58 protein-coding genes and 2 tRNA genes (2 of these 60 cut by a window edge) are annotated in these 54,443 nt (G+C 64.6%); 29 read left to right on the top strand and 31 right to left on the bottom strand.

The annotated features are described in order from the left end of the window. The 5 genes from FNV92_RS00775 to FNV92_RS00755 all read left to right on the top strand — a co-directional run. Positions 1-186, top strand: partial view of an NADPH-dependent FMN reductase gene (locus tag FNV92_RS00775; protein WP_143842611.1) — the 3' end only. 393 nt of this gene lie to the left of the window's left edge; 186 of the gene's 579 nt are visible here — the last part of the coding sequence; its start codon lies off the left edge, out of view; the stop codon is at positions 184-186. 6 nt (positions 187-192) lie between these two features. Next, complete coding sequence (gene pyrF, locus FNV92_RS00770; RefSeq protein ID WP_143842612.1) at positions 193-903, top strand: orotidine-5'-phosphate decarboxylase; 711 nt, start codon at positions 193-195, stop codon at positions 901-903. Positions 904-926: 23 nt separating this feature from the next. Then, entirely contained in the window at positions 927-1,238 is a 312-nt protein-coding gene (locus tag FNV92_RS00765) for a DUF1330 domain-containing protein (RefSeq protein WP_143842613.1), read from the top strand. A 250-nt stretch (positions 1,239-1,488) separates the two neighbouring features. Beyond that, complete coding sequence (gene dapB / locus FNV92_RS00760; protein ID WP_014438791.1) at positions 1,489-2,304, top strand: 4-hydroxy-tetrahydrodipicolinate reductase; 816 nt, start codon at positions 1,489-1,491, stop codon at positions 2,302-2,304. 79 nt (positions 2,305-2,383) lie between these two features. Then, positions 2,384-3,007, top strand: coding sequence for a 2,3-bisphosphoglycerate-dependent phosphoglycerate mutase (locus FNV92_RS00755; RefSeq protein ID WP_014438790.1), 624 nt, complete (start codon positions 2,384-2,386; stop codon positions 3,005-3,007). A gap of 79 nt (positions 3,008-3,086) precedes the next feature. Here FNV92_RS00755 and FNV92_RS00750 read toward each other — a convergent pair whose 3' ends face one another. Both FNV92_RS00750 and FNV92_RS00745 read right to left on the bottom strand, forming a co-directional pair. Continuing rightward, on the bottom strand, positions 3,087-3,983 hold the full coding sequence (locus FNV92_RS00750; protein WP_143842614.1) for a methylated-DNA--[protein]-cysteine S-methyltransferase: 897 nt from the start codon (positions 3,981-3,983) through the stop codon (positions 3,087-3,089). A 54-nt stretch (positions 3,984-4,037) separates the two neighbouring features. Further along, complete coding sequence (locus FNV92_RS00745) at positions 4,038-4,556, bottom strand: DUF2244 domain-containing protein (RefSeq protein WP_143842615.1); 519 nt, start codon at positions 4,554-4,556, stop codon at positions 4,038-4,040. 22 nt (positions 4,557-4,578) lie between these two features. On the opposite strand from FNV92_RS00745, the gene nth reads away from it, so the two are divergent. Genes nth through FNV92_RS00730 form a run of 3 tightly spaced genes read left to right on the top strand, consistent with a single transcriptional unit; the run spans position 4,579 to position 8,132 of the window. Continuing rightward, entirely contained in the window at positions 4,579-5,331 is a 753-nt protein-coding gene (gene nth, locus FNV92_RS00740; protein WP_168213402.1) for an endonuclease III, read from the top strand. A gap of 58 nt (positions 5,332-5,389) precedes the next feature. Continuing rightward, positions 5,390-6,517, top strand: coding sequence for an HlyD family secretion protein (locus FNV92_RS00735; RefSeq protein ID WP_143842617.1), 1,128 nt, complete (start codon positions 5,390-5,392; stop codon positions 6,515-6,517). After that, a complete protein-coding gene (locus FNV92_RS00730) occupies positions 6,504-8,132 on the top strand; it encodes an MFS transporter (RefSeq protein ID WP_143842618.1) in 1,629 nt (542 codons plus the stop codon). Before FNV92_RS00735 ends, FNV92_RS00730 begins: the two co-directional genes overlap by 14 nt. A gap of 6 nt (positions 8,133-8,138) precedes the next feature. On the opposite strand, the gene FNV92_RS00725 is transcribed toward FNV92_RS00730, so the two are convergent. The 3 genes from FNV92_RS00725 to FNV92_RS00715 all read right to left on the bottom strand — a co-directional run bounded on the left by FNV92_RS00725 (position 8,139) and on the right by FNV92_RS00715 (position 11,938). Then, a complete protein-coding gene (locus tag FNV92_RS00725) occupies positions 8,139-8,879 on the bottom strand; it encodes a sulfate transporter family protein (RefSeq protein ID WP_143842619.1) in 741 nt (246 codons plus the stop codon). 92 nt (positions 8,880-8,971) lie between these two features. Next, positions 8,972-9,418: a nickel-responsive transcriptional regulator NikR gene (gene nikR / locus FNV92_RS00720; RefSeq protein WP_014438783.1), complete on the bottom strand. Its 447-nt coding sequence runs from the start codon at positions 9,416-9,418 to the stop codon at positions 8,972-8,974. 78 nt (positions 9,419-9,496) lie between these two features. Continuing rightward, positions 9,497-11,938 (bottom strand): heavy metal translocating P-type ATPase, encoded by a 2,442-nt coding sequence (locus tag FNV92_RS00715; RefSeq protein ID WP_168213403.1) that lies wholly within the window; start codon positions 11,936-11,938, stop codon positions 9,497-9,499. Between the two features lie 61 nt (positions 11,939-11,999). Between FNV92_RS00715 and FNV92_RS00710 the strand changes: the two genes are divergently transcribed. Further along, a complete protein-coding gene (locus tag FNV92_RS00710) occupies positions 12,000-12,275 on the top strand; it encodes a metal-sensitive transcriptional regulator (protein WP_014438781.1) in 276 nt (91 codons plus the stop codon). A gap of 177 nt (positions 12,276-12,452) precedes the next feature. On the opposite strand, the gene FNV92_RS00705 is transcribed toward FNV92_RS00710, so the two are convergent. Next, on the bottom strand, positions 12,453-13,433 hold the full coding sequence (locus FNV92_RS00705; RefSeq protein ID WP_143842621.1) for a YiiX/YebB-like N1pC/P60 family cysteine hydrolase: 981 nt from the start codon (positions 13,431-13,433) through the stop codon (positions 12,453-12,455). A gap of 190 nt (positions 13,434-13,623) precedes the next feature. On the opposite strand from FNV92_RS00705, the gene FNV92_RS00700 reads away from it, so the two are divergent. Beyond that, the gene (locus FNV92_RS00700; protein WP_143842622.1) at positions 13,624-15,021 is read left to right on the top strand and encodes a flavin monoamine oxidase family protein; all 1,398 of its coding nucleotides are present in this window, start codon (positions 13,624-13,626) and stop codon (positions 15,019-15,021) included. Here FNV92_RS00700 and FNV92_RS00695 read toward each other — a convergent pair. Genes FNV92_RS00695 through pheS form a run of 4 tightly spaced genes read right to left on the bottom strand, consistent with a single transcriptional unit; the run spans position 15,018 to position 19,835 of the window. Beyond that, positions 15,018-15,788, bottom strand: a complete 771-nt coding sequence (locus FNV92_RS00695; RefSeq protein WP_143842623.1) for a sulfite exporter TauE/SafE family protein — start codon at positions 15,786-15,788, stop codon at positions 15,018-15,020. The two genes, FNV92_RS00700 and FNV92_RS00695, sit on opposite strands and share 4 nt — an antisense overlap. Next, the gene (gene pheT / locus FNV92_RS00690; protein WP_143842624.1) at positions 15,785-18,193 is read right to left on the bottom strand and encodes a phenylalanine--tRNA ligase subunit beta; all 2,409 of its coding nucleotides are present in this window, start codon (positions 18,191-18,193) and stop codon (positions 15,785-15,787) included. The genes FNV92_RS00695 and pheT overlap by 4 nt, the downstream gene beginning before the upstream one ends. Positions 18,194-18,198: 5 nt before the next feature. Next, positions 18,199-18,753 carry a hypothetical protein gene (locus FNV92_RS00685; RefSeq protein WP_143842625.1) on the bottom strand — a complete coding sequence of 185 codons (555 nt, stop codon included), beginning with the start codon at positions 18,751-18,753 and terminating at the stop codon, positions 18,199-18,201. Further along, entirely contained in the window at positions 18,753-19,835 is a 1,083-nt protein-coding gene (gene pheS, locus FNV92_RS00680; protein WP_143842626.1) for a phenylalanine--tRNA ligase subunit alpha, read from the bottom strand. Before pheS ends, FNV92_RS00685 begins: the two co-directional genes overlap by 1 nt. 133 nt (positions 19,836-19,968) lie before the next feature. Here pheS and FNV92_RS00675 point away from each other — a divergent pair, with 133 nt between their 5' ends. Beyond that, the gene (locus FNV92_RS00675) at positions 19,969-20,376 is read left to right on the top strand and encodes a hypothetical protein (protein ID WP_143846125.1); all 408 of its coding nucleotides are present in this window, start codon (positions 19,969-19,971) and stop codon (positions 20,374-20,376) included. A 14-nt stretch (positions 20,377-20,390) separates the two neighbouring features. Here FNV92_RS00675 and rplT read toward each other — a convergent pair whose 3' ends face one another. Next, complete coding sequence (gene rplT, locus FNV92_RS00670; RefSeq protein WP_011083533.1) at positions 20,391-20,750, bottom strand: 50S ribosomal protein L20; 360 nt, start codon at positions 20,748-20,750, stop codon at positions 20,391-20,393. 90 nt (positions 20,751-20,840) lie between these two features. Beyond that, positions 20,841-21,041: a 50S ribosomal protein L35 gene (gene rpmI / locus FNV92_RS00665; RefSeq protein WP_008143958.1), complete on the bottom strand. Its 201-nt coding sequence runs from the start codon at positions 21,039-21,041 to the stop codon at positions 20,841-20,843. 275 nt (positions 21,042-21,316) lie between these two features. On the opposite strand from rpmI, the gene FNV92_RS00660 reads away from it, so the two are divergent. Next, complete coding sequence (locus FNV92_RS00660; protein ID WP_143842627.1) at positions 21,317-21,721, top strand: hypothetical protein; 405 nt, start codon at positions 21,317-21,319, stop codon at positions 21,719-21,721. Between the two features lie 63 nt (positions 21,722-21,784). Here FNV92_RS00660 and infC read toward each other — a convergent pair whose 3' ends face one another. Next, entirely contained in the window at positions 21,785-22,324 is a 540-nt protein-coding gene (infC, locus tag FNV92_RS00655; RefSeq protein WP_143846126.1) for a translation initiation factor IF-3, read from the bottom strand. Positions 22,325-22,569: 245 nt separating this feature from the next. On the opposite strand from infC, the gene FNV92_RS00650 reads away from it, so the two are divergent. Both FNV92_RS00650 and FNV92_RS00645 read left to right on the top strand, forming a co-directional pair. Beyond that, positions 22,570-23,358, top strand: coding sequence for an alpha/beta hydrolase (locus FNV92_RS00650; RefSeq protein ID WP_143842628.1), 789 nt, complete (start codon positions 22,570-22,572; stop codon positions 23,356-23,358). Between the two features lie 148 nt (positions 23,359-23,506). Next, a complete protein-coding gene (locus tag FNV92_RS00645; RefSeq protein WP_143842629.1) occupies positions 23,507-23,974 on the top strand; it encodes a nuclear transport factor 2 family protein in 468 nt (155 codons plus the stop codon). 138 nt (positions 23,975-24,112) lie between these two features. Here the strand turns inward: FNV92_RS00645 and FNV92_RS00640 are convergent, their stop codons facing one another. The 3 genes from FNV92_RS00640 to FNV92_RS00630 form a co-directional block, all read right to left on the bottom strand. Beyond that, on the bottom strand, positions 24,113-24,913 hold the full coding sequence (locus tag FNV92_RS00640) for a thioesterase family protein (RefSeq protein ID WP_143842630.1): 801 nt from the start codon (positions 24,911-24,913) through the stop codon (positions 24,113-24,115). A 192-nt stretch (positions 24,914-25,105) separates the two neighbouring features. Beyond that, positions 25,106-26,281 (bottom strand): tRNA epoxyqueuosine(34) reductase QueG, encoded by a 1,176-nt coding sequence (gene queG, locus FNV92_RS00635; RefSeq protein ID WP_143842631.1) that lies wholly within the window; start codon positions 26,279-26,281, stop codon positions 25,106-25,108. Then, a complete protein-coding gene (locus FNV92_RS00630; protein ID WP_014438767.1) occupies positions 26,230-26,922 on the bottom strand; it encodes a glutathione S-transferase family protein in 693 nt (230 codons plus the stop codon). Before FNV92_RS00630 ends, queG begins: the two co-directional genes overlap by 52 nt. Positions 26,923-27,090: 168 nt before the next feature. On the opposite strand from FNV92_RS00630, the gene FNV92_RS00625 reads away from it, so the two are divergent. The 3 genes from FNV92_RS00625 (at position 27,091) to FNV92_RS00615 (ending at position 30,075) form a co-directional block, all read left to right on the top strand. Beyond that, positions 27,091-27,897: an undecaprenyl-diphosphate phosphatase gene (locus FNV92_RS00625; protein WP_143842632.1), complete on the top strand. Its 807-nt coding sequence runs from the start codon at positions 27,091-27,093 to the stop codon at positions 27,895-27,897. Between the two features lie 108 nt (positions 27,898-28,005). Then, entirely contained in the window at positions 28,006-29,331 is a 1,326-nt protein-coding gene (locus tag FNV92_RS00620) for an FAD-binding oxidoreductase (RefSeq protein ID WP_143842633.1), read from the top strand. A gap of 3 nt (positions 29,332-29,334) precedes the next feature. After that, positions 29,335-30,075 (top strand): SDR family oxidoreductase, encoded by a 741-nt coding sequence (locus tag FNV92_RS00615; RefSeq protein WP_143842634.1) that lies wholly within the window; start codon positions 29,335-29,337, stop codon positions 30,073-30,075. A gap of 126 nt (positions 30,076-30,201) precedes the next feature. Here the strand turns inward: FNV92_RS00615 and FNV92_RS00610 are convergent, their stop codons facing one another. Continuing rightward, positions 30,202-31,167: a complex I NDUFA9 subunit family protein gene (locus tag FNV92_RS00610; RefSeq protein ID WP_143842635.1), complete on the bottom strand. Its 966-nt coding sequence runs from the start codon at positions 31,165-31,167 to the stop codon at positions 30,202-30,204. Between the two features lie 150 nt (positions 31,168-31,317). Here FNV92_RS00610 and FNV92_RS00605 point away from each other — a divergent pair. Next, positions 31,318-31,404, top strand: a tRNA-Leu gene (locus FNV92_RS00605). Positions 31,405-31,710: 306 nt separating this feature from the next. Here FNV92_RS00605 and FNV92_RS00600 read toward each other — a convergent pair. The 3 genes from FNV92_RS00600 to FNV92_RS00590 all read right to left on the bottom strand — a co-directional run bounded on the left by FNV92_RS00600 (position 31,711) and on the right by FNV92_RS00590 (position 34,690). Continuing rightward, positions 31,711-32,196: a lysozyme inhibitor LprI family protein gene (locus FNV92_RS00600; protein ID WP_143842636.1), complete on the bottom strand. Its 486-nt coding sequence runs from the start codon at positions 32,194-32,196 to the stop codon at positions 31,711-31,713. Between the two features lie 288 nt (positions 32,197-32,484). Continuing rightward, positions 32,485-33,756, bottom strand: a complete 1,272-nt coding sequence (locus FNV92_RS00595) for an MFS transporter (protein ID WP_014438760.1) — start codon at positions 33,754-33,756, stop codon at positions 32,485-32,487. A gap of 541 nt (positions 33,757-34,297) precedes the next feature. Continuing rightward, positions 34,298-34,690: a hypothetical protein gene (locus FNV92_RS00590; RefSeq protein WP_244623784.1), complete on the bottom strand. Its 393-nt coding sequence runs from the start codon at positions 34,688-34,690 to the stop codon at positions 34,298-34,300. On the opposite strand from FNV92_RS00590, the gene FNV92_RS00585 reads away from it, so the two are divergent. The 9 genes from FNV92_RS00585 to ptsN all read left to right on the top strand — a co-directional run bounded on the left by FNV92_RS00585 (position 34,668) and on the right by ptsN (position 43,847). Beyond that, positions 34,668-35,687 carry a hypothetical protein gene (locus tag FNV92_RS00585; protein ID WP_244623785.1) on the top strand — a complete coding sequence of 340 codons (1,020 nt, stop codon included), beginning with the start codon at positions 34,668-34,670 and terminating at the stop codon, positions 35,685-35,687. The two genes, FNV92_RS00590 and FNV92_RS00585, sit on opposite strands and share 23 nt — an antisense overlap. Before the next feature lie 210 nt (positions 35,688-35,897). Then, positions 35,898-37,214 (top strand): UbiA family prenyltransferase, encoded by a 1,317-nt coding sequence (locus tag FNV92_RS00580; protein ID WP_143842639.1) that lies wholly within the window; start codon positions 35,898-35,900, stop codon positions 37,212-37,214. A 117-nt stretch (positions 37,215-37,331) separates the two neighbouring features. Then, positions 37,332-37,946: a ribonuclease D gene (locus tag FNV92_RS00575; RefSeq protein ID WP_143842640.1), complete on the top strand. Its 615-nt coding sequence runs from the start codon at positions 37,332-37,334 to the stop codon at positions 37,944-37,946. Between the two features lie 142 nt (positions 37,947-38,088). After that, positions 38,089-38,814, top strand: a complete 726-nt coding sequence (gene lptC, locus FNV92_RS00570; protein ID WP_143842641.1) for an LPS export ABC transporter periplasmic protein LptC — start codon at positions 38,089-38,091, stop codon at positions 38,812-38,814. Continuing rightward, positions 38,811-39,527, top strand: a complete 717-nt coding sequence (locus FNV92_RS00565) for an LptA/OstA family protein (protein ID WP_143842642.1) — start codon at positions 38,811-38,813, stop codon at positions 39,525-39,527. The genes lptC and FNV92_RS00565 overlap by 4 nt, the downstream gene beginning before the upstream one ends. 223 nt (positions 39,528-39,750) lie before the next feature. Beyond that, entirely contained in the window at positions 39,751-40,737 is a 987-nt protein-coding gene (gene lptB, locus FNV92_RS00560; protein ID WP_143842643.1) for an LPS export ABC transporter ATP-binding protein, read from the top strand. A gap of 90 nt (positions 40,738-40,827) precedes the next feature. Then, positions 40,828-42,450, top strand: coding sequence for an RNA polymerase factor sigma-54 (gene rpoN, locus FNV92_RS00555; protein ID WP_014438752.1), 1,623 nt, complete (start codon positions 40,828-40,830; stop codon positions 42,448-42,450). Between the two features lie 84 nt (positions 42,451-42,534). After that, positions 42,535-43,155: a ribosome hibernation-promoting factor, HPF/YfiA family gene (gene hpf, locus FNV92_RS00550; protein ID WP_143842644.1), complete on the top strand. Its 621-nt coding sequence runs from the start codon at positions 42,535-42,537 to the stop codon at positions 43,153-43,155. A 230-nt stretch (positions 43,156-43,385) separates the two neighbouring features. Further along, a complete protein-coding gene (gene ptsN, locus FNV92_RS00545) occupies positions 43,386-43,847 on the top strand; it encodes a PTS IIA-like nitrogen regulatory protein PtsN (protein WP_014438750.1) in 462 nt (153 codons plus the stop codon). A gap of 390 nt (positions 43,848-44,237) precedes the next feature. Here the strand turns inward: ptsN and FNV92_RS00540 are convergent, their stop codons facing one another. The 8 genes from FNV92_RS00540 to FNV92_RS00505 all read right to left on the bottom strand — a co-directional run bounded on the left by FNV92_RS00540 (position 44,238) and on the right by FNV92_RS00505 (position 51,451). Then, the gene (locus FNV92_RS00540) at positions 44,238-44,510 is read right to left on the bottom strand and encodes a BQ00720 family protein (protein WP_011083553.1); all 273 of its coding nucleotides are present in this window, start codon (positions 44,508-44,510) and stop codon (positions 44,238-44,240) included. A 51-nt stretch (positions 44,511-44,561) separates the two neighbouring features. After that, positions 44,562-44,987: an Hsp20 family protein gene (locus FNV92_RS00535; RefSeq protein ID WP_014438749.1), complete on the bottom strand. Its 426-nt coding sequence runs from the start codon at positions 44,985-44,987 to the stop codon at positions 44,562-44,564. 251 nt (positions 44,988-45,238) lie between these two features. Beyond that, positions 45,239-46,324 carry a sn-glycerol-3-phosphate import ATP-binding protein UgpC gene (locus tag FNV92_RS00530; protein ID WP_143842645.1) on the bottom strand — a complete coding sequence of 362 codons (1,086 nt, stop codon included), beginning with the start codon at positions 46,322-46,324 and terminating at the stop codon, positions 45,239-45,241. 10 nt (positions 46,325-46,334) lie between these two features. Then, positions 46,335-47,183 carry a sn-glycerol-3-phosphate ABC transporter permease UgpE gene (gene ugpE / locus FNV92_RS00525; protein WP_014438747.1) on the bottom strand — a complete coding sequence of 283 codons (849 nt, stop codon included), beginning with the start codon at positions 47,181-47,183 and terminating at the stop codon, positions 46,335-46,337. Continuing rightward, entirely contained in the window at positions 47,183-48,064 is an 882-nt protein-coding gene (gene ugpA / locus FNV92_RS00520) for a sn-glycerol-3-phosphate ABC transporter permease UgpA (RefSeq protein ID WP_014438746.1), read from the bottom strand. Before ugpA ends, ugpE begins: the two co-directional genes overlap by 1 nt. Positions 48,065-48,109: 45 nt before the next feature. Next, positions 48,110-49,426 carry a sn-glycerol-3-phosphate ABC transporter substrate-binding protein UgpB gene (gene ugpB, locus FNV92_RS00515; protein ID WP_143842646.1) on the bottom strand — a complete coding sequence of 439 codons (1,317 nt, stop codon included), beginning with the start codon at positions 49,424-49,426 and terminating at the stop codon, positions 48,110-48,112. Between the two features lie 219 nt (positions 49,427-49,645). After that, positions 49,646-50,848, bottom strand: a complete 1,203-nt coding sequence (locus FNV92_RS00510; RefSeq protein WP_143842647.1) for a CaiB/BaiF CoA transferase family protein — start codon at positions 50,846-50,848, stop codon at positions 49,646-49,648. A gap of 177 nt (positions 50,849-51,025) precedes the next feature. Next, positions 51,026-51,451: an organic hydroperoxide resistance protein gene (locus FNV92_RS00505; protein WP_061023501.1), complete on the bottom strand. Its 426-nt coding sequence runs from the start codon at positions 51,449-51,451 to the stop codon at positions 51,026-51,028. A 145-nt stretch (positions 51,452-51,596) separates the two neighbouring features. Between FNV92_RS00505 and FNV92_RS00500 the strand changes: the two genes are divergently transcribed. Beyond that, complete coding sequence (locus FNV92_RS00500) at positions 51,597-52,055, top strand: MarR family winged helix-turn-helix transcriptional regulator (protein WP_143842648.1); 459 nt, start codon at positions 51,597-51,599, stop codon at positions 52,053-52,055. A 6-nt stretch (positions 52,056-52,061) separates the two neighbouring features. Here FNV92_RS00500 and FNV92_RS00495 read toward each other — a convergent pair whose 3' ends face one another. From FNV92_RS00495 to FNV92_RS00485, 3 genes are all read right to left on the bottom strand, one after another. Beyond that, positions 52,062-52,304 carry a GIY-YIG nuclease family protein gene (locus FNV92_RS00495; RefSeq protein WP_143842649.1) on the bottom strand — a complete coding sequence of 81 codons (243 nt, stop codon included), beginning with the start codon at positions 52,302-52,304 and terminating at the stop codon, positions 52,062-52,064. 139 nt (positions 52,305-52,443) lie between these two features. Beyond that, positions 52,444-52,519 (bottom strand) — tRNA-Ala (locus tag FNV92_RS00490). Between the two features lie 95 nt (positions 52,520-52,614). Further along, positions 52,615-53,019 (bottom strand): TIGR02300 family protein, encoded by a 405-nt coding sequence (locus tag FNV92_RS00485; RefSeq protein WP_143842650.1) that lies wholly within the window; start codon positions 53,017-53,019, stop codon positions 52,615-52,617. Between the two features lie 172 nt (positions 53,020-53,191). Here FNV92_RS00485 and aroA point away from each other — a divergent pair, with 172 nt between their 5' ends. Beyond that, positions 53,192-54,443: the 5' portion of a 3-phosphoshikimate 1-carboxyvinyltransferase gene (gene aroA / locus FNV92_RS00480; protein WP_143842651.1), read on the top strand. Its footprint extends 86 nt past the window's final position; the window shows 1,252 of its 1,338 coding nt (coding positions 1-1,252); it begins with the start codon at positions 53,192-53,194; the stop codon falls past the right edge of the window.

Raw genomic sequence — 54,443 nt, 5'->3', positions numbered from 1 at the left:
CGCGCGCTCCAGGCGCTGCGCCTGATCCTGACCTCCTGCCACGCCAATGTGATCCCCAGCCAGTTCACGCTCGCTTTTGCCGATCAGGCCTATGACGATATGGACAGGTTGAAGAACGAGGGCGATATCGCCGCGTTGAAGGAACTGGTTGCGCAGCTGATCGACATTTCCCAACGCATGATGTGAGGTGACATGACGCCAGCCGAGATCGCCCCGAAAGACCGTCTGATCGTCGCGCTCGATCTGCCCGGCGTCGATGCCGCCGAAGCGATGATCGCAAGCCTCGGCGACAGCGTCACCTTCTACAAGATCGGCTACCGCCTCGCTTACGCCGGCGGCTTGCCGCTCGTTGCCAGGCTCGCCGACAAGGGCAAGAAGGTCTTTCTCGACCTCAAGCTGCACGACATCGGCAACACCGTGGCGCAAGGCGTCGAGAGCATCACCAGGCTGGGCGCGACCTGCCTCACCGTGCACGCTTATCCGCAGACCATGAAGGGCGCCGTCGAAGGCCGCGGCAGCGCGAACCTGAAGATCCTCGCCGTCACGGTGCTGACCTCCTACAACGACGATGATCTGCATGCGGCTGGCTATCGGCTCGGCGTCTCCGAGCTCGTCGAAGCGCGTGCGCAGCAGGCACAGGTGCTCGGCGTGGACGGCCTCGTCTGCTCGCCCGAGGAAGTCGGCAGCCTGCGCAAGATCGTCGGTCATCAGTTGAATCTCGTCACGCCCGGCATCCGTCCGGCGGGTGCGGCGAGCGGCGACCAGAAGCGGATCATGACGCCGGGCCGCGCGATCGGCGCGGGCGCGGATTATCTCGTCGTCGGACGGCCGGTGGTGGAAGCCGCTGACCCCCGGGCGGTCGCAGACGCTATCCAGGCCGAGATCGCCCAGGCGCTCGGCTGACCAACCAACAAGGGAGAAGAACAATGGCAAAGGGCTACTGGATCGGACGCGTCGATGTGAGCAACGACGAGGGCTACAAGCCCTATGCCGTCGCCAACGGTGCGATCTTCAAGAAATGGGGCGCCCGCTTCGTCGTCCGCGGCGGCAAGTTCACCACCGTCGAAGGCGCCAGCCGCACCCGTAACGTCGTGATCGAATTCCCGGACTACGAGACTGCGATCGCCTGCTACAACTCGCCGGAATACCAGGCCAACATCAAGGTGCGCCAGCCGCACTCGATCGCCGACCTCATCATCATCGAGGGCTATGACGGCCCGCAGCCGTCGGACGGCTGAGGCGCGATCCCCTCTGACCCTCCCCTGGAGAGGGAGGGTTGGCACGTGATCGAGCGAAGCGAGATTGCGTGACGGGGTGGGGTGATCTCTCCACTCGGGCACTGTTCGTCGCGGCGAGACCGTCACCCCACCCCGCTCGCGCTACGCGCGCTCGACCCTCCCCCTCCAGGGGAGGGTTTGAGCATGCGTCGCGGCCTTGGTTGCCGGAACTGCATCCCCCCGCTAAAACGGCCCCGAAGAGGATCGCACCATGTCCGACATGCGCTTGATTGTTGCTGGAGCCGGCGGCCGGATGGGCCGTGCGCTGACGCGGGCGATCGCCGACACCAAGGGCGCGGTGCTGGCCGGCGCCCTGGAGGCTCCGGGCTCGGAGCTGCTCGGCAAGGATGCCGGCGTGCTCGCGGGGCTCCCGGCGAACGGCATCAAGCTCTCCGCCGATCTCTGGGCGATGTCGAAGGAGGCCGACGGCATCCTCGATTTCACCGTGCCGGCCGCGACCATCGCCAATGTCGCGATCGCGGCCGAGCGCGGCATCGTCCACGTCATCGGCACCACCGGCCTGTCGGCCTCCGACAACGCCGTGATCAAGAGCGTTACCAATCGCGCGGTGGTGGTCCAGTCCGGCAATATGAGCCTCGGCGTCAATCTGCTCGCCGCCGTGGTCAAGCGCGTCGCCAAGGCGCTCGACGAGAGCTTCGATATCGAAATCGTCGAAACGCATCACCGCATGAAGGTCGACGCTCCCTCCGGCACCGCGCTGATGCTGGGCCAGGCGGCAGCCAGCGGCCGCGGCATCTCGCTCGAGGACAATGCGGAACGCGGCCGCGACGGCATCACCGGTGCGCGCAAGCCAGGCGCGATCGGCTTTGCCTCCTTGCGCGGCGGCACCGTCGCCGGTGAGCACAGCGTGACCTTCCTCGGCCCGTTCGAGCGGCTGACGCTGTCGCATCTCGCCGAAGACCGCATGCTGTTCGCGCACGGCGCGCTGAAGGCGGCGCTATGGGCGCATGGCAAGAAGCCGGGGCACTACTCCATGGCCGACGTGCTCGGCCTCGCGGATCTCTGAACGAAGGCGAGCATGAGCCGGAAAAGTGTGAAGCGGTTTTCCGACAAGGTCATGCTCAAAACGAAATAGGAAACAGTCAATGAGCGAACGTCTCCTCGTGCTCGTGCGCCACGGCCAGAGCGAATGGAATCTGAAGAACCTGTTCACCGGCTGGAAGGACCCCGACCTCACCGAGCTCGGTGTCAAGGAAGCCACTGAAGCCGGCCGCAAGTTGAAGGCGCAGGGCCTCGTGTTCGACGTCGCCTACACTTCGGTTCTGCTGCGCGCGCAGCACACGCTCGATCTCATCCTCGGCGAGCTCGGCCAGAAAGGCTTGCCGACCACGAAGAACCTTGCGCTGAACGAGCGCGACTACGGCGATCTCTCCGGCCTCAACAAGGACGACGCGCGCAAGAAATGGGGCGAGGAGCAGGTGCTGATCTGGCGCCGTTCCTACGACGTGCCGCCGCCGGGCGGCGAGAGCCTGAAGGACACGCTCGCGCGCACGCTGCCCTATTACGTCCAGGAGATCCTGCCCGGCGTGCTCAACGGCAAGCGCACGCTGGTCGCCGCCCACGGCAATTCGCTGCGCGCGCTGATCATGGTGCTGGAAAAGCTTTCGCCCGAAGGCATCCTGAAGCGCGAGCTCGCCACCGGCGTGCCGATCATCTACCGGCTCAATGCGGATTCGACGGTGGCGTCGAAGCTGGATCTGGCGGGCTGAGTTCTTCGCCTCTCCCCGCGTGCGGGGAGAGTCCCCCTCCCCCAGACCCTCTCCCCGCAAGCGGGGCGAGGGAGAAGACCTACTGCATTCCGAGCTGCCCGGCCTCCCAGCCCAGCATCGCCTGCTTCCTCGTGATGCCCCAGTGATAGCCGGTGAGCGTGCCGCTCTTGCCGAGTGCGCGGTGGCAGGGAACGACGAACGACACCGGATTCTTGCCGACCGCGGCACCGACGGCGCGCGAAGCCTTCGGGCTGTTGATGTTGCAGGCGATGTCGGAATAGGACACCGCGCGGCCCATCGGGATCTTCAGCAGCGTCTCCCACACCCGCACCTCGAAATCGGTGCCGATCATCACCACGCGCAGCGGCTGGTCCGGCCGCCACAATTTCGTATCGAAGATGCGCTGCGCGAGCGGCGCGGTGCCTTCATGGTCCTCGACGTAAGTGGCTTTCGGCCAGCGCCGGGTCATGTCGGCGAGCGAGGCCTTCTCTTCACCGGGATCGGCGAAGGCGAGGCCCGACAGGCCGCGATCGGTCGCGATCACGATCGCCGTGCCGAACGGCGAGGGATGGAAGCCGTAGCGCAGCGTCAATCCCGCGCCGCCGTTCTTCCATTCGCCCGGCGACATCGCCTCATGGGTGACGAAGAGATCGTGCAGGCGTCCCGGCCCTGAAAGCCCTGAGTCGAGCGCCGCGTCGAGGATGCTCGCGGAGTCCCTGAGCAGGCCCTTGGCATGGTCGAGCGTCAGCGCCTGCATGAAGGCCTTCGGTGTGATCGAGGCCCAGCGGCGGAACAGATGGTGCAGCTCATCCGGTGTCACGCCGGCGGCATCCGCCATCGCCTCGATGGTCGGCTGCGCGCGCCACTTCTCCGAGATGAAGGCGATCGCCCGGCGCACGGAATCATAGTCGCGCAGCGCGGCGTTCTGGGGGCCCGGCTTGGCCAGGCGCTGGTCATGTATGGCGAGTGTCATCATGGCCGGGAATGTAGGAGAGGGGGCGATTGGAAACCACCCGATTTCCGACCCGGATCAGGTCACCGGGTTGTAGGTCGGGCCCCGCTTGGCGGCATTGAGCGCTTCAACCAAGCCATTGTAGAAACTTGCCTTTTCCTGCGGTCCCAAAAAGCCGGCGATGCGGAGCCGGCGGCCGCGGGAGATCAGATAGAGATGCTCGATGCCAAAATCCTCGTCGATCTCCGTGTCGAGCCGGACCCAGAGCGGATTGAACGCCCATTCGACGACCTGGCCGCGGTGACTGACCCGCCGCACCCGCAGTTCTGACGGCGTGACCACGATCTCCTCGCTAGCTCGTGCCGCGCGGAAATTGACCTTGAAGGCCCACCAGATCACCAGCACGTCGAGGCCGAAGAAGCCGAACACGGGCCAGGCGCCCATCATCAGGAAGACCAGGCCGGTGACGAAGCTGACCGCGCTCAGGAACAGCATCACGGCGAGGAAGCCGGTGCGATTCAGCGAGCGGTGCGGCATCAGCCGCGCGGAGAAGATCTCTACGTCTCTCTCGCGCTCAATTTCGTTGCCTGTGTTCATCGTCCCTCAGTATATCCCGATCATGGCGAAAATCACCCGCAAGCCGGCTCCGCGCAAAGCGGCTGTGCCGAAGAAAAAGGCAAAGGCGGCGGTCGCGAAGCCGAAAGCCCCCGCAAGGACATCACTGAAGGCTCCAAAGCCCTGGACTCCAGCCGAGGTCCGCGAGGTCTTCAGCCGTTTCCGCAAGGCCAACCCGGAACCGAAAGGCGAGCTCGAGCACGTCAATCCCTTCACGCTGCTGGTCGCCGTGGTGCTGTCGGCGCAGGCGACCGATGCGGGGGTCAACAAGGCGACGCGCGCTCTGTTCGAGGTCGCCGACACGCCGCAGAAGATGCTCGACCTCGGCGAAGAGCGTCTGCGCGAATACATCAAGACCATCGGCCTCTATCGCACCAAGGCCAGGAACGTGATCGCACTGTCGGCCAAGCTGCTCAGCGAGTTCGGCGGCGAGGTGCCGCGCACGCGCGCGGGAATCGAGTCATTGCCCGGTGCCGGGCGAAAGACTGCCAACGTGGTGCTCAACATGGCATTCGGCGAGCACACCATGGCGGTCGACACGCATGTCTTCCGCGTCGGCAACCGCACCGCCCTTGCGCCAGGCAAGACGCCGCTCGAGGTCGAGCTCGGGTTGGAAAAGGTGATCCCGGCCGAGTTCATGCTGCACGCCCATCACTGGCTGATCCTGCACGGCCGCTACACCTGCCTCGCGCGCAAGCCGCGCTGCGAGGTATGCCTGATCAACGATCTTTGCCGGTGGCCGGAAAAGACGGTCTGAGGCAGTATTCGCCGTCGTTCCGGGACGATGTGAAGCAAGTCTGTTTTGGGGTCATGTCGTGAGTCAACAGGAACAAGTCCCGTCGCCACCGCCTGCTGCGGCACCCGCGCCACCGCCGAAGCCGACGGCCAGCTCGCTCTGGAGCCGGCTCGCGATCCCGCTGTTTGCCGTCATCGTCGCGCTCGCCTTCGTCGCGCTGGCGACATTGCGCTTCGACGAATGGGTCGGCAATGCGGTGATCCAGACCACCAATGATGCCTATGTGCGCTCCGAGCTGACGCGACTGTCGAGCCGCGTCTCCGGCGAGGTACTGGCCGTCGCGGTGACCGACTTCCAGCGCGTCAAGGCCGGCGACCTCCTGATCCAGATCGATCCCGCCGACTACCAGGCCCAGGTTGCACAGTCCGAAGCCGCAGTCGCAGCAGCGCAAGCCGTGCTCGACAATCTGAGCAACCAAATCGAGCTGCAATATGCGACGATCGCGCAGGCCCAGGCCGCGCGGTTGTCGGCGGAAGCGCTGGAGGTCGAGGCGAGACAGGAACAGGAGCGCCAGCAGTCTCTGACGCAAACTGAATCCGGCACACGGCAGCGGTTCGAGCAGGCGGTCGCCGGCTATGCCAAGGCTCAGGCCGACGTCAGGGCGAGCCGCGCCGTGATCGCGGCCCAGCAGCATCAGCTCGAGGTTTTGCAAGGCACCAAGAAGCAGCGCGCTGCGGATGTCGAGGCTGCAAAGGCGACGCTGGCCATCGCCAAGCTGAAGCTGGGCTACACGAAGATCACGGCGCCGTTCGACGGCGTCGTCGGCGAGCGCCAGGTGCAGCCCGGCGATTACGTCAACATCGGCACCAGTCTCATCAACGTGGTGCCGTTGCCAAAGGTCTACGTGATCGCGAACTACAAGGAGACCCAGCTCACGCATGTCGCACCGGGCCAGCCGGTCGAGATCACCGTCGACAGCTTTCCGCGCGAGAAACTGCGCGGCAAGGTCGAGCGTATCGCGCCGGCGACCGGTGCGCAGGTCGCGCTGCTGCCGCCGGACAATGCCACCGGCAATTTCACCAAGGTCGTGCAGCGCATTCCCGTGCGCATTCAGTTCGACGACAATCAGCCGCTGCTGACGCGGCTGGTGCCGGGCATGTCGGTCGTCACCAGCATCAACACCGCGGGCGCGAATGGCGGACAATGACGAGTCCGGCCGAGGCCCGCTCTCGCGCGGCGGCGTCGCGCCACAGCCGCTGTTCGCCGTCGCCGCGGTGTTGCTCGGCTCGTTTCTCGCCAATTTCGACAGCCGGTTGACCACGGTCGGACTGCCCGATCTGCGCGGTGCGTTCGGGCTCTCCTTCGACGAAGGCGCCTGGCTTTCGACCGCCGGCATCGGCTCCCAGATCCTGATTGCGCCCGCGGTGGCGTGGCTTGCGACCGTATTCGGCCTGCGTCGCGTGCTCGGTATTCCGAGCCTGGTCTACGCCGCCGTCTCGCTGATCATTCCCTTTGTCCGCGATTACCCGACGCTGATCGCACTCAGCGTCGTGCACGGCCTCTTGCTCGGCACCTTCGTGCCGGCGACGCTGATGATCGTGTTCCGCAATCTGCCGATGCGCTGGTGGCTGCCGGCGATCTCGATCTATTCGATCCGCGTTGGTTTCGCGCTGGATACGTCGAGCTCGCTGGTCGGCTTCTATGTCGACCATCTCGGCTGGCAATGGTTGTACTGGCAGGGCGTCGTCATCGCGCCCTTGATGGGCCTGATGGTCTATCTGGGCACGCCCAGCGAGCCGGTCAATCGCGCGCTGCTGCGCGAGGCCGATTGGGGCGGCATGCTGCTGCTCGGTGCCTCCGTGTCGATGATCTATGCCGGCCTCGACCAGGGCAATCGGCTGGACTGGCTCGGCTCCGGCACCGTGATGGCGCTGCTGGTCGGTGGCGCTGCGCTGTTGATGGCTTTCCTCGTCAACGAGTCGCTGGTGCGCCAGCCCTGGGCGCATGTGAACGTCCTGTTCTCGCGCAATATCGGGCTGTCGCTGGTCGTGATCCTGCTCTACACGCTGACGTCTCTCTCCAACTCGTCGCTGGTGCCGAACTTCCTCGGCAATGTTGGCCTGCTGAGACCGGAGCAGAGCGGCCTGTTGCTGCTCACCTATGGCGCGCTGCCGATGTTCGTGCTGGTGCCGATCTCGATCTGGCTGCTCCGGCATTTCGACGCGCGCGTGGTGGTGGTGCTGGGCTTCGCCTGCTTCGCCGCCGCCAATCTCTGGGGCACGCAGCTGACCCACGATTGGGCGCGCGACGACTTCATCGGCATCGTGCTGCTGCAATCGGTCGGCCAGTCGCTGACGCTGCTGCCGATCATCATCATGGCGCTGTCCAATTCCGACTTCAGCCGCGCCACCGCTTTTGCCGCCTATATTCAGATCATGCGGCTCGGCGGCGCCGAGATCGGCGTCGCGCTGATGGGAACCTGGCTGCGCGTTCGCGAGCAGATCCATTCCTACTATCTCGGCCAGCACATCGTCACCGGCGATATCGACGTGGTGCGGCTGTTGAAGCAGCTCGCCGATCGCTTCGCGGCCCATGGCGCCGGCCTGGCGCCGGCGCGTGCGGTCGGAACGCTCGCAAGCTTCGTGCAGCGCGAGGCCAATGTGCTCGCCTATATCGACGGCTTCTGGCTGTGCTTCTGGCTGGCGATGGCCGCGCTCGGCTTCGTCGCGCTGATCACCCGCGCGCCGCCCGGCCCGTTCACGCCGGCGCCGTTCGGCTTCGCCAAGACGCTGCTACGCAAATGCGGGCTGCCGGTGACGTAGCCACCATCACCGCATCTGCCGCGCCGGCTCGATCAGTTCGGGCCGCGGCCCGGACAGGCGCTTGTGCATGTGAACCATGAAGGCCATGGCAAAGATCGGCGTCGCCAGGTTCAGGATCGGGATCGAGACAAATGCAGCGATGAAGAGACCGGCGGTGAAGATGGTGGCGGCATTGTCGCGCCGCATCGCCTTGGCTTCCTCCGGGGAGCGGAAGCGCATCGCCGCAAGCTCGAAATATTCCCGGCCGAGCAGCCAGGCGGTGGCGAGGAAGAAGATCAGGAAACCGGCGCCGGCAAAAAGCACCAGCGGCAGCGCGACGAGATAAAACAGGATCGTCAGCAGCGCGGTCTTGACGCCTTCGAAAATCGCCTGGTTGATGGGCAGCGCGACGCCGGGCCGCTCGGCGGGGTAATGTTCGCGCTCGACGATATCGGCGACGTCGTCGACGAACAGGCTCGCCACCAGCGAGGTGATCGCCGGCATCAGAAACACGGCACCGAACACGACGCCCAGGCCCGCCGCGATCGAGACGATCCAGGACAAAACCTCAAGCGACGTGTGCCAGCCCGGCCCGAGCAGGCCCTCGAGCCAGACCTCGCCGTAGGTTGCAAACCAGCTCAGCAGCTGTTGCAGTCCGATCGCCAGCACGATGATCAGCACCAGGGCAAGCCCGATCGATCGCCACAGGATCGAGCGCATCGGCGGCGAGATCATTTGCGACAGCGCCTTGACGGCGGCATCCAGCATGGGAGTTCCTCTCAAAAAGCCACCCGCGAGAGGTAGACATGCCGGGTCGGTTCGGCAAGAGAGATCGGCCTGCGGCTTAAGACGCCGCGGCGCTAGTCATGCTTGTGCCCGTGCTTCCGTGCCTTGGCCGGCTTTCCATCACCCGTCGGAATCATCATCACGCGCCCATAGCGCACGCCGCGCTCGGCGATGATGTGGTCGGCGAAATGCCTGACCTCGCCGGCATCGCCGCGCAGTGCCGTCATCTCCATGCAATTGTTGTCGTCGAGATGAACATGCAGTGTCGCCAGCGCGAGGTCATGATGGCCGTGGAATTCCTGCACCAGCCGTTTTGAGAGATCGCGCGCGGCATGGTCGTAGACATAGACGAGGCCGGCGACGCAGGGGCCGGTCTGCGCGGTGTCCTCAGCCGACTGCTGAAGCCCGGCGCGGGCGAGGTCGCGGATGATCTCGGAGCGGTTCTGGTAGCCGCGCGCTTGCGCCGCCGCATCGATCTCCGCCAGGAGATCGTCCTCTATCGTGATCGTAATCCGCTGCATCAGGTGGTCTCCGCTCGGTCCGGGCTACACGCATCCTACACGGTTCCGCAAGCGGGGCGAGGGAGCGCACCGTCGTCCTCACAGCCGCGTCGTACGCAGTCGCAGCGCATTCCCGACCACGCTGACCGAGGACAGCGCCATCGCCGCGGCGGCGATGATCGGCGAGAGCAGCACGCCGAACGTGGGATAGAGGATGCCGGCGGCGATGGGAATGCCGGCCGCGTTGTAGATGAAGGCGAAGAACAGGTTCTGCCGGATGTTGCTCATCGTCGCCTGCGACAGTTTTCGCGCGCGCACGATCCCGGTGAGGTCGCCCTTCAGCAGGGTCACGCCCGCGCTCTCCATCGCCACATCCGTGCCGGTACCCATCGCGATACCGACCTCGGCCGCCGCCAGCGCCGGCGCGTCGTTGACGCCGTCGCCGGCCATCGCGACGCTGCGGCCGGTCTTCTGCAGCTTGGTCACCACCGCGCTTTTCTGGTCCGGCAGCACCTCGGCCTCGACGTCGGCGATGCCGAGACGGCGCGCGACGGCTTCCGCCGTGGTGCGGTTGTCGCCGGTCAGCATGATCACCTTGATGCCCTCTGCCGCCAGCGCCTTCAGCGCCTCCGGGGTCGAAGCCTTGACCGGATCGGCGATCGCGAACAGGCCGGCAAGCGCGCCGTCGACGGCCATGTTGATGACGGTCGCGCCGTCCTGGCGCAGGCGCTCGGCCTCGGCGTCGAGCGCCCCGGTATCGATGCCGATCGACGAGAGGTATCTGGCGTTGCCGAGCACGATGGTCTTGCCGTCGATCTTGCCGGTCGCGCCCTTGCCCGTCGGCGAATCGAATTGCTCGACCTGGCTCAGCGCAAGCTGCTTCTCCTTGGCGGCGCGCACGATGGCGTCTGCGAGGGGGTGCTCGCTGGCGCGCTCGACGCTGGCTGCAAGCCGCAGGATGTCATCCTCTGCAAAGCCGGCCGCCGGTACGATCGCAACCACCTTGGGCTTGCCCTCGGTCAGTGTCCCGGTCTTGTCGACCACGAGCGTGTCGATCTTCTCCATCCGCTCCAGCGCTTCGGCGTTCTTGATCAGGACGCCGGCCTGTGCACCCCGGCCGACGCCGACCATGATCGACATCGGAGTCGCGAGGCCGAGCGCGCAGGGGCAGGCGATGATCAGCACGCTGACGGCGGCCACGAGACCGAAGGCCAGCCGCGGCTCCGGCCCAAACCAGGCCCATGCGGCAAAGGCGACGACGGCGACGGCGATTACCGTCGGCACGAACCAGCCCGCGACCTGATCGGCGAGGCGCTGGATCGGCGCGCGCGAGCGCTGCGCGTCCGCGACCATCTGCACGATCTGTGACAGCAGCGTCTCGCGTCCGACCTTGTCGGCACGCATGACGAAGCTGCCGGACTGGTTCAGCGTGCCCGCGATCACCTTGGCGCCGGCCTCCTTGGTGACCGGCATGGACTCGCCGGTCACGAGCGATTCGTCGAGCGCGGAGCGGCCTTCGAGGATGATCCCGTCGACCGGCACTTTCTCGCCGGGACGAACGCGCAGGTGATCGCCGGCGTGAAGCGTATCGATCTCGACCTCATGCTCGCTGCCATCAGGCGCGACGCGCCGTGCGGTCTTCGGTGCAAGCTGCAACAGCGCCTTGATCGCGCCCGAGGTGGCATCGCGCGCGCGCAGCTCCAGCACCTGGCCAAGCAGCACCAGCACGGTGATCACGGCCGCGGCTTCGAAATAGACGGCGACCGCGCCGCCATGGCCGCGGAAGGTCGCGGGGAAGATCTGCGGCGCGATTGTGCCGATCAGGCTGTAGAAATAGGCGACGCCCGTGCCCATCGCGATCAGCGTGAACATGTTGAGATTGCGGGTCAGCAGAGACTGCCAGCCGCGGACGAGGAACGGCCAGCCGGCCCACAGCACCACAGGGGTCGCGAAAACGAGCTGGATCCAGTTCGACCAGGTCGGATCGATCCAGTTGTGCGGGCCGGCGAGATGGCCGCCCATCTCCAGCACCACCGCCGGCAGCGCCAGCGCGCCGCCGATCCAGAACCGCCGCGTCATGTCGGCGAGCTCCGGATTGGGTCCTGTCTCCAGGCTCGCGACCTCCGGCTCCAGCGCCATGCCGCAGATCGGGCAGCTGCCGGGTCCGACCTGGCGGATCTCCGGATGCATCGGGCAGGTGTAGATCGTGTCCGCCGGCATCTCGGGCTCGGGCGCCTTGTCCTTGGCGAGATATTTGGCGGGATTGGCGGCGAATTTGGTGCGGCAACCGGCCGAGCAGAAATGGAAGGTCTCGCCGTGATGCTCGAAGCGATGCTTCGACGTAGCGGGATCGACCGTCATGCCGCAGACGGGATCAAGGACTTTTGTCGTGGCACCGCCATGGTCGTGCGCGTGGCCGGCGTGATCGCCATGTCCGCCGCAGCACGACGAGGCCGCGGGTTGGGGCGGCGCGGCCGCCTTGGCGGCGCATCCGCATCCGGAGTGCCCGTGGTGATGATGTTCGTGGTCCGCGTCGTCCATGCCCATACTCCGGTCTGGCTGGGGTCTTGCAACCCATACCCGGTAGGGGTATATAGACCTCATGCGCAAGGACATCAAGACATCTGTCGGAAAACGCCTCGGCCGGATCGAGGGCCAGGTTCGCGGCCTCTCGAAAATGGTAGAGGAAGACCGCTACTGCATCGATATCGTGACGCAGATTTCCGCGGTGCGCGCCGCATTGCGCCGTGTCGAGGAAGAGGTCTTGAAGGACCACGTCGCCCACTGCGTGGAGCACGCGATCGCCAGCGGCGACAAGGCCGACCAGCGCGAGAAGATCGCGGAACTGATGGCGGTGATTGGTCGCGCGGAGCGGTAGGGCTTACTGCCGACGTTGCGAGATCACGCCACACTCACAGATGTCGTCCCTGCGAAAGCAGGGACCCATAACCCCAGGCAGACGTTTGGCGAAGACTCGTCGTTCGATGCTGCGACCAAACCACACTCGATAGATCACGCGGTATGGATCCCTGCTTCGCAGGGACGACAGTCGGGACTACGCCGCGATCTCACACGCGTCGCCGCGACGTTGCGCGCGGTATGTCGCAAGCTCGTTCAGCACCACAAAATGCTCGGAGCAGGTGGCGTTCATCGCCGCAGCCGCCTCACGCATCACTTGCTCAGCCGAAACCTCAGCCGGCGCTTCTTCGTCAAACGCTTCAGGAACGAGCGGCGGCGCCATGAACGTTTCTGGAAAGACACCGAATGAGCCCGCTACCTCCTCGAGCGGCTTTTGTTTGTCGGCCCAGTGCAGGGCGGTGTAGTCGAAGCCATGCACGATGGTGGGTTTGACGACCTCGAAATAGGGCGAGATGTCGAAGTCGCGGGGCATGTAGAGCGAGGAATCGCGGATGTGCAGGATCTCGCGCCGTGCGGCGCGGCTGCCGGCCTTGGTGATCTTCGGCAGGATCGGATAGCGCACGGCGTCGAACGCCTGCGCGATCAGCGCCGAGCAGATGATCTTGGTCGGATCGCCCGACCCGATCGCGATCATGCGCCGCCGCCAGCGCTGCGGAATCGGCAGCGGAAACAGGAAGCGCATCAGATCGATGATGTTCTTGGTGTCGTAACCGAAGCCGATGCGGTTGATTGCATAGCGGCAGACCGTGGTGCGGTCCTCGTAGGACAGTCCGACCGGCCGGCAGACGCGGGTGTGATAGGGGAAATATTTCGACAGCGGCGCCGAGGTGACGCCCTCGCCGATATTGGCCTCGATCAGCACATGCGGCTCGCCATCGGGCTCCATGGCGCCTTCGACCGGGCCGACATAGAGCGCGCCGTGCGACCAGGTCGACTGCGTCAGATATTTGATGATGCCGGAGATGCGGTTGTTGCCCTCGACCAGCAGCACGTCGCCGGGCTCGATCACGCCGCGCAGGTGCTCCGGGTCGCTCGGCGTGAACGGCTCATAGCCCGGCACCTCCTTCGAGAGGTACGCGGCAATCAGCTTGCCGACTGAGTCCAGGACCGTCCCCATTTCAAACTCCCCACGGCCTTGTCCGGCCGTCTTTTTGTCATCTCTATCATGGTCGAAACGTGTTGCAATTCGGTTCATCGTTCTGTGAGATCAAGCACGATTGATTCACCATGATGGTTGCCGTGCAACACCAGATGCAGCAAGGTTCGCAGGCTGTTCCCGTTCGCCGCAAGTTCCCGGAAACCATGCCATGACAATCACCCGCCGTGGTTTCCTGTCGGCGTCCGCGGCTCTTGCCGCGATGCCGGTCCTGCGCGCAACCGCCGCCCCCCTGCCGCGCGAGGCCGACATCGTCGTGATCGGCGCGGGCGCGGCCGGAATTGCCGCGGCGCGGCGCGTCATGGCGGCCAATCGCAAGGTCGTGGTGGTCGAAGCAGCCTCGCAGATCGGCGGCCGCTGCATCACGGACAATACCACCTTCGACGTGCCGTTCGACCGCGGCGCGCGCTGGATGCACAATCCCGACACCAATCCGATGATCCGGCTGGGACGCAGCGTCGGGCTCGACGTGCTGCCGGCGCCGACAGGTCAGAAGATGCGCATCGGCCGCCGCAACGCGCGCGCGGGCGAGACCGAGGAATTTCTGGCGGCGCTGGTCCGCGCCAACCGCGCCATCGACGAAGCCTCGCGCGGCAAGCTCGATACCTCCTGCGCGTCGGTGCTGCCGAAAGATCTCGGCGACTGGGCCGGCGCGGCCGAATTCATGCTGGGCGCGGGCTTTGCCGGCAAGGACCTGAAGGAGCTGTCGGCGATCGACAAGGCGCGGGCGCAGGACCGCAACGCTGCGATCGCCTGCCGCCAGGGGCTGGGCACGCTGATCACCCGGCTCGGCGAGCAGGCGCCGGTCGCGCTGTCGACGCCGGCGAGCCGCGTCGTCTGGAGCAATCGCGACGTCAGCGTGGAGACGCCATCCGGCAAGATTGCCGCCCGCGCCGCCATCGTCACGGTCTCGACGAACGTGCTGATTTCGGGCGCGATCAAGTTCGGCCCCGATATTCCCAAGCGGACACTCGATGCTGCGTCGAAGCTAACGCTCGGCAGCTACGATCACATCGTGCTGCAGCTGCCGGGCAATCCGCTCGGCCTGTCGCGCGACGACATTCTCATCGAGCAGAGCAACTCGACGCGCACGGCGCTGATGTTCGCCAACATCGGCGGCTCCTCGCTGTGTTCGATCGATATTGGCGGCTCGTTCGGCCGCGACCTCTCCGAGCAGGGCGAAAAGGTGATGACGGCCTTCGCCAGGGAATGGATCACGAAGCTGTTCGGCAGCGAGGCCGCGGCCGCCGTGCAGAAAGTCAGCGCGACGCGCTGGAACGCCTCGCCCTACGTGATGGGCGCGATGTCGGCGGCGTCACCGGGCGGCCAGTTCTCGCGAAAGATATTGAGCGAGCCGATCGGCAATTTGTTTCTCGCCGGCGAAGCCACGCACGACACACTGTGGGGCACGGTCGACGGCGCCTGGGAAAGCGGCGAACGCGCCGCCGATGCTGCCTTGCGCAAGATCGGCGCGCTCAAGGACGAGCCGGCCGACACACCGACGCAGTCGACCAAGCGCCGCAGGGCGCCGCGGCCGCAGGGCAATTAGCGCAAAATCCCGTCCAGCACCGGCAGCCCGGTGATCACCGCCATCGCGATCAGCGCGTAGCAAATCCTGCGAAAGACCGTCTCGCTGGCGCGGCCGAACAGCGAGGCGCCGAACGCGACGCCGATCGCATAGACCGGCCCGACGATGAGCGAGAGCAGCAGCGATTCTCGGCTGATCAGACCCGTCGTCGCGTAGCTGACCATCGAGAAGAAGTCCGAGGCACCGAAAAACAGCACGATGTTGGCGCGCGCGACAATCGGCGCGATCGGACGGCCGAGCCAGTAGCCGACGATCGGCGGGCCGCCGGTCTGCGCGAGGCCGCTGCAGAAGCCGGAGAGGCCACCGATGCCGACCGAGAGCCAGGCGTGGTCCTTGCCGCGATAGCGCCAGCCCGACAGCAGCAGAATCAGGAGCGCGGCGACGAAGCCGGAGATGATCCAGCGCGTGGTGACGGGCTCGAGCACGCTGAGGAAATAGGTGCCGACGGGCACGCCGATCAGCGCGCCGAGCACGATCACGGCGGTGGCCTTGCGGTCGGCCTTTCGCCACGCGTCGGGCAGCAGCGGCGCTGCCGCGACGAAGTCGATGACGAGCAACAGGGCGGCGACGAGCCGCGGCGCAGCGATGCTGCTCGCCAGCGGCATGAAGATCAGCGCCGAGCCGAAGCCCGAGAAGCCGCGCGCGGTGCCTGAAACGAAAGCGACGGCGCAAAGCGCCATCGCAATGGTGAGGCTGACGTCCTTTGGGAGAAGGTCAGTAAACGTCATCCCCGCAGAGTGCCGCCGGTCTTCTTCGTCACCTCCGCCACAATCTTGGCGGCGACGGCCTCGATCTCCTGATCGGTCAAGGTCTTCTCGCGTGGCTGGATCGTCACCGCGATCGCGATCGACTTCTTGCCGTCCTCGATGCCCTTGCCCTCGTAGACGTCGAAGACGTTCACGCCGGTGATCAGCTTCTTGTCGACGCCTTGCGCCGCGCGGACGATATCGCCGCCCTTCACGCTGCGGTCGACGATGAACGCGAAGTCGCGCGACACCGGCTGGAAGGCCGACAGCTCGATCACAGGCTTGGCGCGGGTCGGCTTCTTCTTGGCCTCGGGAACGCGATCGAGAATCACCTCGAACACCATCAGCGGGCCGTCGGCACCGAGCGCCTCGAGAGCGCGCGGATGCATCTCGCCGAAATGGCCGAGCACGTTCTGCGGTCCGATCTGGATCGTGCCGGAGCGTCCGGGGTGCAGCCAGGCGGGTCCGCCGGCCACAATCTGCAAGGCCTGCATCGGCGCCCCGGCGGCGGCCAGCACCGCCAGCGCATCGGCCTTGGCGTCGAACACGTCGGCCTGCGCCGAGCCCGACCAGTGGCGGCCGAGACCTTCCGAGGAGGCAAAGCCGCGGCGCACGCCGCTTGCCGCCATGAACTGGTCCTGCGGCCGATCGCCCTTGAACACCTGGCCGACTTCGAACAGCGCGACATCGCCAAAGCCGCGATCGGCATTGGCCTGCGCCGCCGCGATCAGGCCCGCGAGAAGGGTCGGGCGCATGTCGGACAGATCGGATGCGATCGGGTTGGCCACTTCCAGCTCGCGCTGGCCGCCGCCGAACAATTCTGCCGCGGGCTTGGTGATGAAGGACCAGGTGACGGCCTCGATGATGCCGCGGCTCGCCAGCGCGCGCCTGGCGCGGCGGGTGCGCAGCTGCAGCGGCGTCAGCACGGGCTTTCGTGCATCGGCGCCGCGCTCGAACGGCGTCATCGGCACCTTGTCGACGCCATAGATACGAACGACCTCCTCGACGATGTCGGCCTTGCCGTGCACGTCGGTGCGCCAGGACGGTACGGCGACCTTCACCACGGGGCCCGGGCCCGCCATCATGAAGCCGAGATGGCTGAGGATGCGCTTCATCTCCGGCTGCGGCACTTCGATGCCGGAGAGCCGCTTCACCTCGGTGAGCGGAAATTCGATCACGCGATCATCGCCAAAGGCCTTGCCGACCACGACGTTCTCGGACGGCGTGCCGCCGCACATCTCCATCACCAGCCTGGTCGCGAGCTCGAGCCCGGGGACCATGAAGGCCGGATCGACGCCGCGTTCGAAGCGATAGCGAGCGTCCGAGTTGATGCCGAGCTTGCGGCCGGTCTGGGCGATGTTGATCTCGTTCCACAGCGCCGATTCGATCAGCACGTCGGTGGTGTCTTCGTCGCAGCCCGAGGCCTCGCCGCCCATGATGCCGGCGAGCGATTCGACGCCATGCTCGTCCGCGATCACACAGATCGCGGGATCGAGATTGTAGGTGCGGCCGTCGAGCGCGAGCAGCGTCTCGCCGTCGCGGGCGCGGCGCACGACGAGGTCGCCCTTGACCTTCTTCGCGTCGAACACATGAAGCGGACGCGCGCGGTCGTAGGTCATGAAGTTGGTGATGTCGACAAGTGCGTTGATCGGACGAAGCCCGATCGCGGTCAGCCGCTTCTGCAGCCATTCCGGCGACGGGCCGTTCTTGACGCCGCGCACCAGCCGCAGCGCGAAGCCCGGGCACAGCGCGGCATCCTCGACCGTGACCTTCACCGGGCAGGGGAATTCGCCCTTGATCGGCTTGATGGTCGGGTCCTTGAACTTGCCCATGTCGGCTGCGGCGAGATCGCGCGCGATGCCGTGCACGCCGGTGCAGTCCTGCCGGTTCGGCGTCAAATTGATCTCGACCACGGGATCACCGAGCGCGGCCCATTCGGCGTAGCCGGCACCAACAGGCGCGTCCGCCGGCAACTCCATGATGCCGTCATGATCGTTGGAGATCTGCAATTCTGCCGCCGAGCACAGCATGCCGCGGCTCTCGACGCCGCGAATGGTGCCGACGCCGAGCGTGATGTCCTTGCCGGGAATGTAGGTGCCGGGCGGCGAGAATACGCTGACGAGCCCCGCGCGCGCGTTCGGCGCCCCGCACACCACCTGCACCGGTGCAGCGCCGTTACCGGTATCAACCATGCAGACGCGCAGCCGATCCGCATTCGGATGCTGCTCGGCCGAGATCACCTTGGCAATGGTGAACGGCTTCAGCGCCTTCGCCTTGTCCTCGATGTTCTCGACCTCGAGCCCGATCATGGTGAGCTTGTCGGCAAGCTTTTCCAGCGGCTCGTCGGTGTCGAGATGGTCTTTCAGCCAGGAGAGGGTGAATTTCATTGTGTTTAGCTCTCGATCGCGTCGATTGCGCGAATCCCTGAGGATTTAACTCTCTTGTAGCCCTTCTCGCCTGCGCCAGCCCCTGCCCAATCAAGTGGGGTATCATCCGGCACGACCAGAAAATCAATTCTGGCTTCTACTTGGCCCTCGTCAAAGTCGTCGATGCGCTGGTAATCTTTGATCGTACCTTGCCGGTAAGAAGATTCGGCCTTCGAATTATGAAGAGCGAACTTCGCTCCATACTTCAGGCTCTTCTGGAGCACCTCTTCCGCGACAACCCAGGAAGTGCTCCAAAAGGTGCCATCGGAATTGAACTTCACTCCACGATCATTTCGGCAGACAAAATGATATTCCGTAACGAGATCACCGATTTCTGAATCGGCCGCCTTTCGCGTACGTGTTGAAGCAGGCGGTTTCCGAAGGCCGATCGCCGAATCGCACATTGCAACGAGCTCAGATGCTCCGCTGCGGTCTGCGTTCTCTCGGACCACCTTGAGTTTCGCAAGTTCCAGTGCAGACAGCTTTTCGATGGTCCAAGTATGAGCGTGAGCTTTTGCCATCACGAGCTCAGCCCTCCGGCAAGCGTTGGCACTTCGAGCGGCTTGAAGCCGTAATGGGACAGCCAGCGGACGTCGCTGTCGAACAGCTGGCGCAGGTCGGCGATGCCATATTTCAGCATGGCGATGCGGTCGATACCCATGCCCCAGGCAAAACCCTGGTACTCATCGGGATCGATGCCGCAGGCGCGCAGCACGTTCGGATGCACCATGCCGCAGCCGAGAATCTCGAGCCAGTCCTCACCCTCGCCGAAGCGGATCTCGCCCTTGTCGCGGCGGCACTGGATGTCGACTTCCAGCGACGGCTCCGTGAACGGGAAGAACGAGGGACGGAAGCGCATGTTGATGTTGTCGACCTCGAAGAACGCCTTGCAGAACTCGTGCAAAATCCATTTGAGGTGGCCAAGGTGCGAGTGCTTGTCGATGACGAGGCCTTCGACCTGGTGGAATTGCGGCGTGTGGGTCGCGTCCGAATCGATGCGGTAGGTGCGGCCCGGGCAGATCACGCGGATCGGCGGCTTCTGGCTCAGCATGGTGCGCACCTGCACCGGCGAGGTGTGGGTCCGCAGCAGCATGCGCGAGCCGTCTTCCTTGGGATGGAAGAAGAAGGTGTCGTGCATCTCGCGCGCGGGATGGCCTTCCGGGAAGTTCAGCTTGGTGAAATTGTAGTCGTCGGTCTCGATGTCGGGGCCTTCGGCGACCGAGAATCCCATGTCGGCGAAGATCGTCGTTAGTTCGTCCCAGACCTGGCTCAGCGGATGGATGCGGCCGGCCTCGGCCGGTGCGTCGCGCAGCGGCAGCGTGACGTCGACGGTCTCCGCCGCGAGCCGTGCGTCGAGCGCCGCCGACTTCAGCACGTCGCGCTTCGCCGCGAGCGCCTGGGTGACCTCGTCCTTGGCCTGGTTGATCGCGGCGCCTTGCGTCTTCCGCTCCTCAGGCGACATCTTGCCGAGCGTTGCGAGAAGAGCAGAGATCGAGCCCTTCTTGCCGAGCGAGGCAACGCGGACGGCTTCGAGGGCTGCCTCGTCGCCGGCGGAGGTGATCTGTGCGAGGATGGATTGGACGAGGCTGGCAAGGTCGGACACGGTCGGATCCTTTCAAAAGGCTGCCGGTTGTGGCCGCAGCCGGGCCGGAACGTCAAGCCGAATAGCCGTCGCAAATGCAGGGCATTTGAGCCGTACAAGCATGGCCGGCACCAACCTGACGAAGGAGCGGAGGATGCGTTTACGATCCTGCCTGGCCGGCATGGCCCTGGTTCTCATGGCAGGCGTGGCTCACGCCGCCGAGGAATGTCCGGCCAAATCCAACGCGATGGACGACATCAAATCAGCCCTCAACGCGGCGCCGAGCTGCGACCGCGCCATGAAGCTGTTCGAGGCCTGCTCATACGGCGCCAGTGGCGACGTTCAGTTCGGGGAGGTCGTCGAGAAGAAGTGCGAGGCGGATTTTCTCGGCCAGCTGAAAACGCCGCAGAAGCTCAGCTATCAGCGCGAGTTAGGGGTCTGCGACCGGAAATACCGGAACAAGTCCGGCACCATGTATATTTCGGCAACAGCCTTCTGCCGGGCGGAGGTCGCCCAGCGTTACTCGCGACGCGCGCTGAAGGCCGGCGGAGCCGGCCGTTAGCACGCAAGCCTGGCTCAGGCGGCCAGCGCGGCCTTGGCCTTCTCGGCGATCGCCTGGAACGACGCAGGCTCGTTGATCGCGAGATCCGACAGCACCTTGCGGTCCACGGTGATGCCCGACTTAGCGAGGCCGTCGATAAACCGGCTGTAGGTCAGGCCGAACGGACGGACGGCGGCGTTGAGGCGCTGGATCCAGAGCGCGCGGAACGTCCGCTTCTTGCGCTTGCGATCGCGGAAGGCGTACTGCTGGGCCTTCTCCACGGCCGGCTTGGCGGCGCGGATGGTGTTCTTGCGGCGGCCGTAGAAGCCCTTGGCGGCCTTGTAGACTTTCTTGTGCTTGGCGTGGGCGGTCACACCGCGTTTGACGCGAGACATGACAAAATCCTTCAGAGATGACTTGGTTTTTCGGATCGCCGCGCAAAACGCGGCGCTGATGGCAATGATCTTCGACGATCTTGGACGCGATCAAGCGTTCGGCAAGAAGTACTTCTTGACGTTGTCGCCGTCGGTCTTGAACAGCACGGCGGTGCCGCGGAGCTGACGGATCTGCTTCTTCGTCCGCTTGATCATGCCGTGACGCTTGCCGCGATGGGCGAACATCACTTTGCCGGTGGCAGTCACCTTGAAGCGCTTTTTGGCGCCCGATTTGGTCTTCAGCTTGGGCATTTGGCTCTCCTAATGGCCAACGAAATCCGCCCGCGAAGGCGGCTTGGCCGTCAAAAATGCTCGTTAGAGCGTTGATTGTGCTCAGGTTTCTACGAACAAGCGCGAAACCCGCACGAAACACCGCCACGGCAGCCCTTAATCAGCCGGGCGATGAAGGCCGGGCTTATGACAGAGAACGGGCGAATTGGCAACGATGAACCGGTGAAACCTGGCGACCGACTATTCGGAATTGCTACCATCATTGTCCAAGTCGTGTCGCTTGAAGCAGGACTAAAATGGCTCATTTCCCGCAGTTGATGTCGTCTTTCGCCGCTCTTGCCCGCCCACGCCGCCTGGCGCTGCTTGCCCTGGTTGCGGCCGCCTTGCTGCCCTCGACCGCCGATGCCCGTGTCGGCGGCTATGACGGCATCTGGAATGTCACTTTCGCCACCACTCGGGGCAATTGCAGCTCCGGCTACAGCGTCCCGTTCACGGTGACCGGCAGCCGGGTCTCGTCGGCCGGCGGCGGCCGGGTTTCCGGCACAGTCCGACGCGGCGGCGCCGTCGCGGTCCAGGTCTCGGTCGGGGCGTCCCACGCCAGCGGTGGCGGCCGGCTCGCCGGTGTGGCCGGCGCCGGCTCCTGGAACGGCATCATTTCCGGCGACCGCTGCAGCGGCACCTGGCAGGCGACGCGGACCTGACAACAAAACGGCCCGCCGGAGAGCCGGACGGGCCGTTGAATTCTCTGCCTTAAAAAGCCTGCGTCAGCGCGGCGCAAGCACCATGACGACCTGGCGGCCTTCGAACCGCGCGTCCTGCTCGACCTTGGCGAGCTCGGCAACGTCGGTCTTGATCTTGTCGAGCAGCTTGGTGCCGATCTCCTGGTGCGCCATTTCGCGGCCGCGATAGCGCAGCGTGATCTTTACCTTGTCGCCCTCTTCGAAGAAGCGCTGCATCGCGCGCATCTTAACTTCGTAATCGTGGTCGTCGATCATCGGGCGGAGCTTGATCTCCTTGATTTCGACGATCTTCTGCCGCTTGCGGGCTTCGGCGGCTTTCTTCTGGGCGGAATACTTGTACTTCCCGTAGTCCATGATCTTGCAGACGGGAGGGCTGACGTTCGGCGAGATCTCGACCAGATCCATGCCGGCTTCCTGAGCCATGCGGATGGCCATGACTGTCTCGACCGTGCCTTTGTTGTCACCGGTCTGATCGATCAGCTGGATCTGCGCATTGCGAATATCATCATTGATGCGCGGCCCGTCTTTGCTGGCAACGGGCGGGGCTTTATTGGGACGGCGAATGGGTGGTTCTCCAAAGTTGTGAAAGAGGCGGCTACTGTGCAGGAAGATAGGTTTGCCGGCAAGCAATTCGCTCGGGCGGGAGGCGAAATACCCTCAAATGCGAGGCATTTCGGTCACGCCCATCGGCACGCTGACGGACATAGACACCTTGCTTCTGTTCCGCAAGCGTCCCAAAGGGCCAATCCCGGGCCGCGCCGCGGAACATGCCCGGACAGCTCAAACTGCACAGCCGGAGTAAACGTTCCATGACCTCTGCCATTTCCGACGCCGTGCTCGACTTCATCGATGTGGGCGAGGGCCCGTCCGCGCGCAGGATCGCGGTGCGCAGCCGTCCCGGAAAGGGCCCCGGCCTGGTCTGGCTGGGCGGATTCAAATCGGACATGCTGGGCGGCAAGGCCGTGGCACTGGACGGCTGGGCCAAGGACCACGGCCGCGCCGTGGTCCGGTTCGACTATTCCGGCCATGGCGAATCCAGCGGTGATTTCGCCGACGGAACCATCGGACGCTGGCTCGAGGACAGCGTCGCAGTGGTCGAGCGATTCTGCGACGGCCCGCAAATCCTGATCGGCTCCTCCATGGGCGGCTGGATGGCCCTGCTGCTCGCTCGCGAGATCAGGAGGCGAACCAGCAAAGCATCGCTGGCGGGGCTCGTGCTGATCGCGCCGGCGCCCGACTTCACCGAAGAGCTGATGTGGAAGAATTTCCCGCCCGAGGTGAAGAAGGAGATCGAGACCAAGGGCTTCTGGCTGCGTCCGTCGGACTATGGCGACGGCTCGCCCTATCCGATCACGCGAAACCTGATCGAGGAGGGGCGCAACCATCTCGTGCTCGGCAGCGCGATCGATCTCGGCTGTCCCGTCCGCATCCTGCAGGGCGCGCAGGACCCTGATGTGCCCTGGCAGCATGCCTTCGCGCTGACCCATCGTCTGCCCGCCGACGATGTCGTGCTGACCATGATCCAGGACGGCGATCACCGCCTGTCGCGCCCGCAGGACATCGCGCGCATTCTTGCCGCGGTGGCCGAGATCGGGTGAAGTGGAGTTCAGAATTCGGTGTCATCATCCGCGAAGGCGGATGATCCAGTATTCCACCAGCGGTCGTGATTGAGCCGGGAAGCCTCGGCGTACTGGATGCCCCGGTCAAGCCGGGGCATGACGGAGAGGGAGAACGGGAGAAACGCCGATGACCACCACCGCCATGCTGCGTGCCTTCTGCGATGCGGTTGAGCAGCGTAACGGCAGAGCGTTTGCCGAGCTGTTCACCGAGGACGGCATCTATCACGACGTCTTTTACGGTGCCTTCGAAGGCCGTGAAAAGATCGCGGCGATGGTCGATGACTGGTTCTATCGCACGGCGACCGATTTCCGCTGGGACATGCATGACCCCGTCACCGACGGTACCACGCTCTATGCGCGCTACACCTTCAGCTATCGCTCGACACTGCCGGAAGCAGGCGGCGCGCGCGCGATGTTCGAGGGCGTCGCGATCATGACGCTGCGTGACGGCAAGATCGTGAGCTATCTCGAGGTTGCCAACACCGCGCCGGCATTCGTCGACCTGAAGTTTGGGCCGGAGCGAATCGCCAAGATCGTCGGCAAGCAGGGCGCGGAACTGAAGGCGCGGCCGGAGATGACGCGGCATCTGGTGTAGGTCTCTCCTCTCGTCATTCCGGGGCGCGCCACTTGGCGCGAGCTATGGTGCGCAATTGCGCACCTGAGAATCCATCGGGCGTCAGAACGAGAGGCAGAATGGATTCCGGGCTCGTGCTTCGCACGCCCCGGAATGACGCTACGGCGGCGGCGATGGCTTCGCCAGCGGCTTGCGCTGCGCCAGCGCTGCGACCGTGGCGGTGCCGATCGGGCCCTCTTCGTCATAGAGCCAGCACTCGCCGATCGCGACGCCGTCGGTGGCCTGGTGGTTGACCACGTCGAAGCCGATCCAGTTCGTCACCGGCAGCCGGTGCAGATAGATCGTCACGTCGCTGTTGATGTAGCCGAGCCCCTTGTCGCCGGCATTCGCAAACGGGCTGGCGAAATCGGCGCCGACGGCGACATGCACGAACGGCGTCATCGGCACGCCCGCCACGAGTTCGCGCACCTCGCTCATCCACAGCCGCCGCGGACCGAGCGATCCCATGTGGCCGACGATCGGCCGTGTCGTCCATTTGCCGTTCATGCCGAGCCGGGGATCGGTGGGCTTTGGAATGTCGGCCGGCTTCGGCACCTCCCAGTTCGGCGGCGACCAGACATTGCCGTCGGGATTCTGCGTTCGGCGCAGCAGCTGACAGGACGCGCGCGCCATGCTGATGCCGCCCGAGACGAACTCCGCCTCGACCACGCGGATACGCAGTCCGTCGCGCACCAGCCGCGTCGTCACTTGAATCGGCTTGTCGATGGTCGGCAACTTGTACATGTCGACGGTGAGCCGCGCCGGCACGTAGTCAAGGCCGGAATGGCGCTCCTCGATGGCGAAGCCGAGCAGGCCGATGATGACGCGGCCGTGCAGAGATTTCGGATCCCACGGACCGTTGGCGACTTCCGTCGGGTGGAATGTATCGCCGTCGCGGGTGAAGAAAGGCATGTTTGTCATGACGCGCGACCTTGAAGGAAGCTGCGGGGAAATCAAGGGTGGTGCTCCACGCGGTTAGGGGCGGTGGATGCTTCCCACACTCCGCTGTCGCCCGCGAAGGCGGGCGATCCAGTATCCCAGAGGCAGCAGTGATTGAGTCGAGATGCCGCGGCGTACTGGATTCCCCGCCTGCGCGGGGAATGACACCGAGACTCAGGAAGCGCCGCTCCACTCCTCACGCACGCTGTCGTCACGCTCGTTGCTCATTGCGGCAGACTTGGTCACTTCAAACTCATCGCGTGGCACCAACTGCCCGAGTGCCCACACCGCCGCCCCGCGCACCAGCGGGCTCGCATCATCGAGCAATCGTCGGGCCTCCTCTGCCAGCGCCACCTCTCCGGAGTTGCCGATCGCGATCAGCACGTTCCGCAAGAACCGGTCGCGGCCGATGCGCTTCACCGGCGACTTCGTGAACAGCGCTCGAAACGCAGCGTCATCCAGCCTTGCGAGTTCGGCGAGACCCGGCGCCCGCAATTCCTCGCGCGCAGCGAGCTTCGCTTCGCGGCCCTCTTGCGCGAACTTGTTCCAGGGACACGCCGCCAGGCAATCGTCGCAGCCATAGATGCGGTTGCCGATGGCTTTGCGAAACTCGCGCGGGATCGGTCCCTTGTTCTCGATGGTGAGATACGAGATGCAGCGCCGCGCGTCGAGCTTGTAAGGCGACGTAAACGCCGACGTCGGGCAGATGTCGAGGCAGGCCCGGCACGAGCCGCAATGATCGATCTCGGCATCGTCGCGCGGCAGCTCGAGCGTGGTGTAGATCGCGCCGAGAAATAGCCACGAGCCGAATTCGCGCGAGACGAGATTGGTGTGCTTGCCCTGCCAGCCGAGACCCGCGGTCTGCGCCAGCGGCTTCTCCATCACCGCCGCGGTGTCGACGAACACCTTCACTTCCGACGGTGCGGTTGCGACCAGCCAGCGCGCCAACGCCTTAAGGCGCTTCTTGATGAGGTCGTGATAGTCGTCGCCTTGCGCATAGACCGAAATCGCCGCGCGCGTGCGTTCCTTCAGGATTGCTAGCGGATCGCAGTCGGGGCCGTAATTCACGCCGAGCATGATCACGCTGCGCACGTCGGCCCACAGCCCGCGCGGATCGACGCGGCGCTCCGGCTGCGCGGCCAGCCAGTCCATGTCGCCATGGCCGCCCGAGGCGATGAATTCGAGAAAATGCTGTCCCGCGTCCTCAATCGTCCCCGGCACCGTGATGCCGATGCAGTCGAAGCCGAGCGCGCGCGCCTCGTTCGCAAGCGCCGTCTTCAGTCCAGCCGGATTGGAGTTCAGAAATCCAGGTCCACGTAGGTCCGCGACGCCGGCACGCCCGCCAGCCATTCGCTCAGCAGCGGACGGAACGACGGGCGGGATTTCACCCGCGCGTACCACGCCTTTGCCGCGTCGTCCTCGCTCCATGGCACGTCGCCCAGATAGTCGATCGCCGAGAGATGCGCCGCGGCGGCGAGATCCGCGTAAGTGAGCCGGTCGCCGGCGAGGAAATTACGCGTCTGCGCCAGCCAGCCGATATAGGCCAGATGATAGCGTACATTTGCCTTGGCCGCGCGCATCACGTCGGCCGAGGGCGCGCCGCCGCCGCTGTCCTCGCTCATGAAGCGCTTGTAGATGCGCTCGGTGACGAGTGGGTGAGACACTTCCTCGAAGAATTTTTCGTTGAACCAGGCCATCAGCCGGCGCACCTCGACGCGCTCGGCGATGGTGTCCGGCATCAGACGCTTGGGCCCCATCTCGTGACCATAGGCCTCGTCGACATATTCGGCGATGATGGCCGCGCCCGGGATCGGCGGCTGCTCCTCGTCCACCATGACGGGCGTCGTTCCCGCCGCATTGAGCAGCAGAAATGCCTCGCGCCGTTCCCAGCTGCGCTCCTCGACGAGGCGCAACTCGAGTCCGTATTCCCCCGCGATCAGGCGGATAAAGCGCGAATGCGGACAGAACGGATGATGATACAGCGTAAACATGAAGCCTTTGACTATGTGATGGTGCTTAAGAATCCATCAATGTTTGTGCGGCGCCACACTAGTCCTTCAAAACCGCGAAGCAAGGGCGGGACGTCGCATTTTGCGATTGCAGCATTGGGGGGAATAGGCGAGAAGAACCCGCTTTTCCAGCGGAAATGGACCGTAAATATGTCAGACGCAATACGGGCAGTGATCCTCGGCATCATCGAGGGTGTGACCGAGTTCCTTCCCGTTTCCTCGACCGGCCACCTGCTGCTTGCGGAGCGTTTCTTCCATCTCGGCGAAGGCGCGTTCTGGGATTCGTTTACGGTTCTGATCCAGCTCGGCGCGATCCTTGCGATCGTCGTGCTGTACTTCAAGAAATTGTGGGACGTCGCGATCGGCATGGTCACCGGCGATGCCGATGCGCGCCGCTTCGTGATCGGCGTGCTGGTGGCTTTCCTGCCCGCGGTGATCGTCGGCCTCGTCGCCGGCAAATACATCAAGAGCCTGCTGTTCAATCCGTGGGTCGTCTGTTTCTCGCTGATCGTCGGCGGCGCCATCCTGTTGTGGGTGGACCGGCTCGATCTCAAGGCGCGCGAGCATGACGCCACCCGCTTTCCGCTGCTGATGTATCTCTATATTGGTATCGCGCAGTGCATCGCGATGATCCCGGGCGTGTCGCGCTCCGGCGCCAGCATCGTCGCGGCGATGTTCCTGGGGGCCGACAAGCGCGCCGCGGCGGAGTTCTCGTTCTTCCTCGCCATTCCCACCATGATCGGCGCGTTCGCCTACGACTTCTACAAGAACCGCTCCGAGATGACGATGGACCACATGGGCGTCGTCGCGATCGGCTTCGTTGTGTCGTTCATCACCGCGATCATCGTGGTGAAGACTTTCCTGTCCTACGTCACCCGCCACGGCTTCGTGGTGTTCGCCTGGTGGCGCGTCATCGTCGGCACCCTCGGCCTGATCGCGCTGGCGCTGGGACATTGAGCTTCAGGCCCGGGCTACGCTTTTCCACCAAGCCTTCAACGCAATATAAGCTTTTGACTGGTAGGCAGTTTCCAACGAAAGGCGCGTGCCCTGCACAGGAGCTGAACCATGACCCTCGTCAGCGGCTGGGGACGTTTCCCGGTCGTCGATAGTGAACTCCTGCGGCCGCGGTCGTTCGAGGCCGTGGGCGAAGCCGTGGTGACCGGCTCCGTGGCGAGGGGCAACGGCCGCGCCTATGGCGATGCCGCGATCGGTGCCGTCAGAACCGTCGCCATGACGGGCTTCGACCGGGTCAGGTCGTTCGATCCCGTGACCGGGCGTATTCGCCTCGAGGCCGGCGTGCTGCTGTCGGATCTGATCGACACGTTTGGTCCGCGCGGCTTTCTCCCGTTCGTCGTTCCCGGCACGCGCTTCGTGTCAGTCGGCGGCGCCATCGCGGCCGATGTGCACGGCAAGAACCATCATTGCGAGGGCGGCTTCGGCCGGTACGTCGACAGCATCCTGCTGCGCACCGGGCAGGGCGAGACCATCGAGGCCTCGCGCGAGGAGAATTCCGATGCGTTTTTCGCGACCATCGGCGGCATGGGCCTCACCGGAATCATTCTCGAAGCGACGATGCGGCTGCGCACCGTCGAGACCGGTTGGATTCGCGAGCGGGTGATCTCCGCATCCGATCTCGATGCGGCGATGGGCGCGCTCGACGCTGGCGATTCATCAACCTATTCGGTGGCGTGGATCGATTGCGCGGCGCGAGGGCGCGATCTCGGCCGCTCACTGATCTATCTCGGCGAGCACGCGGGCAGAGGCGAGCTCGCTGAAGGCATCGATGTGTTTCCTTCTGGCAAAAATCCCGGTCTCGCCGTGCCCTTCGACCTGCCGGCGATGACGTTGAATCGCACCAGCGTCCGCGCCTTCAACGAGCTCTACTACCGCATGGGCGCGCGGCGCGCCGGCGGCAGTCATGTGGTTTCGCTCTATCCCTATTTCTTTCCGCTCGACGCTATCGCCGACTGGAATCGCATCTATGGACGACGCGGCTTTCTTCAGCATCAATGCGTGATTCCGCAAGCTGGTGCCCGCGCCGTGCTCGGCGAGATCCTGGGCCGGGTCGCAGCGCGCGGCGATGCGTCCTTCCTCGCGGTGCTCAAGAAGCTCGGCCAGGGCGACGGCATCCTGTCGTTTCCGTTGCCCGGCTATACGCTGGCGCTGGATTTTCCGGTGAAGGGCGACATCATGAACTTCCTCGACGAGATCGACCACCTCGTCGTCGCCGCCGGCGGACGGCTCTATCTCGCCAAGGACGCGCGCCAGTCGCGCGCGACGTTCGAGGCCGGCTATCCGGCCCTGCAACGCTTCAACGCGATTCGCAGATCGCTCGATCCTGCCGGAAACATTCGCTCGAAACTTTCACAACGCCTGTTCGATGAGGTTTAAGCCGTGACGTCACGCAAGACCGTAATTGTGCTCGGTGGCTCCTCCGACATCGGCCGCGCCGCCGCGCGCGCCTTTGCCAAGGCCGGATACGATGTCGCCCTCGCCGGCCGCGATGTCGCCGCGCTGGAGCCAGACGCCGCGGATCTGCGCGCGCGTTACGATGTCGTTGTTGGTCTCTACAAGTTCGATGTGCTCGACACCGCCTCGTTCGAGGGATTCGTGAACGGGCTTCCGGCGCTACCTGACGTCGTCATCTCGATCGTCGGCTTGCTGGGTGTGCAGGAGAACGCCGAGAGCGATCTCGCCCACGCCACCACGATCATGCGTTCGAACTATGAAGGCCCGTCGCTGATCCTGGGCCTGTTCGCCGAAAAACTCCTGGCGCGCGGCACCGGCACGATCGTCGGCGTGTCCTCGGTTGCCGGCGATCGCGGCCGCGCCTCGAACTATGTCTACGGCTCGGCGAAAGCAGGCTTCTCCGCGTTTCTCTCAGGCCTGCGCGCGCGCGCGAGCCGCGGCGGCGTTCACGTCGTCACGGTGAAGCCGGGCTTCGTCCGTACCAGGATGACTGAGGGCATGAAGCTGATCGGTCCGCTCACCGTGGATGCGCCCGTCGTGGGCGGCGCGATCCTCAGCGCCGTCGAGAACAAGAGCGACGTCGTCTACGTCAGCGGCAAATGGCGCCTCGTGATGCTGATCATCAAGACGCTGCCGGAAGCGGTGTTCAAGAAGCTGAAGTTTTAATGTTCTTGCGGCTTGCACCACAGTCTCGTCATGCCCGGCCTTGTGCCGGGCATCCACGTTGTCGGCATCCGCGTTAACAAAGACGTGGATGGCCGGGACAAGCCCGGCCATGACGGCATGGAGGTGCTACGCGCTCTTGCGCTGGAATTGGCCCTGGGGGCGGAAGCGCCAGAGATATTGCGGGGCGATCGCTTCCAGCGAATCGGCGGCGATGCCAAGTCCTTCAAGCGTCAGGCCTGCGGCCTTTGCCGCATCCGACACGACATTGTCGCGCTGAAGCAGCGTGACCTGGTCCGGCGTCAGCTTCAGCATGCCCGGCGCGAATTGCAGGAAGGCGGCCTTGAAGCGGGCGAGGCCGAACGGCAGGGGCACCAGCATCGGCTTGCGATCGGTGATCTCGAGGATGGCCTCGATGATCTCGCGCATGGTCAGCACTTCCGGCCCGCCGAGCTCGTAGGTGGCGCCCGCCTTGGCCTTGCCGTCGACGGCATCCGCGATCGCGGTGGCGACGTCGCCGACATAGACCGGCTGCATCTTCGTCTCACCGCCGATCAGCGGCATCACCGGCGACATCCGGGCCAGCGCGGCGAAGCGGTTGGTGAACTGGTCCTCGGGGCCGAATACGACCGAGGGACGGAAGATCGTGGCCGACGGCACCGCCGCCATGACCGCCTGCTCGCCGGCCGCCTTGGCGCGCGCGTAGGCTGAGGGCGATTCCGCATCGGCGCCGATCGCCGAGACATGCACCATCCGGGCGCCAATGGCCGCGGCCGCCTTGGCGACGGTCTCGGCGCCCTTGGCCTGGACGGCGTCGAAGCTCTGCGCGCCACCCTCGGCGAGGATGCCGACCAGGTTGATCACGACATCCGAATCACGCAGCGTCGCCTCGACCGAGGCCGGATAGCGCAAATTGGCCTGCACGACGTGGACCTGCCCGACCTTGCCCGAGGGCTGGAGGTATCCGGCCAATTCCGGCCGCCGCACTGCAGCACGGACCCGGTAATCCCGCCGGCACAGCGCGCGGACGACATTCCGGCCCAAAAACCCCGATCCGCCGAAAACCGTGACGAGAGTTTCCGAATTCGATGCCATGGGATCTGATCCTGGGTCCATTCCTGGGGAAGAGCACGTGTTATCAGGCTTGTATCGGGCCGGTTTGCGATGCGCAATCCGCATCCCTACTCATGATTTGACAACCGCGTCACCGAACCTTAGTAACCGCCTCCGTGCCCCAAACGGCATGCCCAGGTGGTGGAATTGGTAGACGCGCTGGCTTCAGGTGCCAGTGGCTTAACGGCCGTGAAGGTTCGAGTCCTTTCCTGGGCACCATCTCCTGCTCAAGCGATTGAAATCGCTCATTTGCAGGGAGTTTGAGCTGCTGACCGGTACGCAAGACCGAGGTACAGCGCTCTTGGCTTACCGAATGGCCTATGTCGCTCGTTGCGTCGACTGAGATCGCAGGCGAACTGGAGGCGGCTGGCCTCGTCGGTCGCTCAGGCAAGCGCTACGCGCCGACAGCCATTGCCCGGATGCCAGGTAAGCTATGAACGACGTCCACCGCGCTCGCGGCCGAAGCCGTCGTGGCTATGTGGGAAAAGGTCGGCAAAGCTGGTGACCCCAAGCGCCCAAGAGGTCTCAGTGCTCATTGACCGCAGCGCCGAGCTTGATCAGGCTCAGCGAGTGGTTCGCGGTCTCGCGCAGGCGGCAGTAGCTCGCGTCGCCCGGGTACATGCCGGGCTCGATTTTGTCGAAGACCGCGCAAAAGCGATCACGCGACGCGGCGAACGTTTTCTGCGAGTCATTGACCGCCTGGATCACGTCGGTGAACCCGCCGGCCTGAACCTTCTTGAGCGCCTCACTTGTTTTCTGCGTCCAAATGGCGAGTTCGCGCGCCGCGCAGGCTTTCCATTTGGCGACGTCGTCATTCGCGCCCTTTGCCGCTTTGATGCAGGGGTCGGCGACGAGCCCGACGCACGCGCCGCCGAAACCGCCGGTTTTCTCCGCGGTCTTCAGGCAGGCATCGATCACCGCAAGGTCGGCTGGCGCGGTGCCCTGGGCGAAAGCCATCGATGCGAGCGGGAGGCTTGCGGCGAGCATCGCGGCGGCAAGTTTGAGCTTCATTGGAGATCTCCGTTCGGCGCATCGAAAATAGGGAACGCACTGCCACTGCGTGCAAATGAAGCTCAGCGAGACGGTACACCGGCGGGTGTGGCGGAAGGGCCGGACGGCAAGTGGGAAGGGGAAGCGAGGGGGTATGCGGCTTCGGCTACGCCTTCTCCAATCAATGCCCTTGAATGCGCCTTGACCTGACTTACGAGATTTTCGACCAACAGGTGATACATGCAACCTTGGTCATCGAAGGCCCAACGTTGGTTCACCTGAATGTGGAAGAGGAGCTGTTGTCGCCCTTCACACCACGCTCTTCCCCGCCCGCTCCGCCACCGACTTCTGCACGAAATACATCGCGACCAGCGTGATGAGCGTCGTCGCGACGACGACATAGCCGATCCGCTCGAAGTGCAGCAGCGAGCCGTCCGGTTGTTGCGAGATGATCGCAGCCGCAAGCACCGAGCCGAGCCCGCCGGAAAGCTGCTGCAGCGATGCGCTGACCGCGCTGAATGATCCGCGCTGGCTGGGATCGGGGATCGCCGAGATCAGCGCCTGCGACGGGATCATGCGCGAGAAGATGCCGACGAACATCAGCACGTTGACGGCGATCGCTGTCGCGAGCGAGACGTGGCCGAGATGGGTGTAGATCAGTACCATGACGATGGTCATCGCGCAGCCGAACACGAAGGTCGGATATTTGCCGAAGGCGTCGCTGGCGCGGCCAACCAGCGGCCCCGTGACGATGCTGAACAGGCCGGAGACGAGATAGATCGTCGGCAGATGCACGATGTCGATGCCGACGTTGTTCACGGTGAAGGCGCTGGAGTACGGCATGATCATGTAGCCGCCGGTCGCGAGCAAGGTCGTAACGGCGAAGGCCAGCGTGTAGCGCGGCTCGCCGACGGTCGCGACCAGATGGTGGAACGGGTTCTTGTCCTGCTTCAGCTTCAGATGCGCGTCGACCGGCTCCATCGCGAAGGCGATGATTGCGATCGTGACGATCGACAGGCCGACGATTGCAAAAAAGCAGGCATGCCAGCTCCAGTGATTGGCGAGAAACAGTCCGGCCGGAACGCCGAGCACCTGGCTCGCGGCGAATGCGGTCTGCACGAAGCCCATCACACGCCCGCGCAGGTGCAACGGAAACAAATCGGTGACGATGGCGAGCACGACCGAGCCGATCACGCCGCCGAACAATCCGGTCACGATCCTGCCGAGCAGCAGCACATGGTAAGTCTGCGCGGCGGCGCAGAGCAGGGTCCCGAGCGTGAAGCCGACATAGAAGAACAGCAGCAGGCGCTTGCGATCGAACCGGTCGGCAAAGCCGGCGGCCAGGATGCCCGATAGCCCGGCGCTGAACGCGTAGGCCGACACCGCAACGCCGAATTGCCCGGCCGTGATGTCGAGCGAAGGCATCAGGATGGCGCCGAGCGGCGACATGATGATGAAATCGAGGATGATAGTGAACTGCGCGAACGCGAGCAGCGCGACGAGGAGCACCTGGTAGCGTGAAAAACCGCGCTGGCGGTCCGGTTGATCGTCGATCGGCGCAGCAAGCGTCTGTTCGGTCATGGGTCTCGATTCATGGCGATCGGGGGAGAGAAACTGGCAGATGGGGTCGAGCGCGCCGCTTTCCACCGGGCGCAGGGCATAAACCCCTCGGGAACATGAAGCTCGCGCCGGGTTGTGGGTTCCGTGCAACAGACTGGCGGCCTTGACCGCCCGGCTTCTCACCAAAAAGAGTGCGCCGACTGAGAAGCCGGGGCATCCGGCCGCCCCCCATGAACATGGGAGGACCGAGTGCTGTGCGAGCCTTGGTAAGCCCTGAGACTTCCCCAAACCGCAGCTCGCATGCTTTGAGTGTCGCGGGAGCGTCAACTACGTTGACGTCGTGGCGGGCCGGGGCTGGAAGCGACTGGGGTCTTCATTCTTCCTGTGCCCCCTTGCCGGTCGCAAGCTTGGAAGACGGGGTTGGGAGGATGAACATGACGATTTCATTGCGAGCGCGAGTCACCGCTTCCCTCGCAACGGCGCTGGTTGCCGTCATCGTAGCTTGCGCAGCTGCGCCGAAAGCCCAGGCTCAGTTCCTGTGTGTGGATGGTGCCGCGTCTGATCAAGGCGCTACGGCCGCCGGATCAGGGAGCAATTTTGCCTGCGGGCCCTCCGCTTCCGCTGGCGGCGCGGGCAGCAACAACTCCGCGATCGGTGCCGGCTCCAACGCCAGCGGCGACAGCAGCTCCAATATTGCGACGGGAAACAATGCCAACGCCAGCGGCAACAACAGTTCCAATAGCGCGACCGGGACGGGAGCCATCGCCAGCGGTGAAGGCAGTAAAAACATGGCGTCCGGAAACAACGCGCAGGCCAGCGGTGACAACAGCAACAATATCGCGACCGGCGCCGGGGCCAACGCCAGTGGCAACAACAGCGGCAATCTTGCGTCCGGGTTGAACGCCCTGGCCAACGGAGACGGCAGCAGGAACGTGGCGACCGGGCGCAGTTCCAATGCCTCCGGGAACAACAGCAGAAATCTTGCGAACGGGTTTGGCGCCAAGGCCTACGGCGACGCCAGCGCCAACACCGCGACGGGGAACAACGCCAACGCCTACGGCAACGGCAGCGCCAACATTGCGTCCGGCGGCAACTCGAACGCGACCGGCGACAACAGCATCAATATCGCGACCGGCTTGAACACCAACGCGAGCGGATCCGGAAGCTATAACGTCGCCACCGGCAACGCCGCCATCGCATATGGCGCCAACAGCTCCAACGCGGCGACCGGCTATCTGGCGAATGCCAGTGGCGCCAATTCGAGGAATATTGCGAACGGCACGCAATCCAATGCCAGCGGCGCCGGCAGCTTCAACATTGCGGTCGGCAACGGCGCCAACGCGAGCGGAAACGGTGTCGCGAACACCGCAGTGGGCAACGGCTCCAACGCCACCGGCGCGAATTCCTCGGCCTTCGGCAATGGCGCCTCCGCAACCTTCGCGAATTCCACCGCGATCGGCAATGGCGCGACCGCGACGCGCGCGAACCAGCAGGTCTACGGCACCGCGAGCAATACCTACACGATGTCCGGCGTCGCCTCGGCCGCGAGCACGGCCGCGCAGTCCGGACCGGTGCAGCTCGTCACCACGGACGCGGCCGGCAATCTCGCGGCCACCTCGCTCAGCGCGCTCGGGTTCGCGAGCCCCGCGGATGTCGCGGGCATCAACAGCCAGCTCGCCGGCATCAATGCCCGCCTCAATGACCTCGACGGCCGGACCAGCAAGGCGATCAACGGTGTCGCGATGGCCTTTGCGATGTCCGGCTCGCCGTGGCTGATGCCGTCTGAAAAGATCGCGATGAGCATGAACTGGGGCACGTTTCAGAACACCAATGCGCTCTCCATGAGCGCGGCGCTCCGCGTCAGCGAGAACGTGCAGGCCAGCGGCGGCCTGACCTATGGCACCAACGGCGGCGGATTGGGGGGCCGCGTCGGAATGCGCGTCGGCTGGTGAAGGCGGGCGCGGCCATTCCGGGCAACGGGCTGCGCGGGCTCCGAGGCGGCGTTTTCGCCGCTCCGCGATGGTTTTCCACCCCGGACCTGCGCTGCTCCCACCCCCCGGTTAAGCCGCCCTTAGCGAATGCCAATTAGGCTCGCGGCCGTCCATTTCCCTGCTCCCCGGCCTTGGAGCCGGTCATTTTGCGGCAAGTCAGAGCGTTTTCGGATGGAGCAGCCTGCCCGGCAGTACGATTCTGGCGCGTCCGCGCCGTCGGCAAGTGCGGTGGCCGCCCGGACGCTGGTCGTCGATCTCGAAGGCGGATTGCTGCGTTCCGAACTTGCCTATGAGGCGCTGTTCGCCGATGTCGGCCGCTCCTTTTCGGGCCTGCGCGCGCGGGGCATGGCGGCGTTCGGCGATGTGCTGGCGCAGGCCGAGATCGACTACGCGCATCTGCCGTATGACCCGAATGTGCTGAACCAGGCGCTCGCGGCGCGGGCGCGTGGCGAGAAGATCTATCTGGTCGCCGGCCGCTTTGCCCGGCATGCGACGGGCATCGCCGCGCATCTCGGCTTCGACGGCATCGTCGCACCGGCCGATCTCGCTGCAGGCGACAAGCTGCCGTTCGATCGCGGCTCCATCGATCGCATCCGGAGCGGCGGCGGCGACGTTGCGAGCCTCAAGACCTGGGCCAAGGCGCTGCGGGTCTATCAATACGCCAAGAACACGCTGGTGTTCGTGCCTGTCATCACCGCGCATCAGCTGAATCTCGCGACGCTCGGCTACGCGCTGCTGGCGTTCCTGGCGTTCTCGGCCTGTGCGTCCGGCGCCTATCTGATGAACGATCTCCTGGATCTCGCCGCGGACAGGCAGCATCCGACCAAGCGCCATCGCGCGCTCGCGGCCGGCGATTTGCCGATCTCCTCGGCGCTCTGGGCGATCCCCGCGCTGTGGCTGTTCGCGGCCGCGGCCGGCCTCTGCATCTCGCCGTTGTTCCTTGGCGTGCTCGGCGCCTATCTCGCCACCACCGTCGCCTATTCGCTCATGCTCAAGCGCAAGATGCTGGTCGACGTCGTCACGCTGGCCGGCCTCTATACGCTGCGCATCATCGCCGGCGCGGTTGGCGTTGGCGTCGTGCTGTCGGAATGGCTGCTGATCTTCTCGCTGTTCGTGTTCACCTCGCTCGCTCTGATCAAGCGCTTCAGCGAGCTCAGCATGCGCGAGAGCGCCGGCCTCGCCGATCCCTCCAACCGCGACTATCGCGTCACCGATTTGCACATCATCGGCGCGATGGCGGCGGCGAGCGCCATGAACGCGGTGACGGTGTTCTCGCTCTACGTCTCGTCGTCGGCAGTGACGCCGCTCTACAGCCGGCCCTGGATGCTGTGGCTGCTCAACCCGCTGCTGCTCTACTGGTTCGGCCGCGCCCTGATGATGGCGCATCGCCGCGAGATGCCCGACGATCCGATTCTCTACACCTTCCGCGACGGCGCCAGCCGGATCACGGTCGCCGCGATGATCTGCATCATGCTGGCGGCGATCTGACCGCGCCCGGCGGAGAACAGCCGGCGCTTGCGCGGGCCGCCGCCAGTGGCTACATCGCGGGCGATCCGGTTAGCCTATGATGCCGACAGACCAATTCCACCCGAGGTTTTGACACGCATGACCGTACGCCTGCATCGCGGCGATTTGCCCGACCTGTCCCGCTACACCAATGCGGTGGCGATCGACACCGAGACCATGGGGCTGAACCCGCACCGCGACCGGCTCTGCGTGGTGCAGCTCTCTCCCGGCGACGGCAGCGCCGACGTGGTGCAGATTCCCCAGGGTCACACCGACGCGCCGAACCTGAAGGCGCTGCTGGCCAATCCAGCGATCACCAAGATCTTCCACTTTGCGCGGTTCGACGTTGCGGTGCTGTACCAGACCTTCGGCGTCATGACCGGGCCGATCTACTGCACCAAGATCGCCTCGCGCCTCGTCCGCACCTATACCGACCGCCATGGCCTCAAGGACCTCGTGCGCGAGGTGCTCAACGTCGACCTCTCCAAGCAGCAGCAATCCAGCGACTGGGGTTCCGACAGCCTGACCGAGCCGCAGCTCGCCTACGCCGCCTCCGACGTGCTGCATCTGCACGCCCTGCGCGAGCGGCTCGATGCCATGCTGGTCCGGGAAGGCCGCACCGCGCTGGCCAAGGCCTGTTTCGACTTCCTGCCGACCCGCTGCCTGCTCGACCTGCAGGGCTGGGAGGAAGAGGACATTTTCGCGCATTCCTGAGCCCTCATCCGGCGGTTAGGGTGGGCCAGCCGCCCCGTTTCGGTCACTTTCGTAACGGCCTGTCGCGGCTGCATATTGCGCGGGTCGCGGGTACAATGAGGCACCATCGCCTCGCAAAGGCGAGCGACACCCTGGAGCAGCGGTGAATTCGGCCCAGTTTCCAACCTACGACGCCGCGCTTGCGGCGAAGTTCGCCAGCGCGGCGCGCCACAGCCGCCTGGTCCGGATTCTGCGCGTTGCGGTGCCGGTGACGGTGGCCGCGTCCATGGCCGCGATTGTTGCCGTCTCGACCTTCCTCAATCCCTTCCAGATCCCCGTGAAGCTCGATGCGGGAAACCTCGTGGTGACAGGCACCAAGATCACGATGGAATCGCCGCACATGTCCGGCTTCACACCGGACCAGCGGCCCTACGAGCTCTGGGCCAAGACCGCGACACAGGACATCACCGATCCCGACCATGTCGATCTCGCCGACCTGCGCTCGAAGGTGCTGATGGAAGACAAATCCACCCTGCTGCTCGACGCCCGCAATGGCCGCTTCGACAACAAGCAGCAGCAGCTCGACCTGCACAAGGACATCTTCCTGCGCACCTCGTCCGGCTACGAGGCGCGGCTGAACTCGGCCTTCGTCGACATGGGCAAGGGCACGGTCTCGTCGGATGAACATGTCGACGTCAAGCTGACCAACGGCACGCTGACCGCCGATCGGCTGCGCATCACGGAAGGCGGCGATGTCATTCGTTTCGAAGGCAATGTGGTGATGCATCTGGACAAGCTGGACGACCCCGCTGCTCAGCCTGCACCGGCCGAGCCCGCACAGCCGGCGAAGACACGCACGCCACAGAACAAGTCTGCCAATTCAAGATGATTTTCATGATGAAGCCTTTTCCGCGCGGCGCTGGTATCGGCCATGTCGCGCTCGTCGTCAGCCTCGTGCTGCTCGCAACGGGCTCGGCGCGCGCGCAAGGCTCCATGCAGGGCGTGCCCAATGCGATGCAGGGCTTTTCGCAGAACCGCGATCAGCCGATCCAGATCGAGGCCGCTTCGCTCGAGATGCGCGACAAGAAGAAGGAGGCGACCTTCTCCGGCAACGTGAAGGTCATCCAGGGCGACACCACCATGACCTCGAAGACGCTGGTGGTGTTCTACGAATCGGGCGGCGACAAGCCCGCCGCGCCGCAGCCCGCGGCCGCCCCGGCAAAGGGCGCGAAGACGGCTCCGATGCAATCGGCGCAGCCGGGCCCGGGCGGCAGCTCCTCGATCAAGCGGCTGGAGGCGCGCGGCAATGTCGTGGTCACCCAGAAGGACCAGGTGGTGACGGGCGAGACCGCCGTGTTCGACACCAAGACCAATCTCATCACCATGCTCGGCGGCGTGGTCCTGACGCAGTGCAAGAACGTGCTGCGCGGCGACCGGCTGATGGTCGACATGACGACAGGCGTGTCGCGGGTGGAATCCGACAGCGGCAGGGTGCAGGCGCTGCTGCCGCAGGGTGGCGGCAGCGATTGCGGGCCAGGTGGTCCGGGCAAGCCCGCCCCAGCTCCGCCTCTGCAACTGCCTGGCGCAGCCAAACAAAAGTAAATTCGGAAAGCGAATTCAACGACTTGGGGCAGGTTCTCCCGATCCGAGGTTGAAGCTTGCCCGGCGAGACTGTATTTACCGCACAGGGCTTTCGAAGCGGGCTTTGCCGCTTTTCGGGCGTGTTTCACTGGGCATGAGACATCCGTTCACTCAGGCTGCGTCGGCGAATCGTGTAGCCGCCGCGGCAGGTCGCGCGAGCACCGCGCAAAGCTAGAAGGCGGGGATGGTCGATCTTTTCAGCATGTTCCGTCGGCGCCCCGCCAAACGCGGCCGGCAAGGATTTGCGCGTCAGGACATCACCGCGCTCGGTGACGGCATCGGCGGTCTCGTGGCCAGCCCTGTCAGGGACGCGCCGCCGATCGCCCGTGACCAGCCGATGCATGCGCCCGACCAGTTCCAGGCGGAGCCGCCGCGGGCCCAGGCGCCTCAGCCCGTCAGGGCCGCCAGCCGGTCCAACGGCGCCGGCGGGCCGCAGTTGCTGAAGCGGCCGGGCTTCCTGGCTGTGCATAGCGTGGAAAAGAGTTTCGGCAGCCGCCAGGTGGTGCGCGGCGTCAGCATCTATGTGCGCCGCGGCGAAGCGGTCGGTCTGCTCGGCCCGAACGGCGCCGGCAAGACCACCGTGTTTTATATGATCACCGGCCTGATCAAGCCCGATCGCGGCGCGATCGAGCTCGACGGCCACGACGTCACCAAGCTGCCGATGTATCAGCGCGCCCGGCTCGGCATCGGCTATCTGCCGCAGGAAGCCTCGATCTTCCGTGGCCTCACGGTCGAGCAGAACATCCGCGCCGTGCTCGAAGTGGTCGAGCCCTCGCGCAAGCAGCGCGAGAAGCAACTCGATTCGCTGCTCGACGAATTCAACATCACGCGCCTGCGGAAATCGCCCTCGATCGCACTGTCAGGCGGTGAGCGCCGCCGCGTCGAGATCGCGCGCGCGCTGGCGACGCGTCCGAACTACATGCTGCTCGACGAGCCCTTCGCAGGCATCGATCCGATCGCCGTCGGCGACATTCAGGATCTCGTCCGCCACCTCACCAATCGCGGCATCGGCGTGCTGATCACCGACCACAATGTGCGCGAGACGCTCGGCCTCACCGACCGTGCCTATATCGTCTATGCCGGGGAAATCTTGACCGAGGGCAGTCCGGATGAGATCGTCGCGGATCCGGACGTTCGCCGCCTTTACCTTGGCGAGGAATTCCGCCTCTAGCCCTTTTTTGCGTTTCGTCAAGGCGTGTACATCGGGCTCAGACTAGGATAAGCAAAAATCGGACCAACTTTTGGGATCGGTTCTTGCTTCATGGCGCTCACGCAGAGATTAGAGTTCCGACAATCGCAGTCGCTGGTCATGACGCCGCAGCTGATGCAGGCGATCAAGCTGCTGCAGCTGTCCAATCTCGATCTCACGACCTTCGTGGAAGAGGAACTCGAGCGAAACCCGCTGCTGGAACGGGCCAACGACGAGCCCCCTGCGGGTGAAGCGCCGGCCGAGGCCGGCCAGTACGGGGATCACGACGATTTCGGCGGCGGTGGCAGCGACGAGCCGGGCGGCGGTCCGGGCGAGGCGTTCGAGCCGGGCCAGGAAGAATGGATGAGCAAGGATCTCGGCACCCGCGCCGAGATCGAGCAGACCCTGGACACGGGCCTGGACAACGTTTTCTCCGAGGAGCCGGCCGAGGCCGCAGCTCGCACCGCGCAGGACGCCGCGCCGACCACCTATACGGAATGGGGCGGCGGTGCTTCCGGTGACGAAGACTACAATCTTGAAGCTTTTGTCGCAGCCGAGACAACGCTTGGCGACCATCTCGCCGAGCAGCTCGCGGTGGCCTTTGCCGGGCCGGCGCAGCGGATGATCGGCCAGTACCTGATCGACCTCGTCGACGAGGCCGGCTACCTGCCGCCCGATCTCGGCCAGGCCGCGGAGCGCCTTGGTGCATCGCAGCAGGCCGTCGACGACGTCCTCGCGGTGCTGCAGAAATTCGATCCTCCCGGCGTCTGCGCACGCAATTTGAGTGAATGCCTGGCGATCCAGCTTCGCGAGCTCGACCGTTACGACCCCGCGATGCAGGCCCTCGTCGAGCATCTCGATCTGCTTGCCAAGCGTGACATCGCCGGCCTGCGCAAGATCTGCGGCGTCGACGACGAGGACATCGCCGACATGATCGGCGAGATCCGCCGCCTCAATCCCAAGCCCGGCATGAAGTTCGGCACGGCGCGGCTCCAGACCATGGTGCCCGACGTCTACGTCCGCCCGGGTCCCGACGGCGGCTGGCATGTCGAGCTCAACAGCGACACCTTGCCGCGCGTGCTGGTCAACCAGACCTACTATTCCGAGCTGTCGAAGAAGATCGGCAAGGACGGCGACAAATCCTATTTCACCGACGCGCTGCAGAACGCGACCTGGCTGGTGCGCGCGCTCGACCAGCGCGCCCGCACCATCCTGAAAGTTGCAACCGAGATCGTGCGCCAGCAGGACGGCTTCTTCACGCACGGCGTGGCGCACCTGCGGCCACTGAATCTGAAGGCCGTCGCCGACGCCATCCAGATGCACGAATCCACGGTGTCGCGCGTCACCGCCAACAAATACATGGCGACAAATCGCGGCACATTCGAGTTGAAATATTTCTTCACGGCGTCGATCGCCTCGGCCGACGGCGGCGAGGCGCATTCGGCCGAAGCCGTGCGTCACCACATCAAGCAACTGATCGATTCGGAAGCGCCGGCCGCGATCCTGTCGGATGACACCATCGTGGAACGGTTGCGGGCCTCGGGCATTGATATTGCCCGCCGCACGGTCGCGAAGTACCGCGAAGCCATGCGCATTCCGTCCTCGGTGCAACGCCGCCGCGACAAGCAGAGCGCTCTTGGTAACGTCATCTCCACCGCAATGTCCGATCGCTCCCGCAACACCGAGCCGGCCTGATTGCGCTGGCGCGAAATCGCGCTACTCTCATCCCCCCTATCGCGACCGATCCAAGCTAGGCGATCAAACCAAGCGAGGCATCACATGACTCTTCGGGTTTCGGGCAAGAGCGTCAGCGTCGGCGAGGCCCTGCGCGGCCGCGTCTCCGACCGGACTGAAGAGGTCCTGCGCAAATATTTCGACGGCAATTATTCCGGCCACATCACGCTCAGCAAGGACGGCTTCGGCTTCCGCACCGACTGTGCCCTGCATCTCGATTCGGGGATCACGCTGGAGGCCGATTCGAACGCGGCGGACGCCTATGCCAGCGCCGACCAGGCCCTGGTGATGATCGAGAGGCGGCTCAAGCGCTACAAGAGCCGGCTCAAGGACCGCTCGGCCCGAAAGGCCCATGTCGCCTCCGCCGCGCTCGCCGCCATGGACGCGACGAGCTACGTGCTGGAAGCCCCAGGCGAGGGTGAGGACGAGGAGGAGGTCACCGGCTACAGCCCCGTGATCATCGCCGAGGCCACCACCTCCCTGAAGCAGCTGTCGGTCAGCGAGGCCGTCATGGAACTCGACCTCAGCGGGGCACCCTGCCTGGTATTCCAGCATGGTTCCAGCGGCCGGGTGAACATCATCTACCGCCGGGCCGACGGCAATGTGGGCTGGATCGATCCGCCCGGAGCCAAAACAGACCAGGCGGATGGCAAGTCGGGCGGTTAAGGCCGGAACACCACCCCGTACGATCCGCAGCCCTTAATAATGGCCGTGGCAAAGCCGCACGCGGGAGTTGGCACCGGGATTGCGTTGGAGTAGAAGCGCCCCACATCAGGACCTAACGGGACTTGGGCTAAGTCCTCCTCCTGCTTCACCTTCTTGACGCCGGCCCGGCTCAGTTCGACTGAGCAGGCCAATTCGGAACCTGACGGTTTAATTCACCTCGGAAACCATCCATGCCGATTACCGATCTGGTCGCGCCCGAGGCGATTCTCCCTGCATTAAAGGTCAACAGCAAGAAGCAGGCGCTCCAGGAGCTGGCGGCCAGGGCTGCCGAGCTGACCGGACAGAACGAGCGCTCGGTGTTCGAGGTGCTGCTGCAGCGTGAGAAGCTCGGCACCACCGCGGTCGGCTACGGCGTCGCCATTCCTCACGGCAAGCTGCCGAAGCTGGAAAAGATCTTCGGCCTGTTCGCGCGTCTCGATCGCCCGATCGATTTCGAGGCGATGGACGGCCAGCCGGTCGATCTCGTCTTCCTGCTGCTCGCCCCCGAAGGCGCCGGCGCCGACCACCTCAAGGCCCTCGCCCGCATCGCCCGCCTCTTGCGCGACCAGGACATCGCCAAGAAGCTCCGCGCCTCGCGCGACGCCCAGGCGATCTATTCGGTGCTGGCATTGCCTCCGGCGACCGCGGCGTAATCTCGCGCTGACTGCGAAAGCGCGTGCTGCATCTCGCTTTCGTGCCCCGGACGCAGCGCAGCGCTTCTCAAGCGATGCGCTGCAGAGCCGGGGCCCATGTCACCGCGTCTTCCCGTATCACTTCTAGGTCCCTGCTCTGCGCAGCAACGCATGCGCGTTGCGCCGCGTCCCGACCCGAGAGTAGTGGCGCGCTGCAGCCTTACACTCCGTCATTGCGAGGAGCGAAGCGACGAAGCAATCCAGAGTCTCGCCGCGGAAAGATTCTGGATTGCTTCGCTGCGCTCGCAATGACGCGAAGCGTGAGACGATCCATCATCCAAAAATAAAACGGGCACGCCTTCACACAAAGGCATGCCCGCTTGAATCTCTATCCCTGCGACGTGCGCGCGCTCAGTGCACGCTCACCGCTTGCAGCTCGTTGCTCCAGGCGTTGGCGACCGCGGCTTCGCGGCTGTCGGTCAGCATGATCGGCGTGCCGTCGGCGGCGTGGAGCGCGAAGAGCTTGAGGCCCGGCGCGATTTTCGGCGCTTCGGGAAACAGGCCCGGCACGTCTTCCGAGCGGATCTGCTTCACATAGGCGATATGGCCTTCGCCGAGAGTTGCCAGCGTCTCCGGAGAGACATTCTTGGCTTCGTATTCGAACGCAACGTGACCTTCACTCATGGTCTCGACTCCTTCACAGAAACTAAGCGGTCGAGTCCGCTACTCGTTCCATTATTCGTGCTCATTGATAGCGATTGTCTTAACGATCCTCTCCGGTTCAGGCCGGGCAAGATCGACCGACAGCAGCCCGTTCTTCAGATCCGCACCCAGCACCAGCATCCCTTCCGCCAGCACGAAGGTGCGCTGGAAGTGGCGCGCGGCGATGCCGCGATGGATGTATTGCCGGGTCTTGTCGTCCTGCTGACGCCCGCGAATGACGAGCTGGTTTTCCTCAATGGTAACATCGAGTTGATCGCGGGTGAATCCGGCGACCGCCAGCGTGATCCGCAGCCGCTCGGGCTGGCCGTCAGATCGGTCGCACCGCTCGATATTATAGGGCGGATAACCGTCGGCGCCTTTGACGACGCGATCGAGCACGCGCTCGATCTCATCGAAGCCCAGAAGGAACGGACTGGATAACGTAGGAACACGAGACATAGTTTACAAAGTCCTCTCGAAGCGACTTTGGCATTTCAGGGCCCATAGAGGCACCCCTTGATCAGCAATATGGGCATATCCCCGTGTCGGTTCAAGGACGTAGCGGGGGCTGTGGATGGGCCATTGACGATCGCCGCAGTCCGGAGCCCGGCGAGTTCGCCGCGCGATTTATCCCAACGAAAACAGCACCCCGTCTACTGTGCATGGGGTTGTTTTCGCGCCGTTTGATCGAAGAGCCCCTGCCGAGGCGGTCAGGCCTCGATTCGCGTCCGCCCGTCGCCGCTGAACAGATGCAGCTTCGCCCGTACCGCTGCGACGCGGATTTTCGCGCCGATGGCGGGGGCCTCGGTTCCGGGAACGCGGACGATGACCTCGCCGGGCGGCAGCTCGCCCGGTGTGGCGGCGATTCGCTGCTCGTCCTGGGCTCGCGAGCCGTAGATGAAGGTTTCGGCGCCGACGCGCTCGATGGCTTCGATCGTGAGCGGAAGCGTGACGCCGCCGGCGGGCGTCTGGTCGGTGATGACGAAATCTTCCGGCCGGATGCCGAGGATGCCGGCCTCAGCTGCGCTGCCGCCGAGCTGCGACTTGATCTCGTCGGAGCGTATCGACATCAGGTTCATCGGCGGCGCCCCGATGAAGGAGGCGACGAAAGTGGTCGCCGGCTTCTCGTAGATCGCCAGCGGATTGCCGACCTGCTCGACCTGGCCGCCGTTCATCACGACGAGAATGTCGGCGAGCGTCATCGCTTCCAATTGGTCGTGGGTGACGTAGATCGACGTCGTGTTCAGCCGGCGCTGCAATTTGCGGATCTCGACGCGCATCGCGATGCGCAGTTTTGCGTCGAGATTGGAGAGCGGCTCGTCGAACAGGAACACCTTTGGCTGACGCACGATGGCGCGGCCCATGGCGACGCGCTGGCGCTGGCCGCCGGAGAGCTGGCGCGGCTTGCGATCCAGCATCGAGGTGAGCTCGAGCACGCGCGCGGCCTCGTCGACGCGGGTCTTAACCTCGGCCTCCTTCATGCCGCGGTTACGCAGGCCGTAGGCCATGTTGTTGAAGACGCTCATATGCGGGTAGAGCGCGTAGTTCTGGAACACCATCGCGATGTCGCGATCGGCGGGCTCGATCTGGTTGACGATTCGTCCGCCGATATCGATCTCGCCGCCGGTGACGGTCTCGAGCCCCGCGACCATGCGCAGCAGTGTCGACTTGCCGCAGCCGGAAGGGCCGACCAGCACGCAGAACTGGCCGTCGGCCACATCGACGTTGACGCCCTTGATGGCCTCGAAGCCGCCGGGATAGGTCTTGCGGACGTTGTGCAGGGTGACGTTAGCCATAAGAACTCACTTACTTCTCGGTCTCGACCAGGCCGCGCACGAACAGTTTCTGCATCACGACGACGACGAACACCGGCGGCAGCATCGCCAGCACGGCAGTCGCCATCACGATCGGCCATTCGGTCAGCGCGTCGGTGGTGGTGATCATCTTGCGGATGCCGACCTGGATGGTCTGCATGTCGTCGCGCGTGGTGATCAGCAGCGGCCAGAGATACTGATTCCAGCCGAGGATGAAGAGGATCACGAACAGCGCCGCCATGTTGGTGCGCGACAGCGGCAGCAGCGTATCCCAGAAGAAGCGCAACGGGCCGGCGCCGTCGATGCGCGACGCCTCCAGCAGCTCATCCGGCACGGTCATGAAGAACTGGCGGAACAGCAACGTCGCCGTCGCCGACGCGATCAGCGGCAGCGCGAGGCCAGCATAGCTGTCGAGCATGTGGAGGTCGGCGACGATCTTGTAAGTCGGATAGATGCGCACCTCGACCGGCAGCATCAGCGTGATGAAGATGATCCAGAAGATCGGCATCCGGAACGGAAAGCGGAAATACACGATCGCGTAGGCCGAGATGATCGAGATCGCGATCTTGCCGATCGCGATCGCCAGCGCCATCACCAGCGAGTTCAGCATCATGTTGCCGACGGGCTCGCGGGTCGAGCCGCTCGTGCCGACGAAGATGGTCTGGTAGTAGGTCTCGAGGAAATGCCCGCCCGGCAGCAGCGACATCTGCCCGTTGGCGATCAGCGCGTTGTCCTGCGTCGAGGCGATGATCGCGATGTAGACCGGAAACGCGACGACCGCGATCCCGATCCAGAGGATGAAATGGGCGACGTAGCGCCGGAAGCCCTCTTCCTCGACCATCAGTAGGTGACCTTGCGTTCGACGAAGCGGAACTGGATTCCCGTCAGCACGATGACCATCACCATCAGGATCACCGACTGCGCCGCCGAGCTGCCGAGATTGCCGCCGAGGAGGCCGTCGGAATAGACCTTGTAGACCAGCGTCACCGTCGATGTGCCGGGACCGCCGCGCGTCATGGTGTCGATGATGCCGAAGGTGTCGAAGAAGGCGTAGACGATGTTGACGACCAGCAGGAAGAAGATCGTCGGCGACAGAAGCGGGAAGGTCACGGTCCAGAACCGCCGCATCGGCCGGGCGCCGTCGATCGCGGCGGCCTCGAACACGCTCTTCGGGATCGCTTGCAGGCCGGCGAGGAAGAACAGGAAATTATAGGAGATCTGCTTCCAGGCGGCAGCGAGGATGATCAGTGCCGCGGCCTGGTCGCCGTCGAGCAGCGGATTCCAGTCGATGCCCATTGCGCGCAGATAGCGCGAGAGCACGCCGAGCGAGGGATGCAGCATGAAGATCCAGAGAACGCCGACCACGGGCGGCGCGACCGCATAGGGCCAGATCAAGAGCGTGCGGTAGAGCATCGAGCCGCGCAGGGGCTTGTCCGCCATGACGGCGAGCAGCAGCGCAAAGGACAGCGATGAGACGGCGATGGCGAACGAGAACAGGAAGGTCCGGACGATCGCCTCGAAATAAGCTGGGTCCTTGAAGAGATCGATATAGTTCTCGAACCAGACGAAGGTGGTCGATAGGCCAAAGGCATCCTGCAGCAGGAAGGACTGGATCACCGCCTGCAGGGCCGGCCAATAAAAGAAAATCAGGACGATCGCGAGCTGCGGCGCAACCAGCGCGTAGGGCAATAGCTTGGATTGGAAAATGGCTTGCTTTTGCATGATGGGTGGCGCCGGCAGATCTTGGTGCCTGCCGGCGCCTTCGCCTTATTTTACAGCGGTCTTTTCGAACTGGCGCAGCATCGTGTTGCCGCGCTCGACGGCGGCATCGAGCGCCTGCTTGGCGGTCTTCTTGCCGGCCAGCGCCTGCTCGATTTCTTCCGACCAGACGTCACGCAGCTGCACCATGTTGCCGAGGCGCAAGCCCCGCGAGTTCTCGGTCGGCTCCTTGTTGGTCAGCTCGAGCAGGGGGGTCTCGAGATAGGGCTGATCCTTGTAGAAGCCTTCTTCCTTCGCCTTGGCGTAGGCCGCCTTGGTGATCGGCAGGTAGCCCGAGGCCTTGTGGATATAGACCTGGCGGTCGGTATCCGAGAGGAAGGTCAGGAACTTCGCGACGCCCTTGTACTCGTCGGCCGACTTGCCGCCCATGACCCAGAGCGAGGCACCGCCGATGATCGAGTTCTGCGGCGCGCCCTTGACGTCAGGATAATACGGCATCGGCACAGCGGTGAAGGCGAACTTGGCCTGTGCCTTGACGTTGCCGAAGAACGCCGACGAGGTCAGGTAGATCGGGCATTCGCCCGACGTGAAGCGGCCTTCGCCGGTGTTGGTGCGGCCGGCATAGTCGTAGGTCTTGTCCTTTTGCAGCTCGATCAGCTTCTCGAGGTGCTTGACCTGAAGCGGTCCGTTGAACTCGAGCACGGTGTCGAAGCCGTCGAGGCCGTTGGCCTTGCTGGCGAGCGGCACGTTGTGCCAGGCGGACAGCTGCTCGAGATTGACCCAGGTAACCCAGGAGCCGGAGAAGCCGCAGGTCGGATGGCCGTTGTCGTGAAGCTTCTTGGCAGCCGCGAAGGTTTCCGGCCAGGTCTTCGGGATCTCGACGTTCGCCTTCTTCAGCTCGTCGAGGTTGACCCACATCACGGTCGAGGACGAGTTGAAGGGGAACGATAGCATTTCGCCCTTCGACGTCGAGTAGTAGCCGGTGATCGCGGACAGATAGTTCTTCGGATCGAACTTCTCGCCGGCGTCGGCCATCAGCTTGTAGACGGGCTTCACGGCGCCGGTCGCGGCCATCATGGTCGCGGTGCCGACTTCGAACACCTGCATGATGTGCGGGGCGTTGCCGGCGCGGAACGCGGCGATGCCGGCGTTCATCGTGTCGGGGTAGTTGCCCTTGTAGGTCGGAATGACCTTGTAATCGGTCTGCGACGCGTTGAAGTCGGTGGCGAGCTTGACGATGACGTCGTTGTTGGCGCCGGTCATCGCGTGCCACCACTGGATCTCGGTCACAGCCAGCGCCGGCGAAGCCGTCATGCCAACCGTGACTGCAAATGCGGCAGCCGCTCCAAAGTGTCGAAGAGCCATCAAGTAAACCTCCCTTGGCCGTCAAAAAGATCGCTTGCGCTAGCAGCGCCATATGACGTTCACATGACTGTGTAAGCGGGAGAAACGAAAGCGGCAAGCGCTGCTAAATGGGAAGCCGTCAAATAGGCTAAGGCGACGCAGGCAGCCTCCTCCGTTCGCAGTGTACATGCATGCCCGCGCCGCAGTGCGGCATCATTTCTGTGATGAGGTGAGGGGTTCCTATCGCTTGCGCTCGGGGCCGCAGACCGTGCCCTTCTCGACCATGGCGTCGATCTCGGCCTTGGAATACCCGAACTCGCCCAGCACCTCCTGAGCGTGCTGGCTGAATTTCGGTGGCAGGCGGCGCAGGCTCGGCTTGCTGCGATCGAGCCGGATCGGCGAGGCCACGCCCTTGTACCAATCCTTTTCGATAATATCGCCGCGCGCGATCGTGTGCGGGTTCGTCAACGCCTGGTCGATCTTCTGCACCGGACCTGCGGGCAGGCCCGCGGCAAGCAGGCGATTGCACAGCGGTTCCGCCTCGTGCTGGCTGAACACCGCGGCGAGCTCGGCGCGCAGCGCCTCTCGATTGGCGATGCGGTCCTTGTTGCGGGCAAAGCGCGGATCGGTGCCGAGCTCGGGCTTGCCGATCTCCTTGGCGAGCTTGCGAAAGGTGCCGTCATTGCCGACGCCGATGAAGATGTTGTCGGTCTTGGTCGGGAAGATCGCGTAGGGAACGAGATTGGGATGCTCGTTGCCGGTGAGGCCGGGCGGCTTGCCATGCATGAAATAATTCGCGGTGTGCGGATGCATGATCGCAAGGCCGGTCTCGTACAGTGTCGTCTCCAGGAACTGCCCTTTGCCCGAGCGCTGCCGTTCCGACAGCGCCATCAAAATGCCGATCGCCGCATAGAGGCCGGTGCCGATGTCGACCAGCGGCACGCCGATCCGCATCGGCCCGCTCTCCGGCGAGCCGGTCGCCGCGATCATGCCGGTCATGGCCTGGATGATGGCGTCATAGCCCGGATTACCGCCGCGCGGGCCGTCGGCGCCGAAGCCGCAGATCCGGCAATGCACGAGGCGCGGGAATTTCTCGCGCAACACCTCGTTGCCGATACCCCATTTCTCCAGCGTGCCCGGCTTGAAATTCTCGATCAGGACGTCGGCCGTCTCGAGCATCTTGAGCAGCACGGCGCGGCCGCCTTCGGAGGCGAGGTCGAGGCCGATCGAACGCTTGTTGCGGTTGATGCCGATGAAATAGGCCGCGTCCTCCTCGTGGAAGGGAGGACCCCAGTCGCGCACCTCGTCGCCCGCGGGCGGCTCGACCTTGATCACGTCGGCGCCATGGTCGGCGAGGATCTGGGTGCAGTAGGGACCGCCAAGCACGCGCGTGAGATCGATGACGCGCAGTCCGGTCATTGCGCCCAAAACGGCTTCAGTCATGCCTTCGCTTCCCCTGTGTCGGCGTTTGATCACAGGCCTAGCGAGGTTTTTTTGTGCCAGCAATGGCTTGTTGCGGTGGGGCGTATGCAGGGCCGCCGTGCAATCCCGCGGCGCGGCAAAACGAAACGGAAGCAGCCGGCCCGAGGGGGATCTCGGGCCAGCCAATCCGCCGTTGGATCAGACGACCGTCAGGCGAACGTCGACATTGCCGCGCGTGGCATTGGAGTAGGGGCACACCTGGTGGGCCTTCTCGACCAGCGCCTCGGCTTCGGCACGGGCAAGGCCCGGCAGCGAGACGGCGAGATCGATGTCGAGGCCGAAGCCGCCTTCCGAGCGCGGGCCGATGCCGACGGTCGAGGTGACGGAAGCGTCAGCCGGGACCTTCGGGCCGCCCTGGGACGCCACGAATTTCATCGCGCCGATGAAGCAGGCGGCGTAGCCGGCCGCAAACAGCTGCTCGGGATTGTTGCCGGCGCCGCCGCCGCCGCCGAGCTCCTTCGGCGTGGTGAGCTTGACGTCGAGCGCGCCGTCGAGGGTCGCGGCATGGCCGTCGCGGCCGCCGGTGGCTTTTGCGCTGGTCTTGTAGAGAACGTTCACGGACATTTTCGTCTCCTCGGGTTGGGTGATCTCTATGTCGCAAACAATTAGATTGTGTGCAATTGATATTTGCATGCCTCACATTTAATTGTTCGCAATTGAATGTGCCGCCGGCCGGCCCCAGAATGAGGAAAGCCTCGTGAGATTCTCCATGCCCCGGAAATTATCGACCCTGGATCCGCAACGCCTCGACAACCAGATCTGCTTCGCGGTCTATTCCGCCGCGCACGCCTTCAACCGTGTCTACAAGCCGCTGCTGGACCGCCTCGGCCTGACCTATCCCCAATATCTTGTGATGCTGGTGCTGTGGGAGCGCGACAACGTGCCGGTGAAGGACATCGGCGAGAAGCTGTTCCTCGATTCGGGCACGCTGACCCCGCTCCTGAAGCGGCTCGAGGCCGCCCATCTGCTCAAGCGCACGCGCTCGAGCGAGGACGAGCGGCAGGTGCTGATCACACTGACGCCCCAGGGCCACGCGTTGAAAGACAAGGCGCGCAGCGTGCCGCAATCGATCCTGGCGGCATCGGACTGTTCGGTCTCGGAACTGGTGGCGATGAAGGACGAGATCGTCGCGCTGCGGGACAGGCTGAATGCGGTGATTGGGGAGTAGGGAGAATCAGCAGAGCCGCTTTTTTGAGAAGGCGCGGCCTGAGTGTGACTTGAGATATTTCTCGAATGCCAAGGCCTTCAGCTTGTCGGGGAAAGCGCAATACCAGACCAGCTTCCACGGCTTGAACTTGGCAGTATGAGCGGATTTACCGGCATTGTGCTCTGGAATGCGCCGCTTCAAATCCTCGGTCGCGCCAATGTATTCTTGGTCGGGGAATTCGATGCTGCGGATGATGTAGACGTACCACATCGTAGGCTCGCACGGCGGAAGCTTAGGGATAGGGGGCGCGTCTACCAGTCCGTCTTCGCCCCTCGGGCTTCGCCGGACACCACGCTTCGCCCTTCGGGCTGTGCGCGGCTGCGCCACGCGTAGCCCGAAGGGCGAAGCGTGGTGGAGCCAGGCGGGATCGAACCGCCGACCTCTTGCATGCCATGCAAGCGCTCTCCCAGCTGAGCTATGGCCCCGTAGTCCTTAAATGGGACGATCCTGGTAGATCACTCCCGACCGGCGAGCCTGGTGACTCGCGCGGTGCACCCTTTTTCACAGATCAGGGCTGATCTCAAGTCTCTTCATCACCTCCGACGTCACCAATGATGTCGGTGACGTCCTCATCGCCCTCTTCGTCGTCGGCGATAAAGGTCGAATCATCGTCGTCATCGTCCTCGATGGTCTCGTCGACCTCGATATCGTCCTCGGATTCGGGCACGACAGCCTTGACCTTGCCGGTGTTTTCCTCGGCGTCGGCCTCCTCGAGCGAAACCTCCTCGACCTCCGCCGGCTCCGGCGCGGTGTCGGCGGCCGGCGCATGGCGGGGTTCGGCCCGGCTCGCGCGGGCCGGCGCAATCGGCGCAATCGGCACCACTTCGCCGGTATAGGGCGAGATCACCGGAGTCTTGTTGAGGTCATAGAACTTCTTGCCCGTGGTCGGGCAAATACGTTTGGTTCCGAGTTCGGACTTGGCCACGGCAGAGGAATCCTGGGAATGTCGGAAAAGCGGTGTTTCACTTGGCTAGTTGGCGGCCCGCTGTCAATAGCGCATTACGGGAGAAAGACATGCCGGTGACGGCGAGGATACCTTGTGGTACCTGCCCGCGAGCCCCAAAGGGGCATCCAGGGGTACATCCAAGGACACAATCTTGACCCATTCCGACAAGCCGACGCCGCTCACGTCGCGGGCCAGCGGCCCCCTGACCGGAAAAGTACGGGTGCCCGGGGACAAGTCGATTTCCCACCGTGCGCTCATCCTGGGCGCGCTCGCGGTCGGCGAAACCCGGATTTCGGGCCTGCTGGAGGGCGAGGACGTCCTCAACACCGCCAAATCCATGCAGGCGTTGGGCGCCAGGGTCGAGCGCACCGGCGATTTCGCCTGGAAGGTGAACGGCGTCGGCGTCGCCGGCTTTGCCGAGCCCAAGGAGCCGCTCGATTTCGGCAACTCCGGCACCGGCTGCCGGCTCGTCATGGGCGCCGTTGCCGGCTGCCCGATCTCCGCTGTGTTCGATGGCGACGCCTCGCTGCGCAGCCGCCCCATGCGCCGGATCCTGGACCCGCTCGAAAAGATAGGCGCGAAGGTCGTTTCCGGTGGCGAGGGGGGCCGTCTGCCGCTGACCGTCCAGGGCGCCCGCGATCCGCTGCCGATCACCTACAAGACCCCGGTCGCCTCGGCCCAGATCAAGTCGGCGGTGCTGCTGGCGGGCCTCGCCGCGCCGGGCATCACGACGGTGATCGAGAGCGAGGCCAGCCGCGACCATACCGAGCTGATGCTCAAGCATTTCGGTGCCGAGATCACTTCGACGCCGGAAGGCCAGCATGGTCGCCGCATCACGCTGGTGGGCCAGCCCGAGCTGCATGGCGCGACGGTCGTCGTGCCCGCTGATCCATCCTCCGCGGCCTTCCCTGTCGTCGCCGCATTGATCGTCGAGGGCTCGGACGTCGTGCTGCCCGATGTCATGACTAATCCGCTGCGCACCGGCCTGTTCACCACGCTGCGCGAAATGGGCGCGTCGATCGAGGAAAGCGACGTGCGCGGTGATGCCGGCGAGCCGATGGCGCAGCTGCGCTTGCGCGCCTCGAAACTGCGCGGTGTCGAAGTGCCGCCCGAGCGCGCGCCGTCGATGATCGACGAATATCTCGTGCTGGCGGTTGCAGCCGCTTTCGCCGAGGGCACCACCATCATGCGCGGCCTGCAGGAGCTTCGCGTCAAGGAATCCGACCGGCTCGAGGCCACCGCCGACATGCTCCGCGTCAACGGCGTGAAGGTCGAGGTCTCCGGCGACGATCTGATCGTCGAGGGACGCGGTCATGTCCCCGGCGGCGGCACTGTCGCCACCCATATGGATCATCGCATCGCGATGTCCGCGCTGGTGATGGGCTGCGCCTCCGACCAGCCGG

The sequence above is a fragment of the Bradyrhizobium cosmicum genome, from assembly GCF_007290395.2.
Lineage (GTDB): Bacteria > Pseudomonadota > Alphaproteobacteria > Rhizobiales > Xanthobacteraceae > Bradyrhizobium > Bradyrhizobium cosmicum.
The sequence above is the reverse complement of the archived record's forward strand: the minus strand, read 5'-3'. Positions and strand labels throughout refer to the sequence as shown.

Excerpts from the sequence above, each read along its gene's own strand:
- pyrF (WP_143842612.1), top strand. The coding sequence starts at position 193 with ATGACGCCAGCCGAGATCGCCCCGAAAGACCGTCTGATCGTCGCGCTC.
- FNV92_RS00765 (WP_143842613.1), top strand. The coding sequence starts at position 927 with ATGGCAAAGGGCTACTGGATCGGACGCGTCGATGTGAGCAACGACGAG.
- dapB (WP_014438791.1), top strand. The coding sequence starts at position 1,489 with ATGTCCGACATGCGCTTGATTGTTGCTGGAGCCGGCGGCCGGATGGGC.
- FNV92_RS00755 (WP_014438790.1), top strand. The coding sequence starts at position 2,384 with ATGAGCGAACGTCTCCTCGTGCTCGTGCGCCACGGCCAGAGCGAATGG.
- FNV92_RS00750 (WP_143842614.1), bottom strand. The coding sequence starts at position 3,983 with ATGATGACACTCGCCATACATGACCAGCGCCTGGCCAAGCCGGGCCCC.
- FNV92_RS00745 (WP_143842615.1), bottom strand. The coding sequence starts at position 4,556 with ATGAACACAGGCAACGAAATTGAGCGCGAGAGAGACGTAGAGATCTTC.
- nth (WP_168213402.1), top strand. The coding sequence starts at position 4,579 with ATGGCGAAAATCACCCGCAAGCCGGCTCCGCGCAAAGCGGCTGTGCCG.
- FNV92_RS00730 (WP_143842618.1), top strand. The coding sequence starts at position 6,504 with ATGGCGGACAATGACGAGTCCGGCCGAGGCCCGCTCTCGCGCGGCGGC.
- FNV92_RS00725 (WP_143842619.1), bottom strand. The coding sequence starts at position 8,879 with ATGCTGGATGCCGCCGTCAAGGCGCTGTCGCAAATGATCTCGCCGCCG.
- nikR (WP_014438783.1), bottom strand. The coding sequence starts at position 9,418 with ATGCAGCGGATTACGATCACGATAGAGGACGATCTCCTGGCGGAGATC.
- FNV92_RS00715 (WP_168213403.1), bottom strand. The coding sequence starts at position 11,938 with ATGGACGACGCGGACCACGAACATCATCACCACGGGCACTCCGGATGC.
- FNV92_RS00710 (WP_014438781.1), top strand. The coding sequence starts at position 12,000 with ATGCGCAAGGACATCAAGACATCTGTCGGAAAACGCCTCGGCCGGATC.
- FNV92_RS00705 (WP_143842621.1), bottom strand. The coding sequence starts at position 13,433 with ATGGGGACGGTCCTGGACTCAGTCGGCAAGCTGATTGCCGCGTACCTC.
- FNV92_RS00700 (WP_143842622.1), top strand. The coding sequence starts at position 13,624 with ATGACAATCACCCGCCGTGGTTTCCTGTCGGCGTCCGCGGCTCTTGCC.
- FNV92_RS00695 (WP_143842623.1), bottom strand. The coding sequence starts at position 15,788 with ATGACGTTTACTGACCTTCTCCCAAAGGACGTCAGCCTCACCATTGCG.
- pheT (WP_143842624.1), bottom strand. The coding sequence starts at position 18,193 with ATGAAATTCACCCTCTCCTGGCTGAAAGACCATCTCGACACCGACGAG.
- FNV92_RS00685 (WP_143842625.1), bottom strand. The coding sequence starts at position 18,753 with ATGGCAAAAGCTCACGCTCATACTTGGACCATCGAAAAGCTGTCTGCA.
- FNV92_RS00675 (WP_143846125.1), top strand. The coding sequence starts at position 19,969 with ATGCGTTTACGATCCTGCCTGGCCGGCATGGCCCTGGTTCTCATGGCA.
- rplT (WP_011083533.1), bottom strand. The coding sequence starts at position 20,750 with ATGTCTCGCGTCAAACGCGGTGTGACCGCCCACGCCAAGCACAAGAAA.
- rpmI (WP_008143958.1), bottom strand. The coding sequence starts at position 21,041 with ATGCCCAAGCTGAAGACCAAATCGGGCGCCAAAAAGCGCTTCAAGGTG.
- FNV92_RS00660 (WP_143842627.1), top strand. The coding sequence starts at position 21,317 with ATGGCTCATTTCCCGCAGTTGATGTCGTCTTTCGCCGCTCTTGCCCGC.
- FNV92_RS00650 (WP_143842628.1), top strand. The coding sequence starts at position 22,570 with ATGACCTCTGCCATTTCCGACGCCGTGCTCGACTTCATCGATGTGGGC.
- FNV92_RS00645 (WP_143842629.1), top strand. The coding sequence starts at position 23,507 with ATGACCACCACCGCCATGCTGCGTGCCTTCTGCGATGCGGTTGAGCAG.
- FNV92_RS00640 (WP_143842630.1), bottom strand. The coding sequence starts at position 24,913 with ATGACAAACATGCCTTTCTTCACCCGCGACGGCGATACATTCCACCCG.
- queG (WP_143842631.1), bottom strand. The coding sequence starts at position 26,281 with ATGGCTGGCGGGCGTGCCGGCGTCGCGGACCTACGTGGACCTGGATTT.
- FNV92_RS00630 (WP_014438767.1), bottom strand. The coding sequence starts at position 26,922 with ATGTTTACGCTGTATCATCATCCGTTCTGTCCGCATTCGCGCTTTATC.
- FNV92_RS00625 (WP_143842632.1), top strand. The coding sequence starts at position 27,091 with ATGTCAGACGCAATACGGGCAGTGATCCTCGGCATCATCGAGGGTGTG.
- FNV92_RS00620 (WP_143842633.1), top strand. The coding sequence starts at position 28,006 with ATGACCCTCGTCAGCGGCTGGGGACGTTTCCCGGTCGTCGATAGTGAA.
- FNV92_RS00610 (WP_143842635.1), bottom strand. The coding sequence starts at position 31,167 with ATGGCATCGAATTCGGAAACTCTCGTCACGGTTTTCGGCGGATCGGGG.
- FNV92_RS00600 (WP_143842636.1), bottom strand. The coding sequence starts at position 32,196 with ATGAAGCTCAAACTTGCCGCCGCGATGCTCGCCGCAAGCCTCCCGCTC.
- FNV92_RS00595 (WP_014438760.1), bottom strand. The coding sequence starts at position 33,756 with ATGACCGAACAGACGCTTGCTGCGCCGATCGACGATCAACCGGACCGC.
- FNV92_RS00580 (WP_143842639.1), top strand. The coding sequence starts at position 35,898 with ATGGAGCAGCCTGCCCGGCAGTACGATTCTGGCGCGTCCGCGCCGTCG.
- FNV92_RS00575 (WP_143842640.1), top strand. The coding sequence starts at position 37,332 with ATGACCGTACGCCTGCATCGCGGCGATTTGCCCGACCTGTCCCGCTAC.
- FNV92_RS00565 (WP_143842642.1), top strand. The coding sequence starts at position 38,811 with ATGATTTTCATGATGAAGCCTTTTCCGCGCGGCGCTGGTATCGGCCAT.
- lptB (WP_143842643.1), top strand. The coding sequence starts at position 39,751 with ATGGTCGATCTTTTCAGCATGTTCCGTCGGCGCCCCGCCAAACGCGGC.
- rpoN (WP_014438752.1), top strand. The coding sequence starts at position 40,828 with ATGGCGCTCACGCAGAGATTAGAGTTCCGACAATCGCAGTCGCTGGTC.
- hpf (WP_143842644.1), top strand. The coding sequence starts at position 42,535 with ATGACTCTTCGGGTTTCGGGCAAGAGCGTCAGCGTCGGCGAGGCCCTG.
- ptsN (WP_014438750.1), top strand. The coding sequence starts at position 43,386 with ATGCCGATTACCGATCTGGTCGCGCCCGAGGCGATTCTCCCTGCATTA.
- FNV92_RS00540 (WP_011083553.1), bottom strand. The coding sequence starts at position 44,510 with ATGAGTGAAGGTCACGTTGCGTTCGAATACGAAGCCAAGAATGTCTCT.
- FNV92_RS00535 (WP_014438749.1), bottom strand. The coding sequence starts at position 44,987 with ATGTCTCGTGTTCCTACGTTATCCAGTCCGTTCCTTCTGGGCTTCGAT.
- FNV92_RS00530 (WP_143842645.1), bottom strand. The coding sequence starts at position 46,324 with ATGGCTAACGTCACCCTGCACAACGTCCGCAAGACCTATCCCGGCGGC.
- ugpE (WP_014438747.1), bottom strand. The coding sequence starts at position 47,183 with ATGGTCGAGGAAGAGGGCTTCCGGCGCTACGTCGCCCATTTCATCCTC.
- ugpA (WP_014438746.1), bottom strand. The coding sequence starts at position 48,064 with ATGCAAAAGCAAGCCATTTTCCAATCCAAGCTATTGCCCTACGCGCTG.
- ugpB (WP_143842646.1), bottom strand. The coding sequence starts at position 49,426 with ATGGCTCTTCGACACTTTGGAGCGGCTGCCGCATTTGCAGTCACGGTT.
- FNV92_RS00510 (WP_143842647.1), bottom strand. The coding sequence starts at position 50,848 with ATGACTGAAGCCGTTTTGGGCGCAATGACCGGACTGCGCGTCATCGAT.
- FNV92_RS00505 (WP_061023501.1), bottom strand. The coding sequence starts at position 51,451 with ATGTCCGTGAACGTTCTCTACAAGACCAGCGCAAAAGCCACCGGCGGC.
- FNV92_RS00500 (WP_143842648.1), top strand. The coding sequence starts at position 51,597 with ATGCCCCGGAAATTATCGACCCTGGATCCGCAACGCCTCGACAACCAG.
- FNV92_RS00495 (WP_143842649.1), bottom strand. The coding sequence starts at position 52,304 with ATGTGGTACGTCTACATCATCCGCAGCATCGAATTCCCCGACCAAGAA.